This is a genomic window from Chryseobacterium sp. (genome assembly GCF_041914225.1).
Classification (GTDB): Bacteria; Bacteroidota; Bacteroidia; order Flavobacteriales; family Weeksellaceae; genus Chryseobacterium.
In genome coordinates, this window is sequence record NZ_JAYSDT010000005.1 from 57,672 (window position 1) to 108,820 (window position 51,149).

The window sequence follows — 51,149 nt, forward strand, 5'->3', positions numbered from 1 at the left end:
CTACGTAAATGGGCAGAACGCAAAAATGCTAGCATGGCACAGATTGCACTTGCCTGGACAACTTCACAAAAATCTTGGATTGTCCCAATCCCCGGAACTACGCAATATCATCATCTTATGGAGAATATCGGGGCTGCTGAATTAAGTTTCAATGCTACTGAACTTCGGGAATTCAACGCAGGTCTGGATAGAATTTCATTAAAGGGTGGACGTGCGGATACTTTTACGGAAAGCCAGATAGATCATTAAAGCAATAAAAACTATCCCTTATGTTTTTCAGCATCAATGGTAGCAAGGAAAATCTCATTTGTAGAATTCCAACAAATTCCCAAAAAAATGAATATAACGATTATTGTGAATGGCAAAGTTGCCCGGGCTGTTCTTTATGACAGTAAGGTCAGCAGAAGTTTTGCTGCCCAATTTCCTATGACAGTTGAGCAACATTTGAACTGAAGCAATAACTCAAAATGAAACAAATAAAAATAAATTATAGATTATTTGTTGCAATATCAGCTATTGTGATGTCTTGCAACAAACCTAATAAAAATGTAAGCATGGAAAATATAAATTCATCAATATTTCCTGTAGGAAATAAGGTAGATAATAAAAATTTTGTCGGAAACGCTTATCTGCAGGTCTTAACAGAAAGAGACAAAAACAATGATTATGTGATCGGTAGCGTAACTTTTGATCCTGGGGCAAGAAATAATTGGCATAGCCATCCAAAGGGACAGGTATTATTGGTTACTGAAGGAGAGGGAATTTATCAGGAAAGGGGAAAGCCAGCCAGGCGTATAAAGAAAGGTAACATCGTTAAAATACCGGAAAATACCGAACATTGGCACGGTGCTACAATGGAAAATAAGCTGGTACATATTGCGGTCACCAGCTATGAAGGGGATTCAAACAGCTCATGGTTTGAACCGGTAAATGAGAATGATTATAAACAAGCAAATGAACTTTAGACCCAAGAATATGAGATCTGGCATAAAACAATTAATCATACTCTTTTTGTTCACAGTAACTATAAATAATACAATGAAAGCACAGGAAAATAAACCAGCAAAAGAAGCACTTAACGCTCATCAACAAACACTCGCAGCCATTGCAGCCCTTACGGCAACCGGCGATCAAGATGCATTAAAAACAGCATTGAACAAAGGACTGGATGCAGGACTTGCAGTCAATGAAATAAAGGAAGCATTGGTACAATTGTATGCTTATTGTGGATTTCCGCGGAGCCTTAATGCTGTTGGGACATTTAAACTCGTTTTGGAGGAGCGCACATCGAAAGGCATAAAAGATAAAGAAGGGAAGTCCATTGCTGGAAACCCATGAGAAAATGGCCTGGATGCTCCGTTCACATTTAAAATAAAAAAATGGAAGTAAAACATAATATCGGTTTTGTCACCTTATTGTTAACCATGATTGCCGGATATTGCGATACCGTGACTTTTGTATCAGCAGATGCCCTTTTTTCGGCCCATGTTACGGGAAACTTTATTGTCTTTGCCTATCAGTTTGTGAAAGGATCGGATATTCATGCCTGGGTAAAGCTGCTTACGTTTCCGGTATTTATTCTTGCGGTGATGGCAGGAGGAAGAATCGCCGGGAAAGTCATCAACCATTACACCTTGTTATTCTGGGAAGGAGTATTGCTTTTGTCGGCCGGAATTATTGTTGCCGTTTTCAGTTACTATGGAACATTTTCAGAAGTTATGATGTACACTGTAGCTATGATTACCGTTTTTGCAATGGGACTTCAGAATGCTTTCGGAAAACTTTATGCAAAAGAAACCCATGGCCCGACGACCATGATGACAGGAAATGTAACCCAGGCTTCCCTGGATTTCGGAACACTTCTGTCAAGCGGCTTTCACCACCCTGAAGCATGGGCAAGCCTGAAGAAACAGCTGGTTACCATTCTTGGATTTCTGGTTGGTTGTTTTTTAGGGGCTTATGCAGGAAAACAATATGGGCTGGTAACACTGATTTTACCCGGACTGGCAATGATTATCTGCTATTTTTACCACCGCAAAAACTAGCATAGGACTATGGCAGATTACAGGATAATAGATTACCTTTAAAAAATGAATTTCAGTCTTTATTTTTTATCTAAAAATCTACTAAAGATAGTATGTTTTTCATTGATTTTGATGTTTTCATGCAATACAAAAGCACAGATCAAAGAAAATCCTGCACTGTTGAGAAAACAGATTTCCTCTTCCACCAATACGACTCAGAAAATCGCTTTATTGCTGCGCCTGAGTAACTATTACATTACTAAAAAAGGAGAGTTGAAAACTGATCTCGACAGTGCCGCCATTCTGAACAGACAGGCAAAAGCACTGAATATGAAATCCGGAGATCCGATGTCTGCCGGAAAAATCATCTATCTGGATGCCAAAATAGATAAAGAAAGAGGCCGTAAAAATATTGCTTTTTCCAGAATGAAAGAGGCGCTTTCTTATTTTGAAAACCATCATTTTAAGGAACAGGCCGGAGAAGCATATAATGAATTATCATATATGTATGACAATAAACCTGAATACTTTGATACTAAAATCAAACTGAAAGAAAAAGCGTTGGAACTTTTTAAAAATTCGGGATCAAAACTGAATCAGGCAGGCGTTTTAAAAGATCTTGTTGAGCTTTATTACATCAAGGAAAATCCGGATAAGGCCCTGAATTTGCTCAAAGAATCGCTGTCTGTTTACCAGTCGGCGAAATTCAGAGAATTACAGAGTGTGTACAATCTTATCTCCCAGGTTGAAATTCAGAAGGCGGATTATGAGGAAGCGCTCCGCTATGGTCTTTTAGCAGAAAAAACAGCCGAAAGTGTGAATGATTACTCTTTGCAGATGTGCTCTATTTACAGCAATATCGGAATGGTGTATTATTATCTCCGTAAGAATGATGATGCCATGAAGTATTGGGAAAAATCACTGGCCACGGCAAAGAAAAACAAAGATAACAGCTACATCAGAACGGTGGCGAATAATATTTCTACCATGCTGATCAGACAGAAAAAGTTTAAGCAGGCCATTACCATGATTCAGGAGTACAGAGAAAAGTATCCCATTGTAGACAAGGATTTTGAAATGTCAGAAAACTATATTCTGTTCAGTACCTACACTATTTTAAAGCAGTTTAAAGAAGCGGAAGCCTATTACAAAAAACTGGTGGCCTATTACGGTGAAAATGCGGAAAAAAACAACCAGCAGGCCTCATTGCTGCGAAGCTTTGTTTTCTATCATTATCAGACCCGGAACTTTGATAAAATGTACCGTGAAGCCAGACTTTTCGATTCGATAGCCAAAAATAACGGGAATGATATGCTTCGTTCAGAAAATCATTTGATGTGGTTCAAAGCAGATTCCATACAGGGAAAATACCTTGATGCCATACAGCATTATCAGCTGTATAAAAAACTTTCCGATTCTGTTTTTAACGGTGAAAAAAGCAAGCAGATCAACAGCCTTAAAATTCAGTTTGAGACGGAGCAAAAGGATAAAAACATTCAGCTGCTGACCCAGAAAGCAAAACTGCAGGATATTAAAATTGCCAATGATACCTTTATCAGATATGTCTTCATCGGAAGTATTCTGGCGCTGATCCTTTTTGCGGCTTTGCTGTATAACCGCTCAAGATTAAAAAGCAATGCCAATAAAAACCTTGAACTGAAGCGTAAGCAGATTGATGAACAGAACGAACAGCTGAGAAAATTACTTTCCGAGAAAGAATGGCTCTTAAAGGAAATCCATCACAGGGTTAAAAATAACCTGCAGATTGTAATCAGCCTGCTGAATACGCAGTCGGCTTATCTGGACAATGAAGATGCTTTGATGGCCATTCAGAACAGCCAGCACAGAATGCATGCCATGTCTCTGATTCATCAGAAGCTTTATCAGTCTGACAATCTTTCAATGATTGACATGTCGTGGTATATTTATGAACTGATTACCTATATCAAAGAATGTTATTCATCCGAAAGGAAAATCAACTTTACGGTGGATACTGATAAAGTGTTTCTTGATGTTGCACAAGCCGTTCCTATGGGACTGATCGTCAATGAAGCGGTCAATAATACCGTAAAATATGCGTTTCCGGATGACCGGAAAGGGGAAGTTTCCGTTTCGTTTAAAAATACATGTGAAGACCTTTGTGAACTGAAGATCTCAGATAATGGAGTAGGGCTTCCGGAAGATTTTAATATTGAAGAAACAGAATCTTTGGGGATGAATCTGATGCGCGGGCTTACCGACCAGTTGGACGGAACTTTCCATCTCGAAAACAAAGGGGGCTTAAAAGTCACGATTACCTTCAGAAAAAATACAGAAATAACTCCTTCAAATTAAAGGCTGATTATTATGAAAGAAAAAATATTAATTGTAGAAGATGAATTTATTGTAGCCAATGATCTGAAACTGATGCTGATGAAAGCCGGTTACCAGGTTACGGGCATTGCATCTTCAGTAGTTCAGGCCAGAAAACTGATTGCAGATAATAAGCCGGATTGGGTACTTCTTGATATCATTTTAAAAGGTGACCTCACAGGAATCGATCTCGCATGGGAACTGCGCGAAATGAATCTTCCTTTTCTTTATATTTCAGCCAATACCAACCAGTCTACCCTGGAAGCAGTGAAGGAGACACAGCCCTACGGGTTTATGGTAAAGCCCTTCCGGGAGCGTGATATGATTGTTATGCTTGATATTGCCAGATACCGCTATGACATGGAAAGAGGCTGTGAATTGTGTACTGATACCCAAAATAATGAAGTCATTGAAGGGATTATCGGGAAAAGTAAAGTGCTTCAGGATGTCGTTGAAAAAATAAGAATAGTCGCTCCTACAGATACCTCTGTTCTGGTGGTTGGGGAAAGCGGAACGGGTAAGGAAAAAGTAGCCCACTCCGTTCATGAGCTTTCAGAGCGTAAAGCTCACCCTATAGTTGTGGCGAACTGTGCTGCACTGCCGCATGCGCTTATCGAATCCGAGCTTTTCGGGCATGAAAAAGGAAGCTTTACCGGAGCCAATACATTGAGGATCGGAAAGTTTGAACAGGCTAATGGAGGAACGGTCTTCCTGGATGAAATAGGAGAGCTGCCATTGGATTCGCAGGTTAAACTGCTGAGGGTTTTACAGGAAAAAGAAATTGAACGGCTGGGAGGAAATAATACGATTAAAGTAAACGTAAGAATCGTAGCTGCGACCAACCGTTCCCTGGAAAAAGAAGTGGCAGAAGGAAGATTCAGGCTGGATCTGTATTACCGTTTGAATGTATTTCCTATTGAGCTGCCTCCGTTGAGAGAACGAAAGGAAGATATCGTATTGCTGGCCCATTTTTTCCTGAATAAATATGCAGCTGCCTCAAGAAGAAATATCACATCCATCAGTGAAAAAGCGCTGGAACAGCTGCTGAATTATCACTGGCCGGGAAATATCCGCGAACTGGAACATCTTATTGAAAGAAGTGTTCTTCTGGCTAAAACTGCGGAAATAGAAAACTTTGATCTGCCTCAGATTATTGAAAAACCTATAGAAACACAGAGCCCGCTGAAATCACTGGAAGATATGGAAAGAGATCATATTATGAATGCGCTTCAGACTTCCAACGGAAAAGTTTCCGGACCGGGTGGTGCCGGGTGGTGCCGCGGAGCTGCTGAAAATACAAGCTCAGACTTTATATTCCAAAATGAAAAAACTGGGAATTGACAAAAGCTATAAATAATCCCGGACAAAGCTAGCCGGAAACCATATTTCCTTTCAATTTTTTAATCATAATTCTTCAAATAATTTGAGAACAAAATCATTATGTCTTTACAATCATAAATCAATCAGGTAATTATGGAAAAAGAAACGCTCAGAATAGAAGGATTCAGCGATGGTGTTTTTGCAATAGCCGTTACGCTTTTGGTGCTGGATCTTCACTTCCCTGAAGAGAACTCAATACAAAACGGTAATGATCTGCTGGTCTTTCTGAAGAATCAATGGCCGGCATTTCTGGCATTTATCCTTTCATTTTTCAGCATTTTTATCATGTGGGTGAACCATCATAAGATCTTCAAACAGATCTACAGCCGGAATTCAGCGATTATGTTCGCCAATGGACTGATCCTTTTTCTGGTTTCTGCAGTTTCATATCCTACTGCTTTGCTGGCAAGGTATTTTGACGGTGAAGCTTCTTCTGCTGTAGTAGCACTTTATACCGGTATTTTTGTCCTGATCAATCTTGCTTACAATTTACTATGGTTTCTGGCCACCCGTAACAAAAAGCTTTTGCGCCCAGGTATTACCGATGCGGCTATAAAAAAAATCCGTAATAATTACCTGTACGGGCTTCCTATTTATGTGATTGCGTTAATCCTGTCGTTCTGGATACCGGCAGTTTCCCTGATGATCATTTTAGGACTTTGGATTTTCTGGGCATTATCATCCGGGAAAATAGAAATGACGATTGATAAGCATTATTCGGATTCCCTGAAATAATGCTTTTTCTCTATTCCAAGTTTCTGCATTTTGGAAATCAATGTGGTTGGCGGTAATCCAAGTAGCTTTGCAGTCCCTGTTTCCCCGAAAATACGGCCGTTACATTTTTTGATTATTTTTAAAATATATTCCTTTTCAAATTCCTGCAGTGTTTTAACCTGAAAATCCTGATCCGTATTTTGAGAGTTGATAATTGTTGGAAAATCCATTTCCCTGATCATATCTCCTTTTGCCGTCAGCATACTTCTTTCAACCATATTTTCCAGTTCACGGATATTACCCAACCATGGATTAGCAATCATCATTTTTACCACGTTCTGAGAAAAACCATTAATTTTTTTGCCTGTTTTCAGGTATAATTTCTCAAGGAAATAATCTGCCAGTAAAGGAATATCCTCTTTTCTTTCCCGCAAGGCAGGAAGATGGATAGGAAAAACATTCAGCCTGTAAAAAAGATCACTTCTGAACCGTCCTTCCGCCACTTCTTTTTCAAGATTCCTGTTGGTGGCCGTAATGATCCGCACATTCACCTTAATCCTTTTGTTTCCCCCGATTCTTTCAATTTCTTTTTCCTGAAGAACTCTCAGAAGCCTGGCTTGTAATTCCAGAGGGAGTTCGCCAATTTCATCGAGGAAAATGGTGCTGTTGTGGGCTTGTTCAAACTTTCCTTTTCTTTGTTCTGTAGCTCCGGTAAAACTTCCTTTTTCATGCCCGAACAATTCGGATTCTATTAAGTTGGCAGGAATAGCCGCACAGTTTATCCTGATCATTTTCTTTCCCGAAAATTCCGAAAGTTCATGAACCGCCTGTGCTATAAGTTCTTTTCCTGTACCCGTTTCTCCATAGATAATCACATTGGATTGTGAAGGTGCTACCTGTGAGATCTGTTCAAAAATGAGCTGCATCGCTTCACTTTGCCCCACAATTCCCTGAAAGCCGGGTACGCTTTTCTTGTCTTCTTCAATTTCTTTAGGAAAGTCCTGGATATTTCCCTGAAATGTTTTCAACTGTTCCTGAATATCAATATTATGAAGGGTAATGGAAAGCTGGGCAGAAATGCCGTTTAAAATTCTTTCCGGAATAGTATCTCTTGAAATAAAGCTTCTGTAGAAAAGAAAAAGTACATTTTTACTTTCACTGACAGCCGGCAGTCCCAATCCGACAGACATCCGCATTTCTGAATTTTTAGCTTCGGTAAAACAAGAAGGAAGAGATGACAGTTCTTTCAGATCAAAAAGCTGGGGTTCTGCGGAATCAAGACAGTTTTTTAAATACCTGTCAAGCTGTTGATCCGGGGCGTAGTTCTGGTTTTCAATCCGGCTGCTGAGTATTTCAATATTTCCTTTTACATCCCAGATGATCATGCAATCATTGAATCCCAGTTCAGTTTTGAAAGATTTATGGATAACAAACTGAAGCTGTTTCTTATCTAAAATGGTAGAAAACTCTTTGGTTAAACGGGAAATCATAAGCTGTTCTTTCTGCATGTCCTGCAGGCGTTTCATCATTTCTGCATTGGGATCAGAAGGCTTACTCATAGAAATTCTTACTTGAAAGTTTAAAGATAGGAAAAATTGAAAAAGATTTACATGGGAGCAGTTATAATACCTGAAATAAAAAATTTAAACTTTTATTTTGATATTAAGAATATTAAGGCCATCTCTAATCATAACAAACCGAAGGTTTGAAACTTAAGTGGACTTCCTGACGCATTTTTTTACTTACAATAACTAAAGTGTCTGAACTTTTGTGCCTCTTGTGGCTGAAATGATTGAAATAAAAAAGATGAACTTTAAAGGTTCATCTTCAGTATTGAAAAAAGCTGGGTTTTTAAGATCGGATAAATTCCAAAAGGTCTTTATTGATTGTCTCATGCTCTGTAGTCGGCATCCCGTGAGGAAAGCCAGGATAGGTGATCAGTTTTCCGTTCTTTAATAATTTAATGGACTTTAATGCCGCATTGGCAATGGGAACAATCTGGTCATCTTCACCGTGCATCACCAAAACAGGAATGTCCACAGCTTTTAAATCTTCAGTTAAATCTGTTTCTGAAAAAGCTTTGATTCCATCATAATGAGCTACGATTCCGCCCATCAGCCCCTGTCTCCACCAGTTTCTCTGTACTCCGTCCTTTACATCAGCACCTTCTCTGTTGTAGCCATAGAAAGGGAACGTAAGATCGTAATAAAACAGGTTTCTGTTGTTCATCGTCTGTTCTCTGATGTTGTCGAAAACTTCCATAGGAACGCCGTCGGGATTGTTTTCACTCTTCACCATTACCGGTGGAATGGCACTGATCAGCACTGCTTTCTTAGCTCTTCCATTGGAATATTTATTCACATACCGGATTACTTCTCCACCACCTGTTGAATGTCCGATGTGTATAACATCTTTCAGATCTAAAAATTCAACCAGTTCTGCGGCATCAGAAGCGTATTGTTCAATAGTATGATTATAAATATTCTGGCTGGAACGCCCGTGGCCTCTTCTGTCGTGGGTAACCACTCTGTAGCCTTTCTGTAAAAAGAAAATCACCTGCGCATCCCAGTCATCAGATGATAAAGGCCATCCGTGGTGAAACATTAATACAGGTCCTTCTCCCTGATCTTTGTAAAAAATTTCTGTTCCGTCTTTTAATGTTAATGTGCTCATTGTTGTTTATTTTTAATGTTATGAATTGATTTTGTTTAAATGTTTTTTTGATTAATAGGCAGTATTTTCACGTACCAGCTGAAAAAGGTCTTCAGCACCGCCATTGAATTTATTTCCGTTAATGAAAAAAGAAGGCGTTCCGTTTACGCCGCTGATGATGCCGCTTTCAAAGTCTGTATCTACTTTTTCTGCCAGTTCCTGCTTATGGATATCCGCTTTGAACTGAGGAATGTTTAAACCGAGTTTTTCTGCAAGTTTTAACGGGAGACCGTCATTCAGGAACTCCTGATTTTCATAAATGGCATCATGCATTTCCCAGAATTTTCCCTGCAAAGCTGCTGCTTCTGCCGCCAGTGCTGCCGTTCTTGCATACTGATGCATTTCTGAAAGCGGAAAATTTCTGAATACAAATCTGATCTGATCTCCGAATTCTTTCATTAACTCTTTAAGAACCGGATAGGCTGCTCCGCAGTAAGGACACTGATAATCCCCGTATTCTACTATGACTAAGCTGGCATCTGGGTTGCCCTGAATGTGGTCAGCATTGCTGACTGATGGTTTAAGTGACATAATTATTTTGTGTTAAGGTTTTCTAATGCTTCTAAAATTCCGTCTGCGCCAGGATTGATGGCGGTGGGAGAGAGATAGCTCCATTCGATGATGCCGTCTTTATTGATGACAAAAAGGGCTCTGTTGCATTCTCCTTCTTCGTCATTGTAAACACCATATTTCCTGGCTGTATCTCCTTTGGCTTCAAAATCTGCAAGCAGCGGAAAGTGCAGGTTTCTGGATTGTGAAAATGCCAGGTGGCACCATTTGCTGTCTACGGAAATTCCGAAAATCTCCGCATCATATTTTTTGAAATACTTAAGCATCTCGTTGTATAATGCCATCTGGTCACTACACACCGGGCTCCAGTCTGCCGGGTAAAATGCAAGGATAACATTTCGTCCTCTGAATTCGGATAAGGTAATTTTCTGGTCCGGGGTTGCAAATAATGTAAAATCAGGGGCAACCGTATTTTTTTCTAGCATAGGATTAGTTTTTAATGGTTGGAATTGGTTTTGAATTATTTTCCAGGTTTAATGAATACTTTCTTTTGTGGAAGCTTATCTATTTCTCCTTTTTTCAGTCCAAAATTGGTGATGACCACATCTTTCGGGTTTCCTGCCAGCCATTCGCTTAGGTCTATAGATTCGTAAGTGCCGCTATTAAATCCGATTAAGACTTTACAGATCGTATCTCCGGTATTTTTGATATAATGCCCGGCTCCCATAGGCACATAGCCTATATCACCTGCATTGAACTGCTCCGTCACAGAAACTCCTTCTGCAAGGAACACCGACATTTCTGCTTGTCCCGAAATAAAATACTGCCACTCATCCGCATTGGGATGCCAGTGCATTTCTCTTAAAGCACCGGGCTGCAGTTCCAATATAGAACCCGCCATTGTGGTGCTGATCGGAAATTCTTTACTTGTAACCAATCTTTGGAGACCACCACCGGGAATAATTCTTGGCTGCTGGGAATGCAGAGGATAGCGGTGCAGGCTTGTCAGTTTAATATCTGATTCCTCAGGACGGGGTGTGGCATTCACGGAGAGTTCATCCGGAACAACCCCTGCTGCGAAATACACCTCTTTCTGTGGAAGTTCTGATACTTCTTCAAGGCTCAATCCTAAATTCTGTGCAACGATTTCAGGAGGCATACTTGAAACAAAATCTGTAACGCTGAAAGTATGGTCTTCCGAAAAATTACCGTTGTCAAAAATCAGGATAAAATGACATTCCTCTGTTCCTGTAGCCTGGATGGAATGTCCGTAACCTTTCGGGAAATACCATACGTCGCCGGGTTCAAAATTATCGGTATAACTGTGTCCGTCAGGATGGATAATCGTTGTACGCACCGTTCCTGAAATCACATACGCCCATTCTGCGGCGTTGGCATGCCAGTGAAGTTCTCTCATGCTTCCGGGTTGCAATCTCATGGAAACTCCGGCAATGCCTACAGAAGCAGGGAATTCTTTTACAGAAGCGCCTCTCGTTGTACCACCATCATTGGAGCGGGGTTCTTTTTTTTCTAATTCGTATCTGAAACTTAATGATGAAGGATTCATAGTATTATTTTTTGTGATTAATTCTTTTTGCTATTGTAAAGCTACTCCGGAATTTTACTTTTTCTTGATGTTATTCGGTCAACAGGCGAAAACGATCGTTGAATAGGCTGATGTTCAAATGGTAAAGAGATGGAACATTATGAAAACAAAAAAAATCACTGTAGGTTACAGTGATTGGTCGTATGTAGTATACAGAAAATCTTATTTATACAGCCATTTTTTGATCAGCCTGGTATAATAGGGCATTACGGCAAACACCATCAGAAAAACAATGATTCCGGAATTGATGAATCCGTCAGAATAATGATTGTCCGGAATATGTAAAAACCGTAAAACAGGAATCGTCAAAACAGGAATAAGGACAGACAGCGGATAAATAGCTGACCAGGTTGCCAGAAACTGTTTCCACCGTACCGGAACTTTATTGCCTTCATTTTCTGCAGTAAAAAGAAAATCAAGTCCGGATCTGATCTGGTAGTGGTCATTTTTTCTGAACAGCGGACTGGCTTTCTCAATGAGTTGTTTCCGGTTCTCCGATTCCATCCAGCTTTTAAGATGGTTAATTGTATCAAAACGGATAATGACGGTGTATACAAAAGTCAGATCAGGAATCGGACGAACGATCTGAAGATCAATAAAACCTTCAGAATGTCTGGTAACAGGAACAATTTCGTCCAGCCATTTTTCATACTGTGATTGTTTTCCATCCAGAATATGATGGGTGATCACTACGGAGGCACCTTGATTTTCCATAACTGATTTTTTTAAGATTTTATTTAATACGCTCTTTTATATTGCCAGGGAATTTCTGTTTCAGCACCTAATGCTTTAGCAGAATGGATGGCAAAATAAGGATTTCTAAGATGCTCCCGGGCGATGATCACCAGGTCAGCATCTCCGTTGACAATAATATCATTGGCCTGTTCTGCTTCTGTAATCATTCCAACGGCTCCTGTCAGAACTCCGGTCTGTTCTTTAATGGCTTTTGCAAAAGGAACCTGATATCCCGGAAACACTTTATCCTTGCTTACATTGGTAAATCCACCGCCGGATGCTGTAATGAAATCTACGCCATTTTCTTTAAGGATTTCCGAAAGTCTGATACTGTCTTCCAAAGTCCATGCTTCATCCGATTCTATATAGTCAACGGCAGAAATTCTTACAAAAAGAGGCATTTCAGCAGGAATAACTTTCCTGATTTCCTGAACGGTTTCTACAAGAAAACGGATCCTGTTCTCAAAGCTTCCGCCATATTCATCCTGTCTTTTATTGATTACTGCGGAATAAAACTGATGGAATAAGTAACCATGGCCTGCATGAAGCTCAATGGTATCGAAACCTGCTTCAATGGCACGAAGGGCTGCCTTAACAAATTTCGTCTTCAGTTCCTGTATCTCATCAATTGTGAACGCTTCGGCAAAAACGCCGTTGAACTCGTGAGCTGAGGAGGATTTCACCATCCAGCCTCCTTCTTCCGGAGTAAGCGGTTTCATTCTTTCATTGGGATGCTTCAGACTTCCTTTTCCTCCGGCGTGCCAGAGTTGAATACCTATTTTTGAATCCTGTTCATGCACAAAATTTACGATGTTTTTCCAGGCGCTTTTCTGTTCATCATTCCAGATTCCTACATCAGATAATGTAGCCAGGCCTTCTTCTGAAACGGCTGTGCATTCGGTGAGAATCAATCCCGCGCCGCCAACAGCACGGCTTCCAAGATGGACGAGGTGCCAGTTACCGGGAATTCCGTTTTGAGCACTGTATTGCTGCATAGGAGATAATGCAATTCTGTTCTTTAGAGTCAGGCTGCGAATGTGTATCGGTGAAAATAAATTCATTTTTTTTCTTTTTTAAATTGTTTTTGAAAATGCTTCAGCTTCGGAAACCGCTTCTGACAGAACTTTCTGTACTTCTTCCAGTATCTTTTGCAGATCAGAGCTTTCTGCTGAAGCTGTTTCAAGAATATCGAGTTTTTCCTTTAAAACAGGATGTAATCCCATGATGGCAATGCTGGATTTCAGATCGTGAGCCCACAGTTTCACATCCTGAAAATCTTTGTTTTCGTAAGCCGTTGTCAGTTTCTGTAAATGATTGGGAATGTTCTCAATAAACTGCTGCGTGACCATTTGTTCGAAACTTTTGTCGCCGCCGCTTACCGTCTGCATATAGGAGAGATCAATGTAATGATAATCAGATGAAGGTTTTTCGTTTTTCTCTTCCTGGCTGGTCTTTTCTTTCAACCCGAATTTTGAGATCAGGGTAAAAAGTTCTTCTTCATTAACAGGTTTGGAAATATATTCGTTCATCCCGCGGCTCAGGCATCTTTCTCTTTCCCCTGCCAACGCATGGGCGGTCATTGCGATGACTGGAATTTCCAGTCTGAGTTCTTCCCGGATCTTCTGGGTGGCTGCATATCCGTCCATCTGCGGCATCTGTATATCCATTAAAACCAGGTCGCATGCACGGCTTTTGAGATAGTTTACTGCTTCAAGACCGTTCGATGCCATATGAAAATCAATATTCCATTGTGAAAGCAGGTGTTTCATCAGGCTCTGATTAATCACATTATCATCAACCACCAGAACTTTCAGAGGTGTATTGGACTTATCTTTAAAGTAATGCGGATCAGCAGCCGGCAGTACAGTAAGCTGTTCTTCAGCAATTCCGTAAGGGATATAAAAATGAAAGGTAGTTCCTTTCCCTTGTTCACTGCTTACTTCTATATTTCCGTTCTGCAGGAGAATTAAGCTTTTCACGATGGATAAGCCCAATCCTGTTCCGCCATAATTTCTTGTCGTCGAATCTTCTCCCTGATTGAATCTTTCGAAGATTTCAGTAAGCTTTTCTTTGTCGATTCCAATTCCCGTATCCGAAATTTTAAATCCGAGAACCGCTTCTTTCTCCGTCTGCTGTTTACAGTAGATTTCAACAGCAATATTTCCCTGGTGGGTAAATTTTATGGCGTTTCCGATGAGGTTTACTAAAATCTGCGTCAGTCTAGTGGCATCTCCCACCAAAGTGTCAGGAATGGAAGGATCAATGGTACTTGAGAGAGCAAGTCCTTTCTCTCTGGCCCGTTCTTTAAAAAATGTTTCTACGGAATTGACCAGTCCGTTGATGCTGAAAATTCCGGGGGTAATGCGCATCATTCCTGCTTCTATTTTGGATAAATCAAGAATATCATTGATGATGGCCATCAGGTTTTCCCCGGAACGCTGTATGGAAGAGACAAATTCTGCTGAGGTTTCATCCAAAGGACGTTTTTGCAGCAAATTGGTAAACCCGAGAATTCCGCTTAAAGGAGTCCTGATTTCATGGCTCATATTGGCAAGGAAATTTTCTTTGGTCTGTGCTGCTACCAATGCTTTTTTCTCGGCAATATCAAGTTCGCTTATAAGTAATCTCTGACGTTTAAACTGACGAAGAATGTGATATCCTACGACAGAACCGCTCAAAATCAGTAAGACCAATATTGAAATATCATAAAATCTTGCTTTTTGTCCCATTTCTTCACTTTTCTGGCTGAGTTCAACCATATTCAGTTTTCTGCTTTCATATATTTTAGCCGTGATTCTGGTGATTTCATTGGAAATATTCCTTGCACGCGGATTGGCAATGGAAGTATTGTCGTCCATATTTCCCAAAGTAATATAGCGATGCAACAGCTTGTCTTTGGTCGTCTTCTTTTCCATGGCAAGAACACTTAACCGGTGGATCAGCTTTTCTTCTTCAGCATTTACATTGTCTTTGGACAGAGAATCCAGGAAATTTTCGATCTGACTGATTTTTTGATCAATGCCTTCGAGGTGCGTGGTGTCATTCGTTGCAATAGAAGCTCTGATTCTGCTTTCCACCCCAAGAATATCACGGTCAATCTCCCTTAAATGATTGCTGGAACGTAATTCGCTCAGCAAAGTATTGTTATTCTGAATCAGCGCTTTGGTATTTCCTGCAGAATTGAGCTGAACAGCTATCAACAGGAGTGAGCCTGCAATAAATGTCAGGATAATAAAATAGCTGAATCGCTTGTTATCCATTACTGAAGATATATTTTTCATAATAACGGTCTGATTTTAAATAAAATACCGGTAAAAGTTGATTAACCCTAAACTGTTCAGGGATTGAAATCAAAAAGTAAAAACAAATTTTCTGATGGCCAGTAACGTCTAAAAGACATTCATTCGTGTATTGAGTGCTTTCCTGTAGGCATCTGCCACGGGAATGAATTTACCGTTGATCATAATACCGCCGTCCTGAAGAGTATCAATTTTGCCGACAGAAACAATATAGGAACGGTGTACTCTTATAAAATGATCCTTGGGAAGACGTTCTTCTGCCGTTTTCATTTTACCGTGAATGGCAAACATCTTTTCTTTGGTGTAAAATTTTACATAATCACCCATGGCTTCCGCATAGAAAATATCATCCAGCTTTAAGCGCCTTGTAATATTGGAATCCCTCACGAAGAGGAATTCATCCCTTGTGATTTCCACATTTTCTTTTTTACTTTCAAGAATCGTCTGTGCCTTACTGACTGCCTGAAGAAACCTTACCGGCATAATGGGCTTCAGAAGATAATCTGCAATATTAAGCTCAAACGCTTCCAGCGCATATTCTTTTTTTGAGGTCGTGAAAATGATGATAGTTTCTTTACCGGAAAGGGTTTTCATGAGCTCAATCCCTGTCATTTCTGGCATTTCTATATCGAGAAATATCAGATCGACGGGATGGGACTGAAGATAATGGTAAGCTTCTATAGCATTGGAAAACTCGCTGACAATGGAAAGATCCGGAACCTGTTTCGCGAGGTGGGCTAATGTTGTTCTTGCAATATCATTATCATCCACGATTAAGGCTTTCATAGGTATAGTTGTTTATGATTTACACAAATATAATTATAACTTTTTTATTTTGTGTTATCTGAAATAGGAACGGATCATCCATGCCATTTCTTCATGGGTTTCCATCAGGCCTGTAATAAAATCGCTGGTACCATAATCTTTATAAGTCTCAGCAAATGGAGTGATATTTCCGCGGAGAAATTCGATGATGCTTTCATGATCGCTTAACAGATCTTTCATGTATCCGAGACCGTCATTTGTTCTTTCGCTGTATTCCGTTAAATGGGTCAGTTCCAGGTAGATTTTCATAGTTGCCGGTGCATAATGCCCGATTTTACGCATTCTTTCTGCAACGCTGTCCATCAGTTCATCCAGCTGTTTGTACTGTTCTTCAAAGAAAATGTGATTGGCGTGGAAGTTATCTCCGGTTACGTTCCAGTGGGCATTTCTTGTTTTAATGTAAAGCAGTGTTTCATCTGCCAGTAATTTTGCTAATTGTTCTGCAACGGCTTCCGTGTTTTTCTCTGTGATTCCGATTTTTGTTTTCATAATAATAAGATTTTAGTTGAACATTATTGCCTTTTTCTGATGTAAAGGTCAGTCATAATCCTGGAAAACAATCGGTATTTTCGGTGAATGGGCAGAATCAATCGGTGGAAAGCGGACAATTTCCGCTTTCCATAAGTTTCAGAATAATATAACAGATAATTTTATCAGTTGTATAGATGCTTCCTTAAAAAAGCAAGGCTTCCTTCAGCAAGTTCCTGGGTATCATAAGGTGATTTCTGCCATAAAGAAACCTGCTCCTGCATTCCGGGAATGGAGGAGCTGAAATTTTCAAGGACCAGATTCCCTTCAAAATTGATTTTTTTCAATGCCGAGAAAAATTCTTCCCAATTGATGGTCCCTTCTCCCAACATACCCCGGTGAGATTCTGTCACATGAATGTGCTTCAGCATTTTTCCGGAACTGATAATCGGGTCATAAAAATTATTTTCCTCGATATTCATATGAAAGGTATCAAGGTGAAGGAAGAGATTATTTCTGCCCGTTTTCTTAATAAGCTCCAGGACATTTTCTGCAGTATTGCAGACATAGGATTCATAACGGTTAATCGGCTCTATGGCAATATCTATACTTTTGGTTTGGGCGTAATCCGCCACATTGTACCATACTTCAGTAATGATTTCTTTTTCGTTTTCTGTGAGTGGTTTTCCGGTAAAAACACCGATTCCGCTGTGTAAAACTCCTGCCAGCAGGTTGGTTTCCAGTTCATCAACTTTATCAATTGCTTTTTTGATAAGCTTTTCCGCTGCTTCAGGATAAAACGTAATGTGAGCATCTTTGGGAAGGTTCAGCGAGCATACCGCTTCAAGATGGTTGTCTTTCAGCTGTTTTTTTACAGTGTTTGCATCAAAATCCATTGATGCGGGTAACAGTATTTCGATCAGATCAAACCCGGCCTGTGCAGTTTTTTCTATCGCATATTTTCCTGATTCTGCATTCCATAGCGGAGTGATCCACGAGAGTAGGGAAGCCCCTAATTTTATATTCATCATATTTTCTTTATTTAATTTAAAAAATCCACCATTCTGTCCGTACTCCGAAATAGGTCCCGAATCTTTTGGCCCCTGACTGCTGTAAAAAGGGTGAGTAAAGACTGTTCATAGCCTCATCATTATACCTTGATACTTCTGCAATAAAACGGATGTGAGGTCTTGCCCAGACACTTCGTTCCGCTGTAGGAACGATGGTGGGAGCCAGAACAAGTTTCATCATCGATGCTGCATCCTGTGTTCCGTTTTTACGGGTTGCATAATGGAATTCAGAGAGTATATGAAACCAGTTGTTAAAATAATAAGTGGCTCTGATTCCTGTATTAAATTCTGTTTTTCTGTTGAAAATTTCACGGTTGTAATAGGCCGGAGCTTTATCAGTGCTGGTTGATCCTCCTTTACTTTTGGTAAAAACGGCATAAGGATTAAGTGACCACCGGTTGGAAATATTCCAGAGAAAATGCTCAACAATCGTAAAAGAGTAAGCTCCTTTATATGTTTTTGTAGTTTCATCAGGAGCTCCGTAGGTGCGCCAGGTCTGTGTATTTCCATTATCGCCTCCATTGGCAATTCCGGTCCCGTACCTTACGGAAAACTGATTGAATGAACCCGGAATTGCTGTTGCCATATCTGTATTTAATTTAGCCCCCAAAACCCACCCATGATCCGACGGGTATTGCTCTACGGAATTTTCCCCTGATTTTTCTACATGATGAAATTCTGCCAGTAATTTGAGCTTGTGTTTTGTATTTTTAAATGGCAGCGTCTGCTCCAGGACAAAAACTTCCCTTTGCCTGTAGATAAGGTTTTTTGACCCGCTGATCACATTGGTGTAAGAATAGGGTGTAGAGTTGCTGGCTGCGGTATCAATCGCTGCCGGAAAGAACATTAAAAATCGCGTGTTTTTGTGCCTTACACCCCAACCGGTTGCCGAATGGTCATCAAAATAAAAGTAATCGGCAATGTGAATGTCATCATATCTCAGCCATCTTGATCCTGCCCAGACATCCCAGTCACTTCCCATAATATTTCTGGCCTCAACAAAGGCTTCAGGCAAGGCAATAATCATCCCCTGATTGGATTTTGAATCTACATTTCCCAGAAAAGTTCCACCTGAATAAAAACTAAGTCTTGCCTGCATATCGATCTTTGTACTTTTTGTACAGTCACCGTTTACCACCGGACTAAAATGGAAAGCAGGTAAAAAATCTACATAATCTCCCTGATCCATTCTGCCTCCTAAAGATCCCTGATTATTCAGATTCAGTTGTCTTCCTGTCTTACCATCAGCATTCGGGGAATAACCAGCCCCGATTCTCCCGGTTGTGCCAAAGGAAAATTTCTTGTTGGTTATTACGATCTGGGCATTAATTCCCCTGCCAGCGCATATAAATACAATGCACCAGGCTAATAAAAGCTTTGTTTTCATAGGGATTATTTAAGTGTTTTGGGCTTGTAGAATTTTAATGCAAATAATAAAATAACAACATAGCAGACAATAGGAAGGAGGTAGGCATGGGCAATATCTTTTTCTGCAATTCTACCCATGATCGGAGGAAAAACAGCACCCCCAAACATCGCCATAACCAGGAATGATGAAGCTTGCTGAACCTTTGATCCTAATCTTTTAAGCCCAAGACTGAAAATAGTAGGATACATCACACTCAGGAACAGGTTGAGCAAAATAAGGCTGATAAATGATACCCATCCGAAACTTTGGGAAATAATAAGGCACAGAATGATATTACAGGCTGTAAAGATAGCCAGCAGTTTGTTGGGAGCAATGAATCTCATCAGGAAAGTTCCGATAAATCTTCCGATCATCATCATCGCCATACTTAAAGAAAAATAATAGGAAGCCTGTATCTCAGGAAGGTGCATTTTTTCGACACCGTAATTGATAAAATAAGCCCATGTTCCACCCTGTGCGGCAATATTAAAAAACTGGGCAATGACTGCAAATATAAAATGCCTCTGCTTATAAAGCGGAGCATGTGGATCTGATACACTAAGGTCTTCTCCTTTTTCATTTTCTGAAATGATGATATCTTCTGCGTGAGGATCTTTAAGGTCTGGTACTCTGATAAAGCTGAAAATAATGGTAATCGCCAGAATGACAATCCCAATCCATGTATAAAGATTTTTTACTGAATCCAGGGATCCAGATCCGGAATCTGGCGTTCCGAAAATGAAATATCCTCCCAGCAAAGGACCGATAATGGCCCCCAATCCATTAAAAGACTGGGCGAAATTAACTCTCTGATCACTCGTTCTTTCATCCCCCAAAGCGGCAATAAAAGGGTGGGCTACCGTTTCAAGGGTTGCCATTCCCATCGCAAGAACAAAAAGAGCCAACCTGAAAAAATCAAATGAAGAAGTATTGGCTGCTGGGATAAACAAAAAAGATCCCAATGCGAATAGTGACAGCCCTAAAATAACCCCCAACTTATACCCGAATTTTTTCATAAATAATCCTGCCGGAATGCCCATCAATGCATAAGCCCCAAAAATGGAAAGCTGCACCAACCCTGATTTGGACTTCGAAATGTGAAGCACATTCTGGAAATGTTTGTTCAGAACATCACCCATGGTAAGCGCAATGGCCCAGAAAAAGAATAGAGAGGTTACAAAAGAAAGGATGATATAGTATTTCTTATCTGTAAATTTTGGAGTATTCATATCGTTCGTTTTTAAGAGGTTTTACAGCTGTTTTTTTCTCTGAATGCCTTGAATTCTTCATAAGTATAATCAGGGCATGCTCCCGATTTTGAAGTGATAAAAGCTCCTAATGAAGTTGCCTGTTTCATGATCTCTTCCGGGGATCTCCCCTGAATTCTTTTAGACAGGAACCCGGCCAGAAAAGAATCTCCGCTGCCTACGGTATCGGCAATTTCAATATGAACCGCCGGAAAATTATAAGCAGTATCCCCCACAAAGTATCTGGCACCTTTACTTCCTTTGGTAAGGACAATTTCATTGAGGTCAAAATAGTTCTGAAGGTGTCTGATGCTGGTGTCTTCATCAATATAATCTTCGCCGAGATATTCAAGGATGATTCTGAGTTCTGCTTTATTCATTTTAACAAGGTCAGCTTTATGCAATAATTTTTTAATGAATTCAAAATCAATAAAAGGAGGACGGAAATTAACATCAAATACTTTGAATTTTGAATATTCCAAAAGCTCGAGCAGGGTATTTTGAGAAACCAGGCTTCTTGTGATCAGACTGCCAAAAACAAATGCTTCAGAATTTTGTATCAGTTCCTTATGCTCCGGCAAAGGCTGGATATAATCCCAGGCAACATCCTGCACAATGTCATATGCAGCCTCGCCGTGCTCATCAAAATCGGCAATGACAGTTCCTGTGGCCTTTTCCTGATCTATCTGTATGAAATCTGTTGTTATTCCCCAATCCTGAATCTGATGAAGAAGGCGGTGTCCTAATTCATCATTTCCTATACGGCTCATCATTTTGGTATCAATTCCCATTTTGAAAAGGTTATAGGCAACGTTGAATGGAGCTCCGCCAGCTCTGGATCCGGTGGGGAAGATGTCCCACAGAACCTCTCCAAAGCAAACGACATGGTTGAATTTATTTGTTGTCATATTAAGTTAAACGTTTAAGTTATTGTTTAAAAAAAATGTTTTATATCAAATTAATTATTTTAAAGATGCTTTTACAACCAGTTTTGCGGATAATGTTATTCTTTTTCCGGTTGCCGTATAATCATTGATTTGTCCGTCCAATAGTTTGATAGCCTCTTCTGCCATTTCTTCAATCGGCTGCTGGATGTAGGTAATCTCCGTAGGGAAGAGGTCATAAGCATCGGTTTCATCAAATGCGATTACAGATACCTGCTCCGGAACTTTAATGTTGTTTTTAACGAGATAGGAAAGTCCTGCTACCGCAAGTTTATTGCTGGAAAAATAGAGTGCTGTATTTTCAGTTTTTTCTCCCAGGCTTTTTTCAAGCTTCACATGTACTTCCTGTGCAATATTTTCCAACCCTACCAGGAGATATTGTATTTCAGCTGATTTTTTGGAAGAGCTTACCGCTTTTTCAAAACCATACTGGCGGTCAAGAAGATGCGGGAGTTCAGTTTCATAGCCCACATAGATCATTTTGTCAAAATCCTTATTAAGAAGTAGGCTGGCTGTACGCTCTGCGATCTCCTGATTATCAATGGTAATTCCCGGAACAGAAACACCTTTAAGGTACCTGTCAATCGTTACAACAGGGTATTTAAGCTGAATAAGGTTTTCAAGTGTTTTTTCTGATCCTGCTACAGGCGCAACGATCATTCCATCCACCTGCTGCTGTGAAAAGAGCTCAGTAAGCTTTTCAAATTTTTCTGCATTTTCATCAGAACTGCCGATGATCAGGGTATAGCCCAACTTTAAAGCTTTATCTTCCAGATTCCTTGCCATATGGGAGTAGAAGTCGTTGGAAATATCCGCAACGATCAATCCAAGAAGCTTTGTCTTATTGGTTTTAAGGCTTTTTGCGATCTTATTGGGAGTATAGTTAATCGTTTCAGCAATTTCAAAAATTTTTTTCCGGGTGTCTTCACTAATGCGCTGTCCCTCCTTTCTGTTGAGAACATAAGATACAGTGGCTACGGAAACTCCTGCCAGCTTAGCTATATCTTTTATGGAAGACCTTTTCATTTTAATTTTTAATGCACAAAAATATTTCAGAAAATAGTAAAAAAACAATAGCTGAGTTTTTTTGGTGGTTTCAGAAAAAAGTGTAATTTAGCGCAATTTTTAAAAATGATTTAATTGTTTGTTTATCAGATTGTTATGTATTTTAAGTTGTTTTTAATGTGAACAGATTGTTAACTGATTCATTCAGGTTGATTAAATTTGGTTAAACGTTTATCTTTAAAATTTTATATTAATTGATAAATTGTTAAATGTGTAAAATTTTCAACCGGATTTCGCTACGGTTTTTGATTTTAGCTGTCAACATATTTTTTAGGCAGTCTTCTGAATTTAAAATGCAGAAACAGGAGAACAGCCTCCTGTAAATTAATCTTAATGATCCATTTATTTCTTTGCTTTTAAAGTCAGATTATCCATATAAACGGCCTGATGTACTCCATTCAGTAAAACTTTCAGCCCCAGATGGGAATCTTTTTTTAATGAAATGGTATATGTTTTTTTCTCTCCGGTTATTTTTGAAGGTTTGGTGATTGAAACATATGACCTGGCATCTGAAGGACTGCCTACTGAAAAAAGCTCCAATGTTGTGTCCCCGCCATTATCCGAAAGGTCAAGAGTAAGGGTATAGCTACCGGTCTTAATTTCCGGGGTTACCAGATACATATTTTCTCCGGGATTGTTCATGGAATAAAATATAATCCTTTTATCACTTGCGTACAGCATAGCCTTCCCGGACTGTGCAGTCCAGCATTTATTGATATCTTTCCAGGTATCAAAATTTTCTGTAAGATCAGACGCCGGTTTGCATTGTGCGTTTGCCGTCAGAAATCCTCCGGCAACAGCTATTCCCGTTAGTACGATTTTTTTCATGTATTATTTTTATTTATAATGAGTAAAAATAAAGAAAAAAGGGGATACAGAATGATGATATTTTTATGATTTAAATTAGCTGCTGAAGATGATTAATAAATAAAGATTAACTGATTTTGGTTAAGAAAAAAGTTGTTTAAACTTTACAAAACCATAAAAGTCACAAAAGGTTTCATCGTAAAACACTTGAGTTCGCTTAAGTAAGTTTAAAATGATACCGCAGAAAAGTCCACACAAGATGAATATCAAAGATTTTCACAAACTTAACCGCACTTATTATGCATAAAGCTTGGCTCTAAAAAACTTAAAGGTTTAAAAATTTTGTGGTTAAAAATAACGAATATAAAAACTTAAACAGCTCCAAGAATAAAATAAGCTTCCCGTTAAAGAAAGCTTATCTGATTTCAAGTAAGATGTAATTATAAACAAGACTCAAAAATAAGATAAATAGAACCAGATCATTATGAGCGTGATCATATTCTGTAATGATCGGTGAAATTGTATGGTAGTATTATTTTCAGTGCCTTTAATTGATAAAAATCAGAATAAGAATCTTAACTTAGATTTAAATCTTAAAATAAACATGAAAGAAATGAAAAAAATACTACTATTTTTTATCATCACAATAACAAGCATAGTCTTTACGAAAGGACAAACTATTGAATCAGGCAGCAGAAGTACCATCGGATATATTAGAAGTGACGGAACAATCGAAAATAGCAGTCATGCGACCACAGGTTATATTAAAAACGACGGAACCATTGAAAACAGCAGCCATTCAACGATTGGCTATATCAGAAATGATGAGACCATTGAAAACAGCAGTCGTTCTACAGTTGGTTATGTAAGAGAAGATGGGACCGTAGAAAACAGCAGCCGGTCTACATTGGGATATATTAAAAATGACGGAACAGTTGAGAATGCAAGCCGGACTACCATAGGATATGCCCGTGGGATAAAAAAAGAATGGGTGGCTGTAGTCTATTTCTTTTTTAAGCTCTAGAAGAAAATTTTATTGCCGGACAGCTTATTCTTTCGGATAATTTTTTTTGATTTTATATGCTTTAAGCCTTTTGTTGGCTTGTAAATTGATACTACAAACTGTATTGAATTTTGATGACTAATGGCTAGAACGACTGTAACTCTGATTTTCCTTTTAAGTGGTTTTTTCTTTTTGAATGCACAGGAGAAGAAAGACTCGCTTTATTATAAAATAGAAAAATTTTCGGACAAAAGAAAGGTTACCAAATTCATTCACCGGTTTATATTTCGTAGGGAACCGGATTCCACTTCTGTGAAGTCCAGTACTGAAAAGCTTTCGCAGAAGTCTTATGACAAAAAAATTATCAGAAATATCAGGATAGAAACCATTGACCCTTTCGGTTACAATTCGAAGGACAGTAAAGAAGCAGGCAGATGGTATGATTGGATAAAGGATCATCTTCATTCCAGCACAAGAAGATCAACGGTTAATAATTTTTTGCTTTTTGAAGAAGGAGAAGAGTATAATGCCCAAAAGCTTTATGAATCTGAACGTTTGCTGAGAGCAATGCCTTTTATAAACAGGGTTAATATCAGTGTTTCCGACAGTACTTCCAGTAAAGATTCTATCGATGTTGTTGTAAAAGTGCTTGATTCCTGGAGTCTGAAGCCGAGAATCAGTTATTCCGGAAGCAAAATAGGTCTGGGGGTTACGGAAGAAAATGTGCTGGGACTGGGACACACCCTGGACTTCCTTTACAGAAACGATTCCAAAGAAAAGCAGGACTATCTTTTAGGAAGCTATACCACCCATAATCTTTTTGGTACCTATATTAATGGCCAGATTCTTGGAGAACGTGATTTTTCGAAAAATGAAAGAATCAATTTCAGCCTCAGAAGAGATTTTTTCTCTCCATTGACGAAGTGGGCAGGAGGTTTTACATTTGAATATTTTATGCGGAAGGTTTTACTTCCAACAGATACAGCTAACACTTTTCCCGAGGTTCAAATTAAAGTATACAGCCAGGATTTATGGGGAGGCTACCAGATTCCGGTTTCGGCTGAACCGCGTGAAAAAGTATCCAGTAATATTGCTATTATAGGAAGATTTCAGAATTATCAATATAAAGACAGCCCGGGAATAGACCGGTACAAATATTTCAGCTCTTACAACAGTTTTCTGATGTCTGTAGGATTTATTCAGAGAAACTTCTCGGTCCAGAAAAATATTTTCCAGTATGATTTGCCGGAGGATATTGCTTATGGTAATTCTGTGAACATCATTGCCGGTGGCTTATCCCGAAATAAAGAAGTGAATCCGTATGTGGGAGTTTCTGCATCTTACGGCCGTTTTACGAAGTTGGGATATTTCACAGTGAAAGCACAGTTTGGAAGATTCTTTAATGAAGACAGCCAGAACAGGGAATCTTTCCGTTTTGACGGAACGTATTTCACTAATCTTATGGACTGGAAATTTGCCAAAGCAAGACATTTCTTTTCCCCGACTTTAGCACTGGGAAATCCACAGCATAATTACTCTTATAAGGATAGAATAAATCTTTCATCCCCGGACGAATTTCCGGTTTACAATTCAGATTATATCGGGACTAAAAAACTGGTTTTAAGATATCAGCTCCAGCTGTTTATAAATAAAACCTGGAAGAATTTCCATTTCAGTCCTTATTTAACAACAGCGGTGGGATGGCTGGGAATGCCCGATGATAAGCTGTTTAAAACAAAAGCCAATGCAAAAATCGGAATCGGTGTTTTAATTAATAATCCGTACCTGGTGTTCAACAGGATTCAGATTTCTTTCATGTATTATCCACGGGTTCCGTTTGATAATAACTCTGTTTTTGATTTTAACAGTAACAGAAATAACCTGTTACCAATGAACAGTTTTGCAACGGATATTCCACATTTTGTGAATTTTGGAAATTAATCAAAGCTAAAACTTCCTTACCCAAAGCAAGGAAGTTTTTTTAAATGTCATAAGAACATTCTGACAAATTATACAACCACATCTATTTTTACATTGATATTGCCTCTTGTCGCTTTGGAATAAGGACATGTTGCGTGGGCTGTTTCCACCATTTTTCTGGCTTCATCTACCGGCAGACCTGGCAAAACGACCTGTAAATGAGCCTGCAGGAAAAATCCGTCATCATTGGCTGCAAGATCTATTGAAGTGTTGACAGACAAATCTGGAGGAAGATTAGTCCCAATTTTAACAGCTCCCAAATGCATAGCTCCGATAAAGCATGCGGACCAACCGGCTGCCAATAACTGTTCCGGATTGGTTCCGTTCCCTTTTGAACCTGGAGACGTCAGTTCAAGATCTAACTTTCCATCGCTGCTTTTTGCACGTCCGTTGCGGCCTCCTGTTACGATAACATTACCGGAATACAGGACTTTGCTGATGTTTACTACGGTTGTATTTTCTACTTCCTGAATGGTATTTAATTCCATATTTTTATTATTTAGATTAAACGAAATTGTTGATTGATATTTCTATTAAAGTTTTTTTTTTAGATTTTTGAAAGCCGCTCTAAGCTCTTCCGTAAAGATCTGTGGCTGCTCCCACGCTGCAAAATGCCCTCCTTTCGGTGTTTTATGGTAATAATATAAAGTCGGGTAGGCACTTTTTGACCAGCTTTCCGGTGCCTGATAGATCTCATGAGGAAATACCGAAATGGCCACGGGAACCTTAATGTCTTTTGTTTTCTGTGCTTCAGCGCTGAAATTGTTTTTATTGTTTTCCCAATAGAAACGGGAAGAAGATGCTCCTGTATTGGTAAGCCAGTAAAGGGTAATATCATCCAGTATTGCATCGCGGCCTATTACATTTTCAGGATGAAGATCACTTTCGCTCCATTCAACAATCTTCTCATAAAGGAATGCTGCTAAAGCAACCGGGGAATCAGAAAGTAAATACCCTGTTGTCTGCGGACGTGTCACCATCATTCCTCCATAGGCTGCATTTCTTCCAAAAAAAGTACTCATTGCATTATAGGCTTTTGCTTCCGAAGCAGAAAGCCCTGATGGAACAGGATCACCTGCATTGATAGGTTTTACAAGCTCAGCAGGAATGGTAGCCGGCATTGTCAGGTGAATTCCCAAAAGACCTGAAGGAGCCTGTTTGGCCAATGCATCAGATATTACTGAGCCGTGGTCACCGCCTTCGGAAACATATTTTTTGTACTCAAGACGCTTCATCAGCACATCCCACGCACGGGCAACGCGATCAGGGTTCCAGCCCGGTTCAGTAGGTATTTTTGAAAAACCATATCCCGGAATAGCCGGAATGATTACATCAAATGCATCGCTTGCCTTTCCTCCGTATTTTACAGGATCGGTCAGAGGGCCTATCGCATTAATAAACTCCAACGGAGAACCTGGCCAGCCATGGGTAAGAATCACAGGCATTGCATTGGACTCTTTAGAACGGACATGGATAAACTGGATATCAAGACCGTCAATTGTGGTTACAAACTGTGGAAGTGCATTCAGTTTATTTTCCACCTTTCTCCAGTCGTATTCATTACCCCAGTACGTGATCAGCTCTTTTAGCTGTTCAAGCTGAATTCCCTGGGAAGCATCTTTCACGGTTTCTTTATCCGGAAAACGGGCTTCAGCGATACGCTTTTTAAGATCATCCAATTGGGATTGCGGAATACTGATGTGAAAAGGACGGATACTGGTATCAGATTTTGCCGATAGAATAGTTGTCTGATTAACCTGTGCTTTAGCAACAGCAGGTGTACTTAAGATAAAAGTTGCTGCTAACAGGATTGTTGAAATTGTTGTTTTCATTGTTTTACTGTATTAGATTTTAAATCTGTTTTTCTATTTTGATGAGACAAAATTATGCTCCGGTAAGCGGCTGGTAAATGGGTAATTTGTTCAGGTGGCCATATTCCATTGCGAAACAGACATTCCGGGAGGTGAAGAGGATCGTTAATTATAAATTATAAATGACGAATGATGAATGATGAATGATGAATGATGAATGATGAATGAGGTGAAAAGAAAGCTATGGAAAAATTAAGCTGTTTACTTCAGAAAAGATAAAAAATTAGCTCCGTTTGATTAAACGGAGCTAATTTTGGCTGTATTCTTTGGAGGATTATCCGTGAGCTTCAACGGATACGTCGTTCCATTCTTCCCAGACTTTTAATCGCTGCTCGTAATTGTGTTTTACAAATGGCAGTGCCACTTTTCCAAGCAACAGACGCAACGGCGGATTTTCAGTTTCTGCCAGTTTTATCAGTGCCGGAGCTGTAGCTTCTACATTTCCGAAAGATGTTTCTGCTTCTGAGAATGCTTTTTTAACATCATCATAAACAGGGTTACTCTCAGTGTTAATTCCTGTATGCCAGATATTGGAAGCGTATCCGTTTGGCTCTACCAAAGTCACATTGATACCGAATCCTTTTACTTCTGTTGCTAAAGTTTCACTCAAGCCTTCCAATGCAAACTTAGAAGCATTATAAAGCCCCATGGTTGGTAAGGTAGCCAATCCTAAAATAGAAGAAACCTGAATGATGTGCCCGCTTTTCTGATTTCTCATTATGGGAAGCACTGCCTGCGTAAGCCATAAAGTTCCAAAGAAATTTGTTTCAAACTGTGCTCTGGCTTCCTGCTCGCTGGTTTCCTCTACAGCTCCTGTTAATGCATATCCCGCATTGTTGATCAGGATATCAATGGTGCCAAAGTGCTGTTGTACCTTCTGAACTACCGCTAATGATTGCTTTCTTTTGTCTACATCTAAAGATAAAGGTAATACGGAATCTCCATATTTCTCTTTCAGATCCTGAAGTGTTTCTACATTTCTGGCTGTTACCGCTACTTTGTAACCTTTTGCTAAAAAAGCCTCTGCCCATGTTTTCCCGAAACCTTTTGATGCTCCTGTAATTAAAACTGTTTTTGACATTGTTTTGTTTATTTAATTGTTATGATTATGCTTTTCTATAAAGCTTTATTTTAATTTATGTGACCGATCGGTCATTTTTTTGACAAAAAAAATTATACTGTGTTTTCCTCTATAATTTTTTTCAGGCTGTTTCCGATGGTTTTCATTGTATCGTTATTGCCGGACATTCTTGACATTAAGTGTCCACCTTCAAGCATTGCGAACACTACTGTGGCAAAGACCGATGCATTCCAGTCTGCTCTGAATTCTTTGTTGGCAATTCCTTTTTCTATAATACCGGAAAGTAATTTTTCCGCCTGCTTAATTCCACGGTTTACTTTTTCTTTTACAACAGGATTTGTATCATCAGCTTCAGTTCCAAAGTTTAACAAAGGACAGCCTCCAACAACCGGTGGATGATTGGGATCACTGAAAAAATCAATATATGCCAATAATTGTTCCCTTGAAGTTTTGAATCTGCTTAAAGCTTTTTGTAGCCGATCATTCAGCATTTGCATATTATGCTCAACAGCTGCACAGGCCAGTACTTCTTTATTTTCAAAATGGACATACATACTGCCCTTGGACAGCTTGGTGGCTTCCATAATATCACTCATAGAAGTAGCTGCAATTCCTTTTGTGTTAAAAATGGGAGCTGCCTTTTCTATAATGAACTGTCTGGTTTCTTCACCTTTTGCCATGATGCTATGAAATAATGATGCAAATATATGACCGATTGGTCATAAAAGCAAATTTTATTTGATTTATTTTTTAAAGATGGATTTAAAAGTTTTGTTCAATTCCCCTGATAGCTGGCGATTGAAAACTTTTAGATGGAAATTGTTTATTCATTATTTACCTCACATTAGCTTTAAATCTCATAATGCATTGAAAATTTTGCAGACATTAAAAAAGAAATAATCTATGATGAGTTGACGTAAAAGCAGAAACTACCGGACTTCTGCTTTTTATTTATTTAACAATAGTCTTAATGTTTTCTGTACGGTCATTTTCATACACAATACTGATCATGTAAACCCCTTTACCATACGTTGATAAATTTAGTTTTATATCATGGACATAAAGGTTTTTCCAGTCGGAAAGTTTTCTTTGAGCCATATCATAAACAGTGATATCCTTTATTTGGTCTTTACTTTTGAGGTAACAGAAATCCGTAACAGGATTTGGATAAAATATAAGTTCTGGCTGTACCTTAGTATCCATAGTTCCCAGAGAACCTACATTAATTATTTTACTGAAGGTTTCTGAACAGGAATTTTTATTAGCAGTAAGTGTTACGGTGTAATTTCCGGGAGAGGTATATTGATGTATCGGATTCAATGATGAATCAGTGGTGCCATCTCCGAAATTCCACAATACTGAATTGTAATTTGCTGATTGATTGGTAAAATTCACTGTCATTCCATTGATTCCCGCTATAAAATCCGAATGAAGGTGAAACACATTACTGTTCCATTGCGCCGGATTATTAAAAAAGACCTGATCAGCAATGTTCTGAAAATTTTCAGCAATATTTTGAGACAGTCCGTTATAAAAATTGGATGGAAAGACATGGTCCTGGAAAATGGCGGAATACATAGAAGCTGCTACAAGATAGCTTCCTTTGGGTCCCGGATGAATATCATTATACGATCCGTGCAGGGCAAGATCCTGCGATGAACTGTAATATTGCCTTGCCGATTCACCGGCGGGTACCATTTCTACCTGCATAAGATTAGACATCTTAGTGATAGAATCTTTTATTTTCTGCTGGAAATTGAAATAAACATTGTATTCATTTGCAGATGGTACTCCGTAAGGAATTTCATAAAGAAATATTTTGGAACACGGGCTGTACTTCCGGATAGAATCCCTGATCTTACGGCCGCGCTCAGCTGTTACGGAAACAGGGTAAGAATGACCTGCAGATTCTGCAGTTCCGGGCTGCATAACAACATATTTGTAGTTTTTAGATCTTATTTTCTGATACAGCGACGGATCATCTACGTGATTGACAAACCCTGTTCCTCCGGGAGTATGGGTTGTTACAGAAACATTTTTTCCTTTTGAAATTGCTATATTTTTGAAAATCTCAGGCATGTCATTAAAATAGGTAACACTGTTTCCAATAAACAACACCTCATCGGTTTGGCAAAACGATAAAATTGAAAAGCCAGTACATATAAGAAAGAGTAGTTTTTTTATCATATATTAATTTTGTTGAATTGAATTTAAAAAAGGTACCTGCAGACAACCACTTATACTACAGGTACGAAACACAAACGATGATTAAATTATTGCTTTTATCAGAATATGAAGTTAAATGTTGTATACAGATATTGTATTTTTTAATATCCGGGTATTCAAAAGTAATTGCTAATTTTGTAATATAGATGGTGTTATTTTACTGTTTTCCTATATTGTGTATGTAATACGTATGTACTTCAGGTGATATGGTCATGATGTAGTATTAATATTGCATTTTTTATTTTGATAATATTATGATGAAAAAACTACCTGTTTTATTCTTTTTAATCTCCTCCTTTTTCTTTTCACAGCGTACAGAAGAAGACTTAAAAAATGTGTTGTTTGATATAGATTTTTCTGCTGCGGGACCTGGAGAAATAGAAAAAATTGACAGTCTTATCAAAGTTTGCAAAAAAGACTCCTACAATGATTGTGTCGCATTAGGGTATCTTAAAATTGCCAATATCTATGATAAGATGAATGATACAAAAAAGTCTTTTTATTATATCAATAAAGTAGAAAAAGAAAACCTCATCAATTCTGATACCGACTTTGAAGTCATTTTTTATCTCCATATGCAAAAATCTTTTTTGTACCGGAAATTGGGTGAAAGAGTTGCTTCTTTTAAACAATTGGATGAGATCTATGATGAAGTAATGACGACAGGCAATGCTTATTTTATTTATCTCATTAACAGGCAGTATGCCGACAAATATGTCGATACCAGTAAAGAGCTTTCATTGAAATACAGCAAAACAGCTTACAAATTTTCAAAGATATACAGAGAAAATAAAGATAAGCGCTACCGTATAGATAAAAACAGATTATGTAACAGCTATAAGACTTCAGCTTATCTGGGAGGTGCATATATCAATGTTAATAAACTTAATTCTGCAAAGATTTATATAGACGAAGCCATTCAGAATGAAAAAAAAGCAGATGATATTGGCCTGAAGTATATTACGTCTCTGTATGCCGGAAGCTATTTTAGAGCGGTTAAGAATGTTGAACAGGCGCAGCATTATTTATGGATTGCTAAAAATATTGCTAAAAATTATTATAAAAGCGAAAATTATCAAATTGCGGTGGGAGATGAGCTTAATGCTCTATATAAGAGTATTGGTCAAAAAGACAGTATTGGCTACTATTCTAAATGGCTGGTGGATATTGAAGCCGTAAACCGTGAACAAAATCAAACGTTGAATGATACTGTAGACTGGCAGAGTGAATTAGAAAATAATGACAGAAAGAAACAAAAAGACTCTTCTTTATCTCGTCAGTGAGTATTGCTGTATGTATTCTTTTTATTTTTCTTTTCCTTTATTATTACAGGAAACATAAAAGCAGGAATCTGGATAAGCTTGATATACCTCATCAGTCGCCTGCTCAGGAGAGTATTTTTAAAGAAGTTATACAACTGGCCAAGGATAATAATCCTGAATTTTTAACCCGCTTTAATGAGTACTGTCCACGCTTTTCAGAAGAACTGCTTAAAGTGTCTCCTTTAAAAATTTCGGAAATAAGATTCTGCGCCTATATTTACCTGAATTTTTCAACAAAGGAAATAGCAGAATACACCTTTACTTCAGTAAGAACGGTACAGACCAAAAAGTATAATCTAAGGAAAAAGCTGAATATTCCTGGTGATATGGATATTTATGTATGGTTTTCAAAACTGTTGAAATAAAATAAGGCAATCTAAATGAGCTAGAATCAATTGCTTATGGTTGAAATGTGGATGCATTGCGGTGCATTACAGATAAGCAAATAATTTGAAAGAATCAGAACGAAAATATAATCAAAGCAATAAAGAATAGTTTGATTATAGTCTGAAGGTATTGTAAAACACAAATGTTTTTTTATACACTCTTTCCTAAGAGTTCTCCTTCTGCAAAAATACAGAAGGAGAATACCAGAACAGCTTAATTAAGCTGATAATTTGCGATCACTAAACTCAGGATGAAATGAACATAATTCTGTTCTACCTCTTTTCTGTTAATCAGTTTGTTTTTGTATTCATAAGAATTCAGATCTCGGGATAATTTCTGATAGGTTTCAAAATCATCACCTTTTACCTTTACTCTTATATTACCATCTTTTCTGTTAATCAATACATCATCCAAAGTTCTTACTTTAAACAAAACTTCACATAATGTAGGACGAGCCTTCATGGAACCGATATATCTTTCAACTATATTAATCTTGAACGAATCAAATATGATGTTATTAAAAACGATTTTAGAATTAGGCTCCTGAGTGTTGAGTTCAAGTTTATAGTTCATTACTTTATAAATTTTGGCAAATATAAGTTTAATTATGCCAAAAAACAGACTGTTTTAATAGATCATTCCCATATTAATGATTGAATTTTATTCTGTAAACTCAAAATCATATGAAAATGTGAATATTAGAGGGCATAAATGAAAGTATTGAAAACTTTTTCTTTTCTTTTATTTTTTTCCTTATAGTCATTTGCGTAATTTTATTCTCTGTATAACAAAATTCATATTAATACCAATATAATGGAAAGATATAGTTATGGAATGGTTGGCCTTGGAGTAATGGGGCGGAATCTGCTTTATAATATCGCTGACAACGGGTTCTCAATCGCAGGATTCGACCTTGATCAGGAGAAAGTTAAAGAACTGGAAGAAGGAGCTGCTTCAGGAATGAAAGTAAGAGGTACAGGCACTTTGGAAGATTTCGTATCAGCGCTGGAAGTCCCGAGAAAAATCATTCTTATGGTTCCTGCAGGCAAACCTGTAGATGCAGTGCTGGGAAACATTACCCCGCTTTTAACTGAAGGTGACATTGTCATTGATGCAGGAAATTCTTATTTTGAAGACACCAACAGACGGGTTGCTGATCTGGCATCCAAAAAGCTGCATTTTATGGGAATGGGAGTTTCAGGGGGTGAAAAAGGAGCCAGAACAGGTCCAAGCATAATGCCCGGAGGCGATCCTGAAGCATTTAAACTTCTGAAGCCAATGCTGGAGGCCATCGCAGCAAAAGTTGATAACGAAGCATGTACAGCCTACATGGGAAAAGGATCAGCCGGAAACTACGTAAAAATGGTCCACAATGGTATTGAATATGCAATCATGCAGCTTATCAGTGAAGCGTATGATCTTCTTAAAAGAGGAGCAGGCTTAAATAATGATCAGCTGTATCAGGTTTTCAAAGAATGGAATAACGGCGAAATGAACTCATTCCTTATTGAAATTACCAGAGATATTTTCACACAGAAAGATACATTCACAGATAATTACCTTGTAGATCAGATTTTAGATAAGGCTGGCGCAAAAGGAACAGGAAAATGGACTTCTGAGCAGGCTATGGAAATTGGGGTTTCTATTCCTACCATTGATATAGCGGTAACATCAAGAATTTTATCAGCATATAAAGAAGAAAGAGTTCAGGCTTCTGAAATATACTCCGAAAAAGAAATTACAAAACCTGAGGATACAGAACAGTTTATTAAAGAAGTAGGCGATGCTCTTTTCCTTTCTACATTAATCAGCTATGCACAAGGTTTATCTTTACTGGTAAAAGCATCTGAAGAATATGGTTTTGAAATTCCGTTAAAAGATGTTGTGAAAATCTGGCGAGGAGGATGTATTATCCGCTCTGTGCTGCTGGAAAAATTCTATTCTGCATATACTCAAGATCCTAATCTTTCCAACATTCTGCTTGATAAAGAAATTTCAGGACTTGTAAAATCAAAAATCAAAGCTTTAAGAAAAACTGCCGGATATGCTGTAGCAAACGGAATTTCCAGCCTGGGAATCCAGACAGCCTTAGGATATTTTGATGCCTATACCACAAAATCTCTTCCTGTGAATCTGATCCAGGCTCAGCGTGATTATTTCGGAGCTCATACCTATCAACGTATTGACAGGGAAGGAGTTTTCCATACTTCTTGGCAAAGTTCAAACAATTAAAATTCGGAAAAAATGAATCAACACAAAGTCTTGCAGCCAACAAATATTGTTATTTTTGGTGCGACGGGCGATCTGGCAAAAAGAAAACTTTTTCCGGCATTTTATAATCTGTATATCGATGGGAGAATGCCCAAAGGCTTTAATATTATAGCACTGGGAAGAGCAGAAAATACCAATGAACTTTTTAGAAATTACATCAAGGAAAACCTTGAGAGTTTCTCCAGAAAAAAAGTAACTTCTGAAGACTGGGCAGGTTTTCAGGCTCACATTACTTACTTTCAGCATCAGCTGGATGAAGAAAGCTCCTATCAGAATCTGCAGCAAAAACTGCAGGATTTTGATTCCGTTTACGGGATGAGAGCAAACAGGTTATTCTATCTCTCAATCGGACCTAATTTTATCTCTACGATTTCCAATCATATTAAGACCACATCGTTAGCTTCCGATCCGAAAAAAGACCGCATTATTATTGAGAAGCCATTTGGCCACAATAAACAGTCAGCAATTGAACTGAACAGTCTTTTGGCAAAAACTTTTGAAGAAGAGCAGATCTATCGTATCGATCATTATCTGGGAAAAGAAACGGTGCAGAATATATTGGCGTTCAGATTTGGAAATTCAATTTTTGAGCCTTTATGGGATCATAAATATATAGAGTCTGTACAGATTACGGTAGCCGAAGAAGTAGGAGTGGAAACCAGAGGTGCTTTCTACGAACAGACAGGAGCATTAAGAGACATGATTCAGAACCACCTTTTGCAGATTCTTTGTATGATCGCTATGGAACCGCCGGCTTCATTGCAGTCTGGTGAGATCAGGGATCGTAAGGTAGATGTGCTGAAATCAATCCGTAGAATATCACCCGACCAGGTTGATCACTATGCTGTAAGAGGGCAGTATGGAAAAGCAACAATAAACGGTGTTGAAGTAAAAGGATACCGCCAGGAGGATGGTATTGCAGGAGATTCAAACACAGAAACCTTTGCCGCAATAAAATTCTATCTGGATAATGAAAGATGGCAGAATGTACCTTTTTATGTTCGTACCGGGAAAAAAATGAAAGAAAAGCATTCCTACATTACGATTCAGTTTAAGCCGCTTCCTCATTCCACATTCTCAGACAGTCCGCACCATTTATCAGCGAACAGGCTGATCATTAATATTCAGCCTATGATGGATATCAGGTTGCAGTTTATGACGAAAAAACCGGGGCTGACATTGGATTTGAAACCGGCAGAAATGATTTTTGATAATTTTGCATGCCAGGAAGATACTCCGGAAGCCTACGAAACGCTTTTACAGGATGCACTTTTAGGAGATCTTACCTTATTTATGCGTTCCGATCAGGTAGAAGAAGCCTGGGATGTTGTTACCACTATACAGGAAGCCTGGGAGAATAATAAAGACTTATCTTTCCCGAACTATAAAGCCGGAAGCTGGGGACCTGAGGATGTTAATGCTTTGGTTGAAAGACAGGGGCACAGCTGGGTATAAACAATATAAATTTAAACAGACAAAAAATGAATATTACAGTATTTGACGATCTCGAAAAACTGTACACGAAGGCAGCAGATGCATTTGTTGACCTTTCAAAAAAATCTATTCAGAAAAAGGGTAGTTTTGTGGTGGCATTGAGCGGAGGATCTTCTCCCAAAGCCATTTTCAAACTACTTGCAACACCGGAATATAAAGATCAGATTGAGTGGAATAAAATCTACTTTTTTTGGGTTGATGAACGTTGGGTTCCTTTACATGATGATAAGAGCAATTTCCGTATGACAGATGAAACTCTTCTCAGTCAGGTTTCTGTAGATAAAAATCATGTATTTCCTATGTATGCTGAAGGAATCAGTCCCGAAGACTATGCGGAAACCTACGAACAGCAGATCAGGAATGTTCTTGGTAATGAGGGAACTTTTGATTTTATCCTTTTAGGAATGGGAGATGATGGACATACAGCTTCTCTTTTCCCCGGAGAGGCCGTTTTGGAAGAAAAAGAAAAGTGGGTCTCTGCTTATTATCTTAAGCCGCAGGAAATGTTCAGGATTACTTTGACAGCACCTGTCATCAACAAAGCAGAAAATATTCTAGTAATTGCATTTGGTGAATCCAAAAAGCATGCATTGAATGAAGTACTGAACGGTGAATACAATCCGTCTCTATATCCGTTACAGCTTATTGAGAAGAAAGAGGGGTTTCAGTTTTTCACAGACGAAAAAGCAAAAGGTTAGAATAGCTTAAACTTTATAAAAATGAGACTGTCCTCGGACAGTCTCTCTTCATATCAACTATTTTGATACCGTACCGTCGGTAACAATTTTCTACAGATTAAATCAAAAATCAGAACTAAAATTAAAAACAGTATCACTAAAGAGCTAATGATACTGTTGCATTGTGCTTTTACCTTAGTTGCATTTTTCGAAATTTTTATTTTCCATCCACATAGTGTTCTATATAAAATGGTTATTAGTTTGAAGCAAATATACAAAATAAGACACTATGTAGTGTCTAAATTAAAAAAATTGAAAAAAAAAATGTTAAATTTTTAAAGTGGCAGGTAAAAACCCTTTCATACAGCGACTTTACATACATTTAAAAATCAGAAAAGTCATATCTTATCAAATGATCAGCTACAATATCTTGCAGAATATTCATAACTGTTAAAAATATCTTTAATAAAAGACAGCACCATTACAATGATAATAATGCTGTCTGAGTAATGTTTTACCTCAGTTATTGAATATTAAAATACTTTAACTGAGGGAACTAACGGTACAATCTGATCTCAATCAACCTCACAACTTTGATTATCCGTTTAAATAAAAATGGTTATTAGTTTTTGCAAATATATACATTTAGACACTAAAAAGTGTCTAAAGTGAAAAAAAATTCATAAACTTGTACGATTGAAAGTTTGCCATGGAAAGAAAGTCAGTAGCAGGAAGCATTCGGAACAAAGAACGTAGTAAAAAAAAGTTCCTGGATGCAGTAGGGAAAATACTGAGAACAAAAGGATATACCGCCTTGAAAGTAAGTAATATTGCTGCAATAGCCGGAATAGATAAGAAAATGATCTATTCTTATTTTGGGGGTCTGGATGGTTTGATTGATGAATATCTCCTGTCGCAGGATTACTGGAGTAAAGCAGCCACTGAAGAAGTTGAAAAAATATGGCTGCAATTAGATGACGGAGGAAAATCTTTCATGGAAAAAATGCTTCCGGCAAAATTTGATTATGTGCACACTAATAAAGAGGCACAAAAATTACTTTTATGGTGCTTATCCGAATCCCGGAAATCTTTAAAAAAACTCAACGATGCCCAGGAGGAAAACGGAGAATATATTTTTACAATGTTGATGGATCCCTATTTTAAGGATAAAACTGAAGATGTACGTTCTATCCTTGCCATTTTGGTTTCAGGATTGTATTACCTGAATATGTATGCTGCGATGAATGGGAGTATTTTCTGTGGAATAGATGTCAATACCATTAATGGAAGAGATAAAATCAAAACAGCAATCTCATTTCTGCTGCATCGTACTTACGAACATTTGCAGGGTTCTGATAAAAAAACAAAACATTAGAAATCTAATGGTCTGTCTATAAAGTTGCGTTTCTACCTTAGTCGTTTCATTTCGAAATGTTCTTAAGTAAGGGAACTCAATAATACAATGTGACTTGTTTTATTTTTCAACCTGATAGTGTTTTAAATATATAGATGGTATTAGTTTCTACAAATATATAAAATAAGACACTACTAAGTGTGTAAAATAATAAAAATTTTATTGTTTTTATTTAATGTATTGATTTTCAGTGTAATAATTTTATTGTTGTAAATTAATTCTTACTTTGATGAACAAAACAGGTTTGGTTTTATCCAATTACAGAAGTAATTTTTATACTTACCTCAGTGTTGTCAAATAAGAAATATCTATACAAAAATATTTTATTTTATATCAAAAACATTTTCAGAATTAAGACAAACCACTATGAAAGAATAATCCTGTTTTTGTCTTTTTTCCTCATTTGCTGATGACAGAAACATTTTAAGCTGAGGGAACTAACAATACAATCTGAATAGTTTTATTTTTCAAATCTGACAGTGGTCCTGTCTGTTCAATGGTATCAGTTTTTGCAAATATAGACAAACTGATGATATTAGACACTGTGTGGTGTCTAAAATAATAAAAAAAATTCTTAAACTTGTATATTGAATGTTTAGTCATGGAAAGAAAGTCAGCATCAGGTAGTATCAGAAACAAAGAACGAAGTAAGAAAAAGTTTTTAGATGCCGTTGGGAAAATACTGAAAACTAAAGGACATGCAGGGTTGAAGATTAATGATATCGCTGCTACTGCAGGGGTAGATAAAAAAATGATCTATACCTATTTTGGCGGAATGGACGGCCTTATGGACGAATATGTCAGAACACAGGATTTTTGGGTAAAGGTAACCAGCGAGGAAGTGGAAAAGATGAAACCGAATCTTGAAGATGGAGGCAGAGAGTTTATCGAGCATATGCTGCTTTCCCAGTTTGATTACGTATATGCCAATAAAGAAGCCCAGAAACTATTGTTGTGGACTATCTCTGAGCCCCGGAAATCATTAAAAAAACTGATTGACACTCAGGAGGAAAACGGAGAATATATCTTCAAACTATTGATGGAATCACGTTTCAAAGATAAAATGGATATCTATCGTTCTATTATGGCTATCATGGTTTCAGGATTGTATTACCTGAATATGTTTTCGTCTCTGAACGGAAGTATTTTCTGTGGTATAGATACCAATACTCCTGAAGGACGGGAAAAAATTAAAAAGGCAATATCTTTCATGGTAGCGCAAGCCCACGATAATCTTTAATCTATCATAAAGAACATAAAAAAGGGACAAACTATTGTCCCTTTTTTTATTTGATACTTATGGTAGTCTATCCTTTATGGTAAGGACAGCCGGAAGCTGCACCGGCATTTACTCCGGTACTAAAGAACTGCTCTTCAATTACTTTTCTCTGCTCTTCAGGAATATCTTCTATTTTACGGAGCGTGTTCACCTGAATGTGCGGCCAGCTCGTGGTACCACCGTCATTTCCGAAATCAAATTCGAAAAATACAATCTGCTCATATTGCAGTTGAAGAATCTCTTTTCCATTTTCAATCACTGTTTCAATCCACATATTCATATCCACTTGAACGGTCGGGACAAAACGGTTAACAAACGGGACATTTAAAATTCCGCCCTGCGCTCCGGTTTTCATCTTGGAAGACATTCTTATATGGACATAATTGCTGACCTCCTGACCTCTTAACGTATCTCTAAGTCTTAAATCCGGCCGTACAGAATAAGGATACAGTTCATCAGCCAGTATTCTCTGGGTGTAAATCTTGTTTGAGCCAGGATCATTATCATCATTAAGTGTTTCATGCACCCATTCCGGGGCCGGTTTGTCAAGATCAATAATTTTTTCCGGCGTTACTCCGGCATTTCCCATGGTACGCGAAATTGAAAGATGATTGGTTTCCCATGCCTCTTTACCATAAGGGAACTGTGGTGAACCTTCAATTAAATAATATGTTGTATTATCTTTATTCTGAGGAATGATATCTCCAAGCAAAGTAATAGTGCTTCCATGCGGAATTACTCCGCTTCGGAGATAGAGTAGTCCGGGATAAAATAAGGACCATCAAGTCCTGCTCCCGGCTTTATTTCCTGGGCGGGAATGATTTCATAATAAGGCTGTCCTGATTTCAGCTGACTCTGAAGAATGTACTGCGGGTTTGCTTCGCCGTCCGGTGTTATCCTTAGCAAAGGCTCATCCCTGTATTCGCCGGTATATCCATACTTGGCATCTTCTGTTGAAACGGCATGAATACCACGGTCTCTTTCAATAGATTCTTTGGTAGCAGCATGATTATAGACATCGCTCAGCCAAAGATACATTCCGTTTTCTTCATGAATAGGAGTGTATTTTAAAGCTTCCTGCCCCTGCACGGCAGTTACACTTTTAATGCTTTGCTCATATTTAACTGCTCCGCAGAAAAGTTCACTGGCACCGCCACGGTTACGTACACCGCCGGGAACAATGGAAAAGGTGAGCTTCTCAATATACTCTTCACTGGTAAAAGCGAATTTTCCGGGAATTGTTCCCGGGTTCGTTCCCGGAGACGGCATAATTGTAGTATGGACACCGCTTGCCAGTGAAGGACTGGTAACATCTTTATTGTAGTTCACATTGTAGCTTACCCATGTGCCATCCAATGCGGCAAGGATTCCGTAATCTACATTGTTTTCAATGGACTGCAGATTGTCTTCTCTGAATGGCCTTACCGGATCATCAATAAGCAGCTTGGAATAGCCATCCATGAGTTGAGCCAGATTAATCTGATTTTGGCCCGGCATTCTGCGGAACAGCTGTTCTCCTCCTGCTTCAGGACTCTCTTTTTTTCTTTTAAGCATGATATTTAGTTTTTATAGTTACAGATCGGTGTATTTAAATGTTGGCCCTGCATTAGTCTGAGCATCCAACGGTTGTTTCATCAGATTAACAGCCTGTTCTTTTAAAGCATACATATACATAATTGATTTTTCAAGCTCTCTCTGGTTACCTTCCACAGCACTTTGTATTGCATCCAGCAGACGTCTGTAGGTTTTATTAAACTCAACACCCTGGGCATATAGTTCTTTGTTTAGCACATAATCTTCCAGCTTTGGATTAGGTTTCATCGGATATGCCTCATTCCAGTCTACCGGAAGGTCTTTTCCTGTAGGCGGTGTGGTTACAGGCATCATTCCGTTTTCATCCATGAAAGGCTCATAGTTTTCTCCCAGATAGAAATGTTCATGGAAAACTTCTTTGAATCTGAAATAATGAGCCAGTTCAACCCCTTCTTCAAACTGAGAAGGATCTACATCGAAAATAGAATCATCAGCTCCCTCACCCTGGCCTTTGATTTCCTGGAAAACAGCAATAACTCCAGTTAAAGCTTCCACGGAATGAAGTTTTCCGCCACTTCCATAATATTGCTCAGGACGGATCTGTTTTTCCGGCTTTCCTGTGAAAATTCCTCCTTTATCTAAGTCCTCGAAGTTCTTTGGTAACGTTCCATGTGTTTTGTAATAAGCAATGATCTGAAAAACAACAATGTAGAAGAATAAAACATCATAATACTCACCAATGGTGTGTACATTTTCCATGATGAAACCTTTCATGTTTTCAAGAGTCCAGAGGTGTTTTTCCTGTATGCCCACTCTTTGAGAGTATAATTCTGAAGTCTCTGTTTCGTAATCATATTTAGGGGCTTTTACAAGAGGTTGGCTTGGGCTTTCTATTGCGATAAATGTTGCAATGCTGTTGCTTGAGAATGTTTCCAGACCTACATAAAAATCAACATTCATGGGTAATTTCATAGGATAAGTAGGATAGTTCTCCTTTTGGTTGACGGAAGGCTGAATGTCGATGGCATTCAGTACATTACAAACCATAATCAGATGAAGCATTTCCTCTACGGCAACACTTCTGATGATTTGTGAAGCCAGAGCATTGGTTCCGTCTTTGATTGAATACAAAGCTGTAAGATAAGGTGGAATGGTAGAATGTTCAATAAGAATTGCAGTTTGCAAAAGGTCCTGCAAAATCGGTTTATAATCAATTTCTGTGATCTCTTTTTTTATTTCTGAAACTCCTGAACCGAACTGAGATTCCAGATAGGCATTAAAATCTTTAATCTGATCATTCAGTAAAAGATGGGTTACGGTTTTACTGTGGTGCTTTAATCCTTCTATCCAGTCTTCTTTGCTCAATGTTGAATCAAATAATAAAGAAGGTAATGAAACAGGTTCTATAATGGCTGCGCTTCTTGCCGCCGACATTCTTCCTGCTGTTAATGTCTCCTGTGGTTGTACTGTTTTATTGATAAGTCTTTGTCTCATATTGTTATTTTTTAAGTTGAATTTCAAGATCAGCAAGGATGGATTCTACCGAACGGATCGTGAATGCTGATAATGTTAAAGTAGGATTTGAAGTTCCCAGTGTGGTCATATTTCCTGCGCCTACGACGTATAAATTCGGGTGATCCCAGGTTTTGCAGTAGCTGTTGGTTACGGATTCTTCAGCTTTAGAGCCATTCTGTGAGTTCCTACAATGTGGCCGGCTCCGTTGTAAGAATATCTTTCTCCATTATATATCACAGAATTTTTGTCTTCCGCAGTATATTTTGTGAAATCCTTAATGTTTAATCTTTTAAACATCTGATCCGAAGCATCTTTTGCCTGCTCCATAGCTTTCATTTCATACTCTGTAAGTTCATAATGAATGACAGGACGCGGAATTCCGAGGACATCCAGATACTCATCATTAATGGTTACCCTGTTATTGGGATTCGGGAGCTGTTCAATTTCAAAATGAAATAATACCTGCTTTGAAAGTCTGTCGGTGAGATTTTCTCTTAATTCTGCCCCAAACTGTTTTTCTTTGATAAAGTAGGCCACATCAGAACCGGGAGAAAATGCCGGCCAGCCCCAGCCCCAGTTGTCAAGCGGAGAGATCCATGCAGAAAAGTCCTTTCTGAACTCTCCGTCACGGAAAGAAGAAATGTTTGTAGTAGAGCCCGGACCTCTGTACGGATATACCGGCTCAGGGAAAAGTCCCCAGGTAAGCATTACCATATGGTCCATCAGGTTTCTTCCTACCTGATCACTGCTGTTGGCTGCTGTTTTTACACCATCTGAAGTCGTGTATCTGGAGTTTAATAAAATCTTTGGATTTTCAAAAGCATTGGCTGCCAGAATGACGACGGCATCTGACGTATCAATCGATTCTTCGACGAAATCAGTTTTTTCTTTTGAGATATATCTTCTCAGATGAACCTTTGAAACTTTATGATTGTCATTTGGATCAATGCTTAATCTGTAAACCACACTCTGTGCCTGAATCTGCATGAATGGATTACGGCTCAGGTTATCGTTATCATTAACTTTATATAAAGCTTTTTTCAATGTTTTTAAGGCATTGTACTTCGCCTGAACAGGACAGATCGGAACACAGGACGCATTCCCTTCGCAGCGTTCGCCCATGTAAGGATTCCACACAGAACCGAGAGCTTTGTATTCTTCTTTTCCGGAGCTGTCTAAAACCAGTTGATATCCTGAATCCTTTGGTTCTGCTTTAATGATCTTTGTTTTTCCGTATTTTGGATTCGGAACGGAATTTCTTCCCTGTGGAGAAGGTACCATCATTAAATGAATTTCTCCTGAACTTAGTTTTACACTTGTCCCTTTAAGTCCCTCAATAATCTTATGATCCATATAGCTCTGTGGGATTTCCTCCATAGTCTTCCGTTTTCTCTTCAATTGGATATTCCTGTTTCGAAACATCCCCGGAAACCCCGATTTCAAACTCAGCCATCTCGTAATAAGGCCTTAATTCTTCATAGCTTATCGGCCAGTCGACAGGAGTTTTCTCATCAGAATCCGGCTTTGGAATCGTAATGCCATATTTTTCGGTAAGTTTGAAATCGTTGGGAAGCATTCTTGGAGTGGTCCCCAGCCAGTGAAGGGTAGTTCCGCCGCCTACTCTTATCGCATCACTGGCAAACGGCATCGGCCCAAACTGAACCAGATAGCCTTTTTTATCCGGATACGGCTGAACAATATGTTCCATATCCAAAACGTTGGGAGAAGGAGCCTGCTTTAAGTTCGGATAAGGAGAGTTGGGAACTTTGGCTTCCTCTCTGTAAAAAGTCCGGATATACTCATTATAAGTGGTCATTGAAGACACGGAATCCAGCTCAATACCTGCTTCGAGGCCTGCTTCGTACATAAGTATGGAAACCTCCTGAATGTTATCAGATTTTCCCGCATCTGCACGATGGATCATTTTTCCTTTGGTTACGTCAAATACATGGTCGGATAATAGCTTTGCGATTAATGATCCTGCGATCCCTGTTCCTACAATGATCACATCTTTTTTGTTATGGGTTGGATTCATGAGTGGGTGTTTACAGGTTTAATATTCCATGATTTGTAGCCAGGCTGTTTTGCTCCCGGCGGATGAGCATGCATCAGGTTCCATACAAGGCCTTCCTTGTAAGAAAGATCATTGATATAAGCGCCTTCCCACGTTCCCAGATACCACATGGTGATTACTTTTCCGGCGATGTCGTTCATTCCAGGGTTGCCAATAATTTCGGATTGAATAGCATTTTTTAATGCTTCCTCACCGGAGGAATTTTCAAGGATATTTTTAGAAACCGTAAGGAATTCTACGAAAGTGGCTGCTTCCAGACTTTTTAGAACATACGTGTAATAGGTTTCTGCAAGTCCCGTTGACTGCAGTTCGTTTACTGTGAACCCGGTAAGCGCTTCCGAGATAGACATGAACACGTCGAAATAATAATCGTCGACGTTGAGAATTTTGTTAATAATATTCATTTCGTAAAAAATTTGGATTCAATATCTTCAACTCCCTTTAACAGGAGATTATCAAGCTGATTGATCTACAGCTGCCGGATTTTCAGATATCACCCCTTTTTCAGAAATGATTGAATGTATTTCAGGCGATCCATAGTATCAGTTTTTGTTTATCCGAAATTAATCACATCCCGGCAGATAAGATTCAGTATTTCTACGTAATTTGAATTAATAATATTTTAATTTTTTGTAACAAACCCTTTGTTGGAAGTATTTTGTAGAGATTTTATTTTCACATAGTTTAGAATTATTTTAAATAATGTGGTATCTTGCCGTTTAAAGGTATCAGATAAAAACAGTGATGATAGCCTTTGATATCAATAAAAAATGCCTGAATTGAATATTCAGGCAGGATTCAAATTAATAAGGCTGAAGGTAAGAATTATAATAGCATTGTATCAGATATTCTAGATGGATGGCTGTTTCACTGCAATTGCATCAATCTCAAACAACATTCCGGGTAAAGCAAGCTGGCTTACAGGAATCAGGGTACTCGTTGGCAACAATGTAGATTTCCAGACTTTCCCGGCTTCTTCTGCCCATATCTCAAGTTTTTCCTGGTTGTGGTCTACAATAAGCAGGGTAATTTTAACAATATCATCAAACATCATCGAATGGCTCTGTAAAACGATCTGTAAATTTTTCAAAGCATCCTGAACCTGAGTTTTAAAGTCATCTGCCAATACATGATTTTCATCTGCGCCGCCACTCTGTCCGGATATAAAACACATTCTGGAAGGAGATTCCACAGAAATACTGTGAGAAAAACCATAAGGAGCAGGGTTAAATAACTCAGCAGGATTGATCAGTTGGGGTTGTTTATTGTTTTCCATAATCTTTCATTTAATAAAGTAAAAATGAGGGGAAAAGATTGAAAAAGTCTTTACATATGTTGAGGGAAATATTTTTTTAATTCTTTATATACTTTCGTGAATAATAAATTCTGATACAAAAAATGCTGTTCGAAGGAACAGCATTTTTTGTTTTTTACTCTACAACAATACTTTCAATCCCTTTTTGCAGGGCCGTTTCCTGAACGACTGGAACAGAAAGTCCTTCTGCACGGACAACGGAAATATCCGTCATTCCCATAAAGCCAAGCGTTTTTTCCAAGTAAGGAATTACGAAGTCGTAAGCCTGTCTTTCCCCTTCAGAATATACGCCGCCACTTGAAAAGGCAAGGTATACTTTTTTATTTTTCACCAGGCCTTCAGGACCGTTTTCGCTGTAGCTGAATGTTTTTCCCGCTCTGGCAATATGATCAAGCCATGATTTCAGTGTGGAAGTGATACTGAAATTGTACAGAGGGGCTTCAATAACAATAATGTCAGCCTCCTGAAGTTCATCAATTACCGTATCCGAAAGCTTAACAATTTCCGACTGTTCAGAAGTCCGGTTTTCAGCTGGAGTAAAGAATGCATTGATATGCGCTTCTTCCAAATGAGGAAAAAGGGGATTAGCCAGATCACGTTTTTTTAAAATATGGTCAGGATATTTGGCTGTGATTTTCTCTACAACTGCATTTCCCAGTTTTTTACTGACTGATGATTCACTTCTCGGACACGAAGTGATATGAAGTACTCGTTTCATTTTTATTTTTTTTAAAATTGATGTTCCAAAATTATCTATATTTACTAATAAAAAGATAGTAGTTACCGAAAGGTTAGTAATAACATTTAGGTTAGTAACAGAATAAAACAGAGGCAATGGAAGAAGAAAAAATAGTGTATTCAAGGCCGCAATGCAGTAACCATCTCTCTGCTACAGAGGATGCATTATATGTTCTTGGAGGCAGATGGACCATTCGTGTAATGATTGCGATTCTGGGAGGACACACCCGTTTCAATGAATTACAGCGTACCATCAAGGGGATATCTGCACGGGTATTATCCAGTGAATTGAAAAAACTTGAAGTTAATCATCTGGTAGAAAGAACCGTAATTACAGATCACAAACCTGTGCTGGTAGAATATGTTCCTACAGAGTATAGTGAATCTCTGAAAGATGTCATTGCTGCTTTGGCAGACTGGGGGACAAAACATAAGAAAAAAATCACTACATAATAAAAGAACAGCTGTGTTGCAGCAAAGTCACTTTTTCTGTGGTATTTGTTAAGTTGCAACTTTGCTTGTACTTTAAGTATTTTTACTCAATTTAATAATGGCAAGATGATCATATGCGAAGAATTATTATTTTCCCACGGAGCCAGTCTGGAAAGGTATGAAGCAGGAGAAACAATTTTTCAGGAAGGAACCGCTGCAAAATACTATTTCCAGATCAGATATGGTACTGTGAAACTGAATACTTTATTGGAAGATGGAAAAGAATTTGTTCACGGGCTTCCTTTTGATGGTCATTGCTTTGGTGAAAGTTATTTATTTACCGGGCATCATTACGCCGTTAACGCAGTTGCGGTAACCAGCTGTGAAATTATCAGGCTTCCCAAAACCAGATTTCTTGAAATATTGCTGGAAAAACCTGCATTAATGCTTGAAATTAGTAAATATACAGCAGACAGGCTGCATTTCAGGTATATGATCTCCAGCTTTCTGGCTATCTCAGATCCTATCGTAAAGCTGGTGAAACTTTTCGACCATCTTAAAAAATATTTTGGATTTGAAGAAGCTTATTCATTCCTTATTCCCTATACCAGACAACAGATTGCGACACTCACCGGTCTCCGGGTAGAGACGGTAATCAGATATGTCAAAAAAATGCAGGAGCAGAAACTCGTTAAAATCGAAAGCTCTAAAATTTATTATTAATTTCAGCCGGCCAGGTTACTTCAGGATGAGTACGGGCTGATGGGTATTCTGGTAAATTCCTTCGGAAATGCTTCTGCTTGCCAGATAGTATAAAAAGCTGTGCTTACCGGGCAAAGCAATAATAAGATCTGCTTCATGAGTGGCTGCAAACGTCAGAATCCCATTAATTACATTTTCATCATGAGAATAATAAATGCTGCTTGGGATTTCCGTTAAATGCTCACGGATATAGTCTTCCAGCTCTTTTTTCTTGTTTTCATCTTCTTTTTCGCGGGTATTGATATTTAAAAAAGACAGATGCATATCCTGCTTATGAATGAGAGATTTGTGATGAAACAATCTTTCTAACCGTTTAATTCCGTTGATATCACAAGGGATAAAGATATTTTTAGCAGGAGTATAGTGATAGCTGTTGGGAACAATTAAAGTTTTCACAGGACTTGTTCTTGCAATGCTTATAATATTGTCAGATACAAAACTTTCGGTGGCAGATGTCTGATCGTCACTTCCCAGAATAATAAGTTCTACAGACGGCTCATCTTTTAAAAGTTCATTGATACTTCTGGTAAGAGCCCAATCACTTAAAATTCTTGAAACCTTAATCTCAGGTGATTTTTCTGTTACAATGCTGCTTAACTGATCAAGTAATGTTTCTGTTTTCTGCAATAGATTGTTGACACTTTCTTCATTCACAAATGAATGCCCTTCTGCAATATGCAGATAGTCAAACTCAGATTCTCCTGCTGTTTTTAAGAGGATAATGTTTTGATAGTCGTAGGTTTTTGCCCAGTCTGCGGCAACTCTTACTGCATTTTCCGTAGTTGATGTAAAATCAACAGGTACAAGGATTGTTCTCATATTGTATCATGTTTTGGTCCTGGTTATTCCAGGTTTGCTGTCATTTTTTTTACCAGTAACAGTGCTTTGCTGATCTCTTCCTCATCAATACCGTCAACTGCTTTTTTATAAAGATCCAATGCCCATGGATAAACAGTTTCCACAATCTCTTTACCCTTCGGTGTTAAAAAGACCTGTTTATTTCTCCTGTCGTTTTTATCAGCTATCCGCTCAACAAGATCTCTTTTTACAAGGCTGTTGATGAGATAGGTAATACTGGATTTGTCTTTGCTTACTTTATTTCCTATTTCCTGCTGGTTGATTCCGTTATAGCGTGAAAGCAGCCCCAGAATCTCGATCAGTTCAAAGGACAAGTCCGGATCATATTCATTAACGGTAGTCTGGATCTTCTGCCGGAGACGGCTTTTCATCTCACTCATTGCCAGGCCAAGCTCCAGAGCCAGTTCAGAAATATCATTCTTTTTTGCAGGCATATTTTTTTATATAAGAGTCATACACAAATGGATTTTTAGCATAACTTATCCTAACAAATATACGAAAAATTAGTTTTAATTAAAACTAATTGAATGTTAAATAATAACCGGAAAAAAATTAAGCTGGAATATACTTTTGCAGGAATAAATTTTGCTGTTGTTTATACAATGAATTTTAAAGTGTCATTTAAAATAGTAATCATGCCTGAAATTGTATTAAAAAGAGTTTATGAAGCTGCGTCTCCGGATGACGGATACCGTGTTCTGGTAGATCGTTTGTGGCCAAGGTGACTTTCAAAAGAAAATGCTGATCTTGATGAATGGGACAAAGACATTGCGCCATCAACAGAATTAAGGCTTTGGTTTCACCATGACGTCAGGCTATGGGAAGAATTTTCAGAAAAATATATGAAAGAACTTCATAAAAGTAACCTTGGGAAAGATTTCCTGAAACGTTATGAGAAGTATAAAAAAATTACATTGCTGTATGCAGCCAAAGATGAAGAACACTGCCATGCCATTATCCTGAAAAAGTATCTTGAAAGTATACAATAAGACATAAAAAAGCAGAGAATCAACCGATCTCTGCTTTTTCTTTTTTAACAGCCTGATGCATCATCATAATAATCCCGAAAAGAAAACATGCGATGATCAGATAGCGCCAGGAAAGATCTTTCTGCTCACTTACCGTTCCGCTTACCGAAATGATAAAGCTTGTTACAGAGGTGATCACGTATACCAATCCACCCATCAGCCCGCCGGCAGTTCCTGCATTTTTAGGAAAGTAAAGCATACTTGTTGTAAAGAACGAGGTAAATAAAATTCCGGAGCAGATATGGATGAAAAACGCGAAAGGAATCATAATAAAAAGGCTCTCCGCAAAATAGCTGGTGATAATCAGCCCTGTGATGAGGATCAGCTGGAGAAAAATAGGCTGTAAAATCCTTGATCTGAAACCAAGAGTCAGTCTGCGCTTCCCGATAAAACCTCCGATCATCCAGGAAAATCCCAGGATCAATGTACAATATCCGATCACTACCGGGGTAAAATGAAACGTATTTTCAATAATAAAAGGTCCGGTAATATTAAACAACATTACAATGGAGTAGCTCAGTCCTAAGATGAAAATTCCCAGCATAAAAATCCTGTTCTTAAGCATCATTTTGTAAAGGCTGATATTCTCTGAAAGATCCAGTTTCTTTTTTTGGGGAAGGCTCTCTCCGCTGAAGAACCATTCAAAAAGGAAAAGAACTCCGGCGTATGCGGCAAGGAAATAAAAATTAGCATGCCAGTTAAATATTTTTTCAAGATAACCTC

Annotated in this window: 52 protein-coding genes and 1 pseudogene (1 of these 53 only partly in view); 19 read left to right on the top strand and 34 right to left on the bottom strand. The window is 38.4% G+C overall.

The genetic code is table 11. The annotated features are described in order from the left end of the window. The 7 genes from ACE3RB_RS03875 to ACE3RB_RS03905 all read left to right on the top strand — a co-directional run. Positions 1-249, top strand: partial view of an aldo/keto reductase gene (locus tag ACE3RB_RS03875; RefSeq protein ID WP_374462992.1) — the 3' end only. Its footprint begins 924 nt before the window's first position; 249 of the gene's 1,173 nt are visible here — the last part of the coding sequence; its start codon lies beyond the left edge, outside the window; its stop codon occupies positions 247-249. 305 nt (positions 250-554) lie between these two features. Beyond that, complete coding sequence (locus ACE3RB_RS03880) at positions 555-965, top strand: cupin domain-containing protein (protein ID WP_374462993.1); 411 nt, start codon at positions 555-557, stop codon at positions 963-965. A gap of 73 nt (positions 966-1,038) precedes the next feature. Further along, positions 1,039-1,338, top strand: a complete 300-nt coding sequence (locus tag ACE3RB_RS03885; RefSeq protein WP_374462994.1) for a carboxymuconolactone decarboxylase family protein — start codon at positions 1,039-1,041, stop codon at positions 1,336-1,338. A 41-nt stretch (positions 1,339-1,379) separates the two neighbouring features. Beyond that, a complete protein-coding gene (locus tag ACE3RB_RS03890) occupies positions 1,380-2,045 on the top strand; it encodes a YoaK family protein (RefSeq protein ID WP_374462995.1) in 666 nt (221 codons plus the stop codon). A 111-nt stretch (positions 2,046-2,156) separates the two neighbouring features. Further along, on the top strand, positions 2,157-4,358 hold the full coding sequence (locus tag ACE3RB_RS03895) for a histidine kinase dimerization/phosphoacceptor domain -containing protein (RefSeq protein ID WP_374462996.1): 2,202 nt from the start codon (positions 2,157-2,159) through the stop codon (positions 4,356-4,358). 12 nt (positions 4,359-4,370) lie between these two features. Further along, the gene (locus ACE3RB_RS03900) at positions 4,371-5,717 is read left to right on the top strand and encodes a sigma-54-dependent transcriptional regulator (RefSeq protein WP_374462997.1); all 1,347 of its coding nucleotides are present in this window, start codon (positions 4,371-4,373) and stop codon (positions 5,715-5,717) included. 132 nt (positions 5,718-5,849) lie between these two features. Beyond that, positions 5,850-6,491: a TMEM175 family protein gene (locus ACE3RB_RS03905; RefSeq protein ID WP_374462998.1), complete on the top strand. Its 642-nt coding sequence runs from the start codon at positions 5,850-5,852 to the stop codon at positions 6,489-6,491. Here ACE3RB_RS03905 and ACE3RB_RS03910 read toward each other — a convergent pair. The 16 genes from ACE3RB_RS03910 to ACE3RB_RS03985 form a co-directional block, all read right to left on the bottom strand. Further along, a complete protein-coding gene (locus ACE3RB_RS03910) occupies positions 6,470-8,029 on the bottom strand; it encodes a sigma-54 interaction domain-containing protein (RefSeq protein ID WP_374462999.1) in 1,560 nt (519 codons plus the stop codon). The two genes, ACE3RB_RS03905 and ACE3RB_RS03910, sit on opposite strands and share 22 nt — an antisense overlap. 292 nt (positions 8,030-8,321) lie before the next feature. Beyond that, on the bottom strand, positions 8,322-9,143 hold the full coding sequence (locus tag ACE3RB_RS03915) for an alpha/beta fold hydrolase (RefSeq protein WP_374463001.1): 822 nt from the start codon (positions 9,141-9,143) through the stop codon (positions 8,322-8,324). 51 nt (positions 9,144-9,194) lie between these two features. Then, the gene (locus ACE3RB_RS03920; protein ID WP_374463002.1) at positions 9,195-9,713 is read right to left on the bottom strand and encodes a DsbA family protein; all 519 of its coding nucleotides are present in this window, start codon (positions 9,711-9,713) and stop codon (positions 9,195-9,197) included. A 2-nt stretch (positions 9,714-9,715) separates the two neighbouring features. Beyond that, the gene (locus ACE3RB_RS03925; protein ID WP_336687372.1) at positions 9,716-10,177 is read right to left on the bottom strand and encodes a redoxin domain-containing protein; all 462 of its coding nucleotides are present in this window, start codon (positions 10,175-10,177) and stop codon (positions 9,716-9,718) included. Positions 10,178-10,212: 35 nt separating this feature from the next. Then, on the bottom strand, positions 10,213-11,259 hold the full coding sequence (locus tag ACE3RB_RS03930; RefSeq protein WP_374463003.1) for a cupin domain-containing protein: 1,047 nt from the start codon (positions 11,257-11,259) through the stop codon (positions 10,213-10,215). Positions 11,260-11,460: 201 nt separating this feature from the next. Continuing rightward, the gene (locus ACE3RB_RS03935; RefSeq protein WP_374463004.1) at positions 11,461-12,012 is read right to left on the bottom strand and encodes an antibiotic biosynthesis monooxygenase; all 552 of its coding nucleotides are present in this window, start codon (positions 12,010-12,012) and stop codon (positions 11,461-11,463) included. Between the two features lie 23 nt (positions 12,013-12,035). Continuing rightward, a complete protein-coding gene (locus ACE3RB_RS03940; protein ID WP_374463005.1) occupies positions 12,036-13,094 on the bottom strand; it encodes an NADH:flavin oxidoreductase/NADH oxidase in 1,059 nt (352 codons plus the stop codon). 12 nt (positions 13,095-13,106) lie between these two features. Next, entirely contained in the window at positions 13,107-15,314 is a 2,208-nt protein-coding gene (locus ACE3RB_RS03945) for an ATP-binding protein (RefSeq protein ID WP_374463006.1), read from the bottom strand. Positions 15,315-15,422: 108 nt separating this feature from the next. Then, on the bottom strand, positions 15,423-16,118 hold the full coding sequence (locus ACE3RB_RS03950) for a LytR/AlgR family response regulator transcription factor (protein WP_374463007.1): 696 nt from the start codon (positions 16,116-16,118) through the stop codon (positions 15,423-15,425). A gap of 54 nt (positions 16,119-16,172) precedes the next feature. Then, positions 16,173-16,646 (bottom strand): Dps family protein, encoded by a 474-nt coding sequence (locus ACE3RB_RS03955; protein ID WP_374463008.1) that lies wholly within the window; start codon positions 16,644-16,646, stop codon positions 16,173-16,175. A 164-nt stretch (positions 16,647-16,810) separates the two neighbouring features. Next, positions 16,811-17,656 (bottom strand): sugar phosphate isomerase/epimerase family protein, encoded by an 846-nt coding sequence (locus ACE3RB_RS03960; RefSeq protein WP_374463009.1) that lies wholly within the window; start codon positions 17,654-17,656, stop codon positions 16,811-16,813. A 16-nt stretch (positions 17,657-17,672) separates the two neighbouring features. Continuing rightward, the gene (locus ACE3RB_RS03965) at positions 17,673-19,082 is read right to left on the bottom strand and encodes a carbohydrate porin (RefSeq protein ID WP_374463010.1); all 1,410 of its coding nucleotides are present in this window, start codon (positions 19,080-19,082) and stop codon (positions 17,673-17,675) included. 5 nt (positions 19,083-19,087) lie between these two features. Further along, entirely contained in the window at positions 19,088-20,332 is a 1,245-nt protein-coding gene (locus ACE3RB_RS03970) for a sugar MFS transporter (protein ID WP_374463011.1), read from the bottom strand. 11 nt (positions 20,333-20,343) lie between these two features. Beyond that, positions 20,344-21,258, bottom strand: a complete 915-nt coding sequence (locus tag ACE3RB_RS03975; protein WP_374463012.1) for a carbohydrate kinase — start codon at positions 21,256-21,258, stop codon at positions 20,344-20,346. Between the two features lie 54 nt (positions 21,259-21,312). After that, positions 21,313-22,320, bottom strand: coding sequence for a LacI family DNA-binding transcriptional regulator (locus ACE3RB_RS03980; RefSeq protein ID WP_374463013.1), 1,008 nt, complete (start codon positions 22,318-22,320; stop codon positions 21,313-21,315). Positions 22,321-22,701: 381 nt separating this feature from the next. Beyond that, positions 22,702-23,187 carry a hypothetical protein gene (locus ACE3RB_RS03985; RefSeq protein WP_374463014.1) on the bottom strand — a complete coding sequence of 162 codons (486 nt, stop codon included), beginning with the start codon at positions 23,185-23,187 and terminating at the stop codon, positions 22,702-22,704. Positions 23,188-23,779: 592 nt separating this feature from the next. Between ACE3RB_RS03985 and ACE3RB_RS03990 the strand changes: the two genes are divergently transcribed. Further along, positions 23,780-24,190 (top strand): 5-fold beta-flower protein, encoded by a 411-nt coding sequence (locus tag ACE3RB_RS03990; protein ID WP_374463015.1) that lies wholly within the window; start codon positions 23,780-23,782, stop codon positions 24,188-24,190. A 120-nt stretch (positions 24,191-24,310) separates the two neighbouring features. Next, positions 24,311-26,110: a hypothetical protein gene (locus ACE3RB_RS03995; RefSeq protein WP_374463016.1), complete on the top strand. Its 1,800-nt coding sequence runs from the start codon at positions 24,311-24,313 to the stop codon at positions 26,108-26,110. 68 nt (positions 26,111-26,178) lie between these two features. Here the strand turns inward: ACE3RB_RS03995 and ACE3RB_RS04000 are convergent, their stop codons facing one another. The 5 genes from ACE3RB_RS04000 to ACE3RB_RS04020 form a co-directional block, all read right to left on the bottom strand. Further along, complete coding sequence (locus ACE3RB_RS04000; RefSeq protein ID WP_374463017.1) at positions 26,179-26,637, bottom strand: organic hydroperoxide resistance protein; 459 nt, start codon at positions 26,635-26,637, stop codon at positions 26,179-26,181. A 45-nt stretch (positions 26,638-26,682) separates the two neighbouring features. Beyond that, positions 26,683-27,981, bottom strand: coding sequence for an epoxide hydrolase family protein (locus ACE3RB_RS04005; protein ID WP_374463019.1), 1,299 nt, complete (start codon positions 27,979-27,981; stop codon positions 26,683-26,685). Positions 27,982-28,294: 313 nt separating this feature from the next. Beyond that, a complete protein-coding gene (locus tag ACE3RB_RS04010) occupies positions 28,295-29,101 on the bottom strand; it encodes an SDR family NAD(P)-dependent oxidoreductase (protein ID WP_374463021.1) in 807 nt (268 codons plus the stop codon). A gap of 92 nt (positions 29,102-29,193) precedes the next feature. After that, on the bottom strand, positions 29,194-29,781 hold the full coding sequence (locus tag ACE3RB_RS04015; RefSeq protein WP_374463022.1) for a TetR/AcrR family transcriptional regulator: 588 nt from the start codon (positions 29,779-29,781) through the stop codon (positions 29,194-29,196). A 271-nt stretch (positions 29,782-30,052) separates the two neighbouring features. Next, positions 30,053-31,219: a PKD domain-containing protein gene (locus ACE3RB_RS04020; RefSeq protein WP_374463023.1), complete on the bottom strand. Its 1,167-nt coding sequence runs from the start codon at positions 31,217-31,219 to the stop codon at positions 30,053-30,055. Between the two features lie 362 nt (positions 31,220-31,581). On the opposite strand from ACE3RB_RS04020, the gene ACE3RB_RS04025 reads away from it, so the two are divergent. Both ACE3RB_RS04025 and ACE3RB_RS04030 read left to right on the top strand, forming a co-directional pair. Next, positions 31,582-32,610 (top strand): hypothetical protein, encoded by a 1,029-nt coding sequence (locus tag ACE3RB_RS04025; RefSeq protein ID WP_374463025.1) that lies wholly within the window; start codon positions 31,582-31,584, stop codon positions 32,608-32,610. Then, complete coding sequence (locus tag ACE3RB_RS04030) at positions 32,607-33,014, top strand: helix-turn-helix transcriptional regulator (protein ID WP_374463026.1); 408 nt, start codon at positions 32,607-32,609, stop codon at positions 33,012-33,014. Before ACE3RB_RS04025 ends, ACE3RB_RS04030 begins: the two co-directional genes overlap by 4 nt. A gap of 235 nt (positions 33,015-33,249) precedes the next feature. On the opposite strand, the gene ACE3RB_RS04035 is transcribed toward ACE3RB_RS04030, so the two are convergent. Continuing rightward, positions 33,250-33,609, bottom strand: coding sequence for a hypothetical protein (locus ACE3RB_RS04035; protein WP_002978832.1), 360 nt, complete (start codon positions 33,607-33,609; stop codon positions 33,250-33,252). 240 nt (positions 33,610-33,849) lie between these two features. Here ACE3RB_RS04035 and gndA point away from each other — a divergent pair, with 240 nt between their 5' ends. The 5 genes from gndA to ACE3RB_RS04060 all read left to right on the top strand — a co-directional run bounded on the left by gndA (position 33,850) and on the right by ACE3RB_RS04060 (position 40,132). Next, positions 33,850-35,268, top strand: coding sequence for an NADP-dependent phosphogluconate dehydrogenase (gndA, locus tag ACE3RB_RS04040; RefSeq protein ID WP_374463027.1), 1,419 nt, complete (start codon positions 33,850-33,852; stop codon positions 35,266-35,268). Positions 35,269-35,280: 12 nt separating this feature from the next. Further along, positions 35,281-36,762 (top strand): glucose-6-phosphate dehydrogenase, encoded by a 1,482-nt coding sequence (gene zwf / locus ACE3RB_RS04045; RefSeq protein WP_002978836.1) that lies wholly within the window; start codon positions 35,281-35,283, stop codon positions 36,760-36,762. Between the two features lie 26 nt (positions 36,763-36,788). Continuing rightward, complete coding sequence (gene pgl, locus ACE3RB_RS04050; protein ID WP_374463028.1) at positions 36,789-37,499, top strand: 6-phosphogluconolactonase; 711 nt, start codon at positions 36,789-36,791, stop codon at positions 37,497-37,499. A gap of 688 nt (positions 37,500-38,187) precedes the next feature. Continuing rightward, positions 38,188-38,853, top strand: a complete 666-nt coding sequence (locus ACE3RB_RS04055) for a TetR/AcrR family transcriptional regulator (RefSeq protein WP_374463029.1) — start codon at positions 38,188-38,190, stop codon at positions 38,851-38,853. A 640-nt stretch (positions 38,854-39,493) separates the two neighbouring features. Continuing rightward, positions 39,494-40,132, top strand: coding sequence for a TetR/AcrR family transcriptional regulator (locus ACE3RB_RS04060; protein ID WP_374463031.1), 639 nt, complete (start codon positions 39,494-39,496; stop codon positions 40,130-40,132). Positions 40,133-40,199: 67 nt separating this feature from the next. Here the strand turns inward: ACE3RB_RS04060 and ACE3RB_RS04065 are convergent, their stop codons facing one another. The 9 genes from ACE3RB_RS04065 to ACE3RB_RS04105 all read right to left on the bottom strand — a co-directional run bounded on the left by ACE3RB_RS04065 (position 40,200) and on the right by ACE3RB_RS04105 (position 47,326). After that, the gene (locus tag ACE3RB_RS04065) at positions 40,200-40,883 is read right to left on the bottom strand and encodes a peroxidase, FMP-type (RefSeq protein ID WP_374463032.1); all 684 of its coding nucleotides are present in this window, start codon (positions 40,881-40,883) and stop codon (positions 40,200-40,202) included. Between the two features lie 23 nt (positions 40,884-40,906). Then, positions 40,907-41,725, bottom strand: a complete 819-nt coding sequence (locus tag ACE3RB_RS04070; RefSeq protein ID WP_374463033.1) for a hypothetical protein — start codon at positions 41,723-41,725, stop codon at positions 40,907-40,909. Between the two features lie 18 nt (positions 41,726-41,743). Next, on the bottom strand, positions 41,744-43,198 hold the full coding sequence (locus tag ACE3RB_RS04075) for a ferritin-like protein (protein ID WP_374463034.1): 1,455 nt from the start codon (positions 43,196-43,198) through the stop codon (positions 41,744-41,746). A gap of 4 nt (positions 43,199-43,202) precedes the next feature. Then, positions 43,203-43,436: a GMC oxidoreductase gene (locus ACE3RB_RS04080; protein WP_374463080.1), complete on the bottom strand. Its 234-nt coding sequence runs from the start codon at positions 43,434-43,436 to the stop codon at positions 43,203-43,205. Further along, complete coding sequence (locus ACE3RB_RS04085; RefSeq protein ID WP_374463035.1) at positions 43,367-44,596, bottom strand: hypothetical protein; 1,230 nt, start codon at positions 44,594-44,596, stop codon at positions 43,367-43,369. The genes ACE3RB_RS04080 and ACE3RB_RS04085 overlap by 70 nt, the downstream gene beginning before the upstream one ends. Next, positions 44,562-45,254: a hypothetical protein gene (locus ACE3RB_RS04090; RefSeq protein ID WP_374463036.1), complete on the bottom strand. Its 693-nt coding sequence runs from the start codon at positions 45,252-45,254 to the stop codon at positions 44,562-44,564. The genes ACE3RB_RS04085 and ACE3RB_RS04090 overlap by 35 nt, the downstream gene beginning before the upstream one ends. Continuing rightward, positions 45,251-45,697 carry a hypothetical protein gene (locus ACE3RB_RS04095; RefSeq protein WP_374463037.1) on the bottom strand — a complete coding sequence of 149 codons (447 nt, stop codon included), beginning with the start codon at positions 45,695-45,697 and terminating at the stop codon, positions 45,251-45,253. The genes ACE3RB_RS04090 and ACE3RB_RS04095 overlap by 4 nt, the downstream gene beginning before the upstream one ends. A 446-nt stretch (positions 45,698-46,143) precedes the next feature. Further along, complete coding sequence (locus tag ACE3RB_RS04100; protein WP_374463038.1) at positions 46,144-46,569, bottom strand: RidA family protein; 426 nt, start codon at positions 46,567-46,569, stop codon at positions 46,144-46,146. A 154-nt stretch (positions 46,570-46,723) separates the two neighbouring features. Further along, the gene (locus tag ACE3RB_RS04105) at positions 46,724-47,326 is read right to left on the bottom strand and encodes an FMN-dependent NADH-azoreductase (protein ID WP_374463039.1); all 603 of its coding nucleotides are present in this window, start codon (positions 47,324-47,326) and stop codon (positions 46,724-46,726) included. 116 nt (positions 47,327-47,442) lie between these two features. Here ACE3RB_RS04105 and ACE3RB_RS04110 point away from each other — a divergent pair, with 116 nt between their 5' ends. Together ACE3RB_RS04110 and ACE3RB_RS04115 are read left to right on the top strand one after the other, a co-directional pair. Next, the gene (locus ACE3RB_RS04110; RefSeq protein WP_232719900.1) at positions 47,443-47,799 is read left to right on the top strand and encodes a helix-turn-helix domain-containing protein; all 357 of its coding nucleotides are present in this window, start codon (positions 47,443-47,445) and stop codon (positions 47,797-47,799) included. Positions 47,800-47,904: 105 nt separating this feature from the next. Next, the gene (locus tag ACE3RB_RS04115) at positions 47,905-48,501 is read left to right on the top strand and encodes a Crp/Fnr family transcriptional regulator (RefSeq protein WP_374463040.1); all 597 of its coding nucleotides are present in this window, start codon (positions 47,905-47,907) and stop codon (positions 48,499-48,501) included. A 15-nt stretch (positions 48,502-48,516) separates the two neighbouring features. Here ACE3RB_RS04115 and ACE3RB_RS04120 read toward each other — a convergent pair whose 3' ends face one another. Together ACE3RB_RS04120 and ACE3RB_RS04125 are read right to left on the bottom strand one after the other, a co-directional pair. Beyond that, positions 48,517-49,359 (bottom strand): universal stress protein, encoded by an 843-nt coding sequence (locus ACE3RB_RS04120; RefSeq protein ID WP_374463041.1) that lies wholly within the window; start codon positions 49,357-49,359, stop codon positions 48,517-48,519. Positions 49,360-49,382: 23 nt separating this feature from the next. After that, the gene (locus ACE3RB_RS04125; RefSeq protein ID WP_374463042.1) at positions 49,383-49,832 is read right to left on the bottom strand and encodes a MarR family winged helix-turn-helix transcriptional regulator; all 450 of its coding nucleotides are present in this window, start codon (positions 49,830-49,832) and stop codon (positions 49,383-49,385) included. 201 nt (positions 49,833-50,033) lie between these two features. On the opposite strand from ACE3RB_RS04125, the pseudogene ACE3RB_RS04130 reads away from it, so the two are divergent. Beyond that, positions 50,034-50,387 (top strand): annotated as a pseudogene (locus ACE3RB_RS04130) (DUF488 domain-containing protein). A 19-nt stretch (positions 50,388-50,406) separates the two neighbouring features. Here the strand turns inward: ACE3RB_RS04130 and ACE3RB_RS04135 are convergent. Beyond that, positions 50,407-51,149, bottom strand: a 743-nt coding sequence (locus ACE3RB_RS04135) for an MFS transporter (RefSeq protein WP_374463043.1), incomplete at its 5' end; no start/stop codon positions are given.

Bases quoted from the DNA above. Each gene is read 5' to 3' on its own strand.
- ACE3RB_RS03995 (WP_374463016.1), top strand. From the start codon at position 24,311: ATGGCTAGAACGACTGTAACTCTGATTTTCCTTTTAAGTGGTTTTTTC.
- pgl (WP_374463028.1), top strand. From the start codon at position 36,789: ATGAATATTACAGTATTTGACGATCTCGAAAAACTGTACACGAAGGCA.
- ACE3RB_RS04060 (WP_374463031.1), top strand. From the start codon at position 39,494: ATGGAAAGAAAGTCAGCATCAGGTAGTATCAGAAACAAAGAACGAAGT.
- ACE3RB_RS03895 (WP_374462996.1), top strand. From the start codon at position 2,157: ATGTTTTCATGCAATACAAAAGCACAGATCAAAGAAAATCCTGCACTG.
- ACE3RB_RS03900 (WP_374462997.1), top strand. From the start codon at position 4,371: ATGAAAGAAAAAATATTAATTGTAGAAGATGAATTTATTGTAGCCAAT.
- ACE3RB_RS03950 (WP_374463007.1), bottom strand. From the start codon at position 16,118: ATGAAAGCCTTAATCGTGGATGATAATGATATTGCAAGAACAACATTA.
- ACE3RB_RS04085 (WP_374463035.1), bottom strand. From the start codon at position 44,596: ATGGAGGAAATCCCACAGAGCTATATGGATCATAAGATTATTGAGGGA.
- ACE3RB_RS03910 (WP_374462999.1), bottom strand. From the start codon at position 8,029: ATGAGTAAGCCTTCTGATCCCAATGCAGAAATGATGAAACGCCTGCAG.
- ACE3RB_RS03985 (WP_374463014.1), bottom strand. From the start codon at position 23,187: ATGAAAAAAATCGTACTAACGGGAATAGCTGTTGCCGGAGGATTTCTG.
- ACE3RB_RS04035 (WP_002978832.1), bottom strand. From the start codon at position 33,609: ATGAACTATAAACTTGAACTCAACACTCAGGAGCCTAATTCTAAAATC.
- ACE3RB_RS03920 (WP_374463002.1), bottom strand. From the start codon at position 9,713: ATGTCACTTAAACCATCAGTCAGCAATGCTGACCACATTCAGGGCAAC.
- ACE3RB_RS04015 (WP_374463022.1), bottom strand. From the start codon at position 29,781: ATGGCAAAAGGTGAAGAAACCAGACAGTTCATTATAGAAAAGGCAGCT.
- ACE3RB_RS03980 (WP_374463013.1), bottom strand. From the start codon at position 22,320: ATGAAAAGGTCTTCCATAAAAGATATAGCTAAGCTGGCAGGAGTTTCC.
- ACE3RB_RS03935 (WP_374463004.1), bottom strand. From the start codon at position 12,012: ATGGAAAATCAAGGTGCCTCCGTAGTGATCACCCATCATATTCTGGAT.
- ACE3RB_RS03905 (WP_374462998.1), top strand. From the start codon at position 5,850: ATGGAAAAAGAAACGCTCAGAATAGAAGGATTCAGCGATGGTGTTTTT.
- ACE3RB_RS03890 (WP_374462995.1), top strand. From the start codon at position 1,380: ATGGAAGTAAAACATAATATCGGTTTTGTCACCTTATTGTTAACCATG.
- ACE3RB_RS04005 (WP_374463019.1), bottom strand. From the start codon at position 27,981: ATGAAAACAACAATTTCAACAATCCTGTTAGCAGCAACTTTTATCTTA.
- ACE3RB_RS04125 (WP_374463042.1), bottom strand. From the start codon at position 49,832: ATGCCTGCAAAAAAGAATGATATTTCTGAACTGGCTCTGGAGCTTGGC.
- ACE3RB_RS03990 (WP_374463015.1), top strand. From the start codon at position 23,780: ATGAAAAAAATACTACTATTTTTTATCATCACAATAACAAGCATAGTC.
- ACE3RB_RS04115 (WP_374463040.1), top strand. From the start codon at position 47,905: ATGATCATATGCGAAGAATTATTATTTTCCCACGGAGCCAGTCTGGAA.
- ACE3RB_RS04000 (WP_374463017.1), bottom strand. From the start codon at position 26,637: ATGGAATTAAATACCATTCAGGAAGTAGAAAATACAACCGTAGTAAAC.
- ACE3RB_RS04110 (WP_232719900.1), top strand. From the start codon at position 47,443: ATGGAAGAAGAAAAAATAGTGTATTCAAGGCCGCAATGCAGTAACCAT.
- ACE3RB_RS03925 (WP_336687372.1), bottom strand. From the start codon at position 10,177: ATGCTAGAAAAAAATACGGTTGCCCCTGATTTTACATTATTTGCAACC.
- ACE3RB_RS03960 (WP_374463009.1), bottom strand. From the start codon at position 17,656: ATGATGAATATAAAATTAGGGGCTTCCCTACTCTCGTGGATCACTCCG.
- ACE3RB_RS03945 (WP_374463006.1), bottom strand. From the start codon at position 15,314: ATGAAAAATATATCTTCAGTAATGGATAACAAGCGATTCAGCTATTTT.
- ACE3RB_RS04010 (WP_374463021.1), bottom strand. From the start codon at position 29,101: ATGTCAAAAACAGTTTTAATTACAGGAGCATCAAAAGGTTTCGGGAAA.
- ACE3RB_RS03880 (WP_374462993.1), top strand. From the start codon at position 555: ATGGAAAATATAAATTCATCAATATTTCCTGTAGGAAATAAGGTAGAT.
- ACE3RB_RS03965 (WP_374463010.1), bottom strand. From the start codon at position 19,082: ATGAAAACAAAGCTTTTATTAGCCTGGTGCATTGTATTTATATGCGCT.
- ACE3RB_RS03970 (WP_374463011.1), bottom strand. From the start codon at position 20,332: ATGAATACTCCAAAATTTACAGATAAGAAATACTATATCATCCTTTCT.
- ACE3RB_RS04120 (WP_374463041.1), bottom strand. From the start codon at position 49,359: ATGAGAACAATCCTTGTACCTGTTGATTTTACATCAACTACGGAAAAT.
- ACE3RB_RS03940 (WP_374463005.1), bottom strand. From the start codon at position 13,094: ATGAATTTATTTTCACCGATACACATTCGCAGCCTGACTCTAAAGAAC.
- ACE3RB_RS04105 (WP_374463039.1), bottom strand. From the start codon at position 47,326: ATGAAACGAGTACTTCATATCACTTCGTGTCCGAGAAGTGAATCATCA.
- ACE3RB_RS04075 (WP_374463034.1), bottom strand. From the start codon at position 43,198: ATGAGACAAAGACTTATCAATAAAACAGTACAACCACAGGAGACATTA.
- gndA (WP_374463027.1), top strand. From the start codon at position 33,850: ATGGAAAGATATAGTTATGGAATGGTTGGCCTTGGAGTAATGGGGCGG.
- ACE3RB_RS03930 (WP_374463003.1), bottom strand. From the start codon at position 11,259: ATGAATCCTTCATCATTAAGTTTCAGATACGAATTAGAAAAAAAAGAA.
- zwf (WP_002978836.1), top strand. From the start codon at position 35,281: ATGAATCAACACAAAGTCTTGCAGCCAACAAATATTGTTATTTTTGGT.
- ACE3RB_RS04090 (WP_374463036.1), bottom strand. From the start codon at position 45,254: ATGAATCCAACCCATAACAAAAAAGATGTGATCATTGTAGGAACAGGG.
- ACE3RB_RS03975 (WP_374463012.1), bottom strand. From the start codon at position 21,258: ATGACAACAAATAAATTCAACCATGTCGTTTGCTTTGGAGAGGTTCTG.
- ACE3RB_RS03885 (WP_374462994.1), top strand. From the start codon at position 1,039: ATGAAAGCACAGGAAAATAAACCAGCAAAAGAAGCACTTAACGCTCAT.
- ACE3RB_RS04095 (WP_374463037.1), bottom strand. From the start codon at position 45,697: ATGAATATTATTAACAAAATTCTCAACGTCGACGATTATTATTTCGAC.
- ACE3RB_RS04070 (WP_374463033.1), bottom strand. From the start codon at position 41,725: ATGCTTAAAAGAAAAAAAGAGAGTCCTGAAGCAGGAGGAGAACAGCTG.
- ACE3RB_RS04025 (WP_374463025.1), top strand. From the start codon at position 31,582: ATGATGAAAAAACTACCTGTTTTATTCTTTTTAATCTCCTCCTTTTTC.
- ACE3RB_RS04055 (WP_374463029.1), top strand. From the start codon at position 38,188: ATGGAAAGAAAGTCAGTAGCAGGAAGCATTCGGAACAAAGAACGTAGT.
- ACE3RB_RS03915 (WP_374463001.1), bottom strand. From the start codon at position 9,143: ATGAGCACATTAACATTAAAAGACGGAACAGAAATTTTTTACAAAGAT.
- ACE3RB_RS04100 (WP_374463038.1), bottom strand. From the start codon at position 46,569: ATGGAAAACAATAAACAACCCCAACTGATCAATCCTGCTGAGTTATTT.
- ACE3RB_RS03955 (WP_374463008.1), bottom strand. From the start codon at position 16,646: ATGAAAACAAAAATCGGAATCACAGAGAAAAACACGGAAGCCGTTGCA.